The sequence below is a fragment of the Nostoc sp. NMS9 genome, from assembly GCF_017114995.1.
Lineage (GTDB): Bacteria > Cyanobacteriota > Cyanobacteriia > Cyanobacteriales > Nostocaceae > Nostoc.
The window spans coordinates 1-48,970 of sequence record NZ_JABXKL010000054.1 but is presented as its reverse complement, the minus strand read 5'-3'; the positions used below and the strand labels follow the sequence as shown (position 1 = coordinate 48,970).

General features: G+C 41.8%; 43 protein-coding genes and 3 pseudogenes. 21 read left to right on the top strand and 25 right to left on the bottom strand.

Annotation, left to right across the window (positions count from 1 at the left end):
- The 3 genes and pseudogenes from HWQ40_RS16680 to HWQ40_RS16670 form a co-directional block, all read right to left on the bottom strand.
- The coding region (locus HWQ40_RS16680) for a substrate-binding domain-containing protein (protein WP_292779662.1) at positions 1 to 2,222 on the bottom strand (2,222 nt) is incomplete at its 3' end.
- Between the two features lie 326 nt (positions 2,223 to 2,548).
- The gene (locus HWQ40_RS16675; RefSeq protein WP_292779661.1) at positions 2,549 to 2,707 is read right to left on the bottom strand and encodes a hypothetical protein; all 159 of its coding nucleotides are present in this window, start codon (positions 2,705 to 2,707) and stop codon (positions 2,549 to 2,551) included.
- Positions 2,708 to 2,743: 36 nt separating this feature from the next.
- Positions 2,744 to 2,908 (bottom strand): annotated as a pseudogene (locus HWQ40_RS16670) (precorrin-8X methylmutase); the annotation flags it as partial.
- A gap of 193 nt (positions 2,909 to 3,101) precedes the next feature.
- Here HWQ40_RS16670 and HWQ40_RS16665 point away from each other — a divergent pair.
- The 4 genes and pseudogenes from HWQ40_RS16665 to HWQ40_RS16650 all read left to right on the top strand — a co-directional run.
- A pseudogene (locus HWQ40_RS16665) lies at positions 3,102 to 3,317 on the top strand (heavy metal translocating P-type ATPase); the annotation flags it as partial.
- Positions 3,318 to 3,551: 234 nt separating this feature from the next.
- Positions 3,552 to 4,412, top strand: a complete 861-nt coding sequence (gene rsmI / locus HWQ40_RS16660; protein ID WP_094348343.1) for a 16S rRNA (cytidine(1402)-2'-O)-methyltransferase — start codon at positions 3,552 to 3,554, stop codon at positions 4,410 to 4,412.
- Positions 4,413 to 4,791: 379 nt separating this feature from the next.
- Positions 4,792 to 5,070, top strand: a complete 279-nt coding sequence (locus HWQ40_RS16655; protein WP_289796500.1) for a GlsB/YeaQ/YmgE family stress response membrane protein — start codon at positions 4,792 to 4,794, stop codon at positions 5,068 to 5,070.
- A gap of 59 nt (positions 5,071 to 5,129) precedes the next feature.
- Positions 5,130 to 6,041: a hypothetical protein gene (locus tag HWQ40_RS16650; protein WP_292779660.1), complete on the top strand. Its 912-nt coding sequence runs from the start codon at positions 5,130 to 5,132 to the stop codon at positions 6,039 to 6,041.
- Positions 6,042 to 6,738: 697 nt separating this feature from the next.
- Here HWQ40_RS16650 and HWQ40_RS16645 read toward each other — a convergent pair.
- Entirely contained in the window at positions 6,739 to 7,011 is a 273-nt protein-coding gene (locus HWQ40_RS16645; RefSeq protein WP_292779659.1) for a hypothetical protein, read from the bottom strand.
- Between the two features lie 98 nt (positions 7,012 to 7,109).
- Between HWQ40_RS16645 and HWQ40_RS16640 the strand changes: the two genes are divergently transcribed.
- Positions 7,110 to 10,733, top strand: coding sequence for a response regulator (locus HWQ40_RS16640; protein ID WP_292779657.1), 3,624 nt, complete (start codon positions 7,110 to 7,112; stop codon positions 10,731 to 10,733).
- Between the two features lie 258 nt (positions 10,734 to 10,991).
- Here HWQ40_RS16640 and HWQ40_RS16635 read toward each other — a convergent pair whose 3' ends face one another.
- The 3 genes from HWQ40_RS16635 to HWQ40_RS16625 all read right to left on the bottom strand — a co-directional run bounded on the left by HWQ40_RS16635 (position 10,992) and on the right by HWQ40_RS16625 (position 13,969).
- Positions 10,992 to 11,774, bottom strand: a complete 783-nt coding sequence (locus HWQ40_RS16635; protein WP_292779654.1) for a TIR domain-containing protein — start codon at positions 11,772 to 11,774, stop codon at positions 10,992 to 10,994.
- A gap of 262 nt (positions 11,775 to 12,036) precedes the next feature.
- Entirely contained in the window at positions 12,037 to 12,729 is a 693-nt protein-coding gene (locus HWQ40_RS16630) for a Uma2 family endonuclease (RefSeq protein ID WP_292779652.1), read from the bottom strand.
- Positions 12,730 to 12,952: 223 nt separating this feature from the next.
- Positions 12,953 to 13,969 carry a ribose-phosphate pyrophosphokinase gene (locus HWQ40_RS16625; RefSeq protein ID WP_292779650.1) on the bottom strand — a complete coding sequence of 339 codons (1,017 nt, stop codon included), beginning with the start codon at positions 13,967 to 13,969 and terminating at the stop codon, positions 12,953 to 12,955.
- Between the two features lie 1,388 nt (positions 13,970 to 15,357).
- Here HWQ40_RS16625 and HWQ40_RS16620 point away from each other — a divergent pair.
- Both HWQ40_RS16620 and bioD read left to right on the top strand, forming a co-directional pair.
- Positions 15,358 to 17,094, top strand: coding sequence for a protein kinase (locus HWQ40_RS16620; protein ID WP_292779772.1), 1,737 nt, complete (start codon positions 15,358 to 15,360; stop codon positions 17,092 to 17,094).
- Positions 17,094 to 17,789, top strand: a complete 696-nt coding sequence (gene bioD / locus HWQ40_RS16615) for a dethiobiotin synthase (protein WP_292779648.1) — start codon at positions 17,094 to 17,096, stop codon at positions 17,787 to 17,789. The genes HWQ40_RS16620 and bioD overlap by 1 nt, the downstream gene beginning before the upstream one ends.
- A gap of 136 nt (positions 17,790 to 17,925) precedes the next feature.
- Here the strand turns inward: bioD and HWQ40_RS16610 are convergent, their stop codons facing one another.
- Positions 17,926 to 18,822 (bottom strand): phosphorylase, encoded by an 897-nt coding sequence (locus HWQ40_RS16610; protein ID WP_292779646.1) that lies wholly within the window; start codon positions 18,820 to 18,822, stop codon positions 17,926 to 17,928.
- A 465-nt stretch (positions 18,823 to 19,287) separates the two neighbouring features.
- Between HWQ40_RS16610 and HWQ40_RS16605 the strand changes: the two genes are divergently transcribed.
- The gene (locus HWQ40_RS16605; RefSeq protein WP_292779645.1) at positions 19,288 to 19,875 is read left to right on the top strand and encodes a Uma2 family endonuclease; all 588 of its coding nucleotides are present in this window, start codon (positions 19,288 to 19,290) and stop codon (positions 19,873 to 19,875) included.
- A gap of 110 nt (positions 19,876 to 19,985) precedes the next feature.
- Here HWQ40_RS16605 and HWQ40_RS16600 read toward each other — a convergent pair whose 3' ends face one another.
- Positions 19,986 to 21,290: an ankyrin repeat domain-containing protein gene (locus tag HWQ40_RS16600; RefSeq protein WP_292779644.1), complete on the bottom strand. Its 1,305-nt coding sequence runs from the start codon at positions 21,288 to 21,290 to the stop codon at positions 19,986 to 19,988.
- A 198-nt stretch (positions 21,291 to 21,488) separates the two neighbouring features.
- Between HWQ40_RS16600 and HWQ40_RS16595 the strand changes: the two genes are divergently transcribed.
- A complete protein-coding gene (locus HWQ40_RS16595) occupies positions 21,489 to 22,283 on the top strand; it encodes a TauD/TfdA family dioxygenase (protein ID WP_292779642.1) in 795 nt (264 codons plus the stop codon).
- Positions 22,284 to 22,677: 394 nt separating this feature from the next.
- Here HWQ40_RS16595 and HWQ40_RS16590 read toward each other — a convergent pair whose 3' ends face one another.
- Positions 22,678 to 24,399: a thiamine pyrophosphate-binding protein gene (locus tag HWQ40_RS16590; protein ID WP_292779640.1), complete on the bottom strand. Its 1,722-nt coding sequence runs from the start codon at positions 24,397 to 24,399 to the stop codon at positions 22,678 to 22,680.
- A 706-nt stretch (positions 24,400 to 25,105) separates the two neighbouring features.
- Between HWQ40_RS16590 and HWQ40_RS16585 the strand changes: the two genes are divergently transcribed.
- Both HWQ40_RS16585 and HWQ40_RS16580 read left to right on the top strand, forming a co-directional pair.
- Entirely contained in the window at positions 25,106 to 26,362 is a 1,257-nt protein-coding gene (locus HWQ40_RS16585) for an HhoA/HhoB/HtrA family serine endopeptidase (protein ID WP_292779638.1), read from the top strand.
- 365 nt (positions 26,363 to 26,727) lie between these two features.
- Positions 26,728 to 26,889, top strand: a complete 162-nt coding sequence (locus tag HWQ40_RS16580; RefSeq protein WP_292779637.1) for a hypothetical protein — start codon at positions 26,728 to 26,730, stop codon at positions 26,887 to 26,889.
- Here HWQ40_RS16580 and HWQ40_RS16575 read toward each other — a convergent pair.
- The 8 genes and pseudogenes from HWQ40_RS16575 to ldpA form a co-directional block, all read right to left on the bottom strand.
- Positions 26,864 to 28,164: pseudogene (locus tag HWQ40_RS16575) on the bottom strand (IS701 family transposase). The gene HWQ40_RS16580 and the pseudogene HWQ40_RS16575 overlap by 26 nt on opposite strands.
- Positions 28,165 to 28,796: 632 nt before the next feature.
- On the bottom strand, positions 28,797 to 29,855 hold the full coding sequence (gene aroF, locus HWQ40_RS16570; RefSeq protein ID WP_292779636.1) for a 3-deoxy-7-phosphoheptulonate synthase: 1,059 nt from the start codon (positions 29,853 to 29,855) through the stop codon (positions 28,797 to 28,799).
- A 285-nt stretch (positions 29,856 to 30,140) separates the two neighbouring features.
- Complete coding sequence (locus tag HWQ40_RS16565) at positions 30,141 to 30,611, bottom strand: PAM68 family protein (protein WP_292779634.1); 471 nt, start codon at positions 30,609 to 30,611, stop codon at positions 30,141 to 30,143.
- 11 nt (positions 30,612 to 30,622) lie between these two features.
- Complete coding sequence (gene rpsO / locus HWQ40_RS16560) at positions 30,623 to 30,892, bottom strand: 30S ribosomal protein S15 (protein WP_041565894.1); 270 nt, start codon at positions 30,890 to 30,892, stop codon at positions 30,623 to 30,625.
- Between the two features lie 604 nt (positions 30,893 to 31,496).
- On the bottom strand, positions 31,497 to 31,820 hold the full coding sequence (locus HWQ40_RS16555) for a hypothetical protein (RefSeq protein ID WP_292779632.1): 324 nt from the start codon (positions 31,818 to 31,820) through the stop codon (positions 31,497 to 31,499).
- Between the two features lie 179 nt (positions 31,821 to 31,999).
- Positions 32,000 to 32,179 carry a chlorophyll a/b-binding protein gene (locus HWQ40_RS16550; RefSeq protein ID WP_292779631.1) on the bottom strand — a complete coding sequence of 60 codons (180 nt, stop codon included), beginning with the start codon at positions 32,177 to 32,179 and terminating at the stop codon, positions 32,000 to 32,002.
- Between the two features lie 239 nt (positions 32,180 to 32,418).
- On the bottom strand, positions 32,419 to 34,152 hold the full coding sequence (locus HWQ40_RS16545; RefSeq protein ID WP_292779771.1) for a R3H domain-containing nucleic acid-binding protein: 1,734 nt from the start codon (positions 34,150 to 34,152) through the stop codon (positions 32,419 to 32,421).
- A gap of 95 nt (positions 34,153 to 34,247) precedes the next feature.
- A complete protein-coding gene (ldpA, locus tag HWQ40_RS16540) occupies positions 34,248 to 35,396 on the bottom strand; it encodes a circadian clock protein LdpA (RefSeq protein WP_292779630.1) in 1,149 nt (382 codons plus the stop codon).
- Positions 35,397 to 35,594: 198 nt separating this feature from the next.
- Here ldpA and HWQ40_RS16535 point away from each other — a divergent pair, with 198 nt between their 5' ends.
- The 3 genes from HWQ40_RS16535 (at position 35,595) to HWQ40_RS16530 (ending at position 36,992) form a co-directional block, all read left to right on the top strand.
- Positions 35,595 to 36,236 (top strand): response regulator, encoded by a 642-nt coding sequence (locus HWQ40_RS16535; RefSeq protein ID WP_292779629.1) that lies wholly within the window; start codon positions 35,595 to 35,597, stop codon positions 36,234 to 36,236.
- Positions 36,196 to 36,420: a GAF domain-containing protein gene (locus HWQ40_RS35650; RefSeq protein WP_366933999.1), complete on the top strand. Its 225-nt coding sequence runs from the start codon at positions 36,196 to 36,198 to the stop codon at positions 36,418 to 36,420. Before HWQ40_RS16535 ends, HWQ40_RS35650 begins: the two co-directional genes overlap by 41 nt.
- A 212-nt stretch (positions 36,421 to 36,632) precedes the next feature.
- Positions 36,633 to 36,992, top strand: a complete 360-nt coding sequence (locus HWQ40_RS16530) for a VOC family protein (protein ID WP_292779628.1) — start codon at positions 36,633 to 36,635, stop codon at positions 36,990 to 36,992.
- A gap of 158 nt (positions 36,993 to 37,150) precedes the next feature.
- Here HWQ40_RS16530 and HWQ40_RS16525 read toward each other — a convergent pair whose 3' ends face one another.
- The 4 genes from HWQ40_RS16525 to HWQ40_RS16510 all read right to left on the bottom strand — a co-directional run bounded on the left by HWQ40_RS16525 (position 37,151) and on the right by HWQ40_RS16510 (position 40,806).
- Positions 37,151 to 38,344: a Coenzyme F420 hydrogenase/dehydrogenase, beta subunit C-terminal domain gene (locus tag HWQ40_RS16525; RefSeq protein WP_292779627.1), complete on the bottom strand. Its 1,194-nt coding sequence runs from the start codon at positions 38,342 to 38,344 to the stop codon at positions 37,151 to 37,153.
- 209 nt (positions 38,345 to 38,553) lie between these two features.
- Entirely contained in the window at positions 38,554 to 39,528 is a 975-nt protein-coding gene (locus HWQ40_RS16520) for a DNA polymerase III subunit delta' (protein WP_292779625.1), read from the bottom strand.
- Positions 39,529 to 39,573: 45 nt separating this feature from the next.
- Complete coding sequence (locus HWQ40_RS16515; RefSeq protein ID WP_292779623.1) at positions 39,574 to 39,780, bottom strand: zinc ribbon domain-containing protein; 207 nt, start codon at positions 39,778 to 39,780, stop codon at positions 39,574 to 39,576.
- 12 nt (positions 39,781 to 39,792) lie between these two features.
- Positions 39,793 to 40,806, bottom strand: a complete 1,014-nt coding sequence (locus HWQ40_RS16510; RefSeq protein WP_292779622.1) for a transposase — start codon at positions 40,804 to 40,806, stop codon at positions 39,793 to 39,795.
- A 37-nt stretch (positions 40,807 to 40,843) separates the two neighbouring features.
- Between HWQ40_RS16510 and HWQ40_RS16505 the strand changes: the two genes are divergently transcribed.
- Positions 40,844 to 41,038, top strand: coding sequence for a ribbon-helix-helix protein, CopG family (locus HWQ40_RS16505; protein WP_334985475.1), 195 nt, complete (start codon positions 40,844 to 40,846; stop codon positions 41,036 to 41,038).
- Positions 41,039 to 41,520: 482 nt separating this feature from the next.
- On the opposite strand, the gene HWQ40_RS16500 is transcribed toward HWQ40_RS16505, so the two are convergent.
- Complete coding sequence (locus HWQ40_RS16500; protein ID WP_292745367.1) at positions 41,521 to 41,934, bottom strand: hypothetical protein; 414 nt, start codon at positions 41,932 to 41,934, stop codon at positions 41,521 to 41,523.
- A gap of 401 nt (positions 41,935 to 42,335) precedes the next feature.
- Between HWQ40_RS16500 and HWQ40_RS16495 the strand changes: the two genes are divergently transcribed.
- The 6 genes from HWQ40_RS16495 (at position 42,336) to HWQ40_RS16470 (ending at position 46,865) form a co-directional block, all read left to right on the top strand.
- Positions 42,336 to 42,935 (top strand): PadR family transcriptional regulator, encoded by a 600-nt coding sequence (locus tag HWQ40_RS16495; protein WP_292779620.1) that lies wholly within the window; start codon positions 42,336 to 42,338, stop codon positions 42,933 to 42,935.
- Between the two features lie 12 nt (positions 42,936 to 42,947).
- Entirely contained in the window at positions 42,948 to 43,805 is an 858-nt protein-coding gene (locus HWQ40_RS16490) for a sugar kinase (RefSeq protein WP_292779619.1), read from the top strand.
- Positions 43,806 to 43,894: 89 nt separating this feature from the next.
- The gene (locus tag HWQ40_RS16485; protein WP_292779618.1) at positions 43,895 to 44,755 is read left to right on the top strand and encodes a 3'(2'),5'-bisphosphate nucleotidase CysQ; all 861 of its coding nucleotides are present in this window, start codon (positions 43,895 to 43,897) and stop codon (positions 44,753 to 44,755) included.
- Positions 44,756 to 45,158: 403 nt separating this feature from the next.
- Positions 45,159 to 45,473: an RNA-binding protein gene (locus tag HWQ40_RS16480; protein WP_292779617.1), complete on the top strand. Its 315-nt coding sequence runs from the start codon at positions 45,159 to 45,161 to the stop codon at positions 45,471 to 45,473.
- A 123-nt stretch (positions 45,474 to 45,596) separates the two neighbouring features.
- Positions 45,597 to 45,791 (top strand): 30S ribosomal protein S21, encoded by a 195-nt coding sequence (gene rpsU, locus HWQ40_RS16475; RefSeq protein WP_069073011.1) that lies wholly within the window; start codon positions 45,597 to 45,599, stop codon positions 45,789 to 45,791.
- 351 nt (positions 45,792 to 46,142) lie between these two features.
- Positions 46,143 to 46,865: a hypothetical protein gene (locus HWQ40_RS16470; RefSeq protein WP_292779616.1), complete on the top strand. Its 723-nt coding sequence runs from the start codon at positions 46,143 to 46,145 to the stop codon at positions 46,863 to 46,865.
- 45 nt (positions 46,866 to 46,910) lie between these two features.
- Here the strand turns inward: HWQ40_RS16470 and HWQ40_RS16465 are convergent, their stop codons facing one another.
- Together HWQ40_RS16465 and HWQ40_RS16460 are read right to left on the bottom strand one after the other, a co-directional pair.
- Complete coding sequence (locus HWQ40_RS16465; RefSeq protein ID WP_292779614.1) at positions 46,911 to 47,798, bottom strand: hypothetical protein; 888 nt, start codon at positions 47,796 to 47,798, stop codon at positions 46,911 to 46,913.
- 48 nt (positions 47,799 to 47,846) lie between these two features.
- Positions 47,847 to 48,356 carry a hypothetical protein gene (locus tag HWQ40_RS16460; RefSeq protein ID WP_292779611.1) on the bottom strand — a complete coding sequence of 170 codons (510 nt, stop codon included), beginning with the start codon at positions 48,354 to 48,356 and terminating at the stop codon, positions 47,847 to 47,849.
- Positions 48,357 to 48,970: the final 614 nt, after the last annotated feature.

Genomic DNA, 48,970 nt, shown 5'->3' with positions numbered 1-48,970 from the left:
AGCACAATACTGCTTTCTTCATCTGCATCTACCAAACCAATAGCTGTTTCGGCTGCGCTCGTCTCATTTTGAGCATCCGATCCGAAAGTGCTAGCCCAAGCACCAACTCCTGCACCCCCTACTAAAGCTGCCGCAGCGGCCAAATCTGTAGAGTTAGCTTCCCCTACAGTCGGCTCCGCGGGAAGTTCTGACTCTGGCAAAGTTAAAGTGGGTTCGGCTGCGTCCGCTACCACATTCAATGCATCTTGACTCAATACATCTTCTGGAAATTCAGGTAAATCGAGCAGTGAGGATGTATCTGTCGCTGATGCTTCCACATCGGCTGTCACTTCGTCAGATTCCGCTAAGGGCAATTCATCTACTGAGGCTGTATCTTCAGTTGAGGTGATACTCTCTAGCCAGTTCAATTCTGCCTGAAGTTCGTCATCTACCTCATCTTCACTAATTGCTGTGTCCCAATATCCAAAATCAGATGTTACTTCTGGTACATCTGGTAATTCCAGGAGTGGGGCTGTCACCTCAGATGAAGGCAGTTCCACATCAGATACCTCTTCTGGAATATTACCCAGGTGAGGATATGAAGTATTTACTACAGCCGCCGGAGCTTCTATATCCCATGCAACTTCATCAGAATCAGGAGTATTTGTCTGCGTATAATTATTTAGCTCGACTGTCTCATCAATTGCGTTTGTTTCTGTTTCTTTGTTGCTAAAGGTAGACCAGGTAGCCGCCCCGATGCCTGTTGCTATAGCCGCACTACCTAAAGCTGCGGCTCCTAAGTTGTTATTTTCTGAGCCATTAGCTACCGATGTCGCGCCTTCATAGAGGTTAGAAGTACCATTACTTGTCTCTTGTACTAAATTTGCTGTCCCCTGAGTAGCATTTTGGTTCAGGTCAGATTGTGTTTGAGCGTAGATGTTGAAAGAAGTCCGATCGGGGGTTTCTTGCTCTTGGAAGTGCGGTACTGCCTGCTCCTCCAGCGTCGCTCCATTAAGGGAGGAACCTGTGCTGGCCTCGACGAGCGCCGCCGTTTCTCCATTAGGTGGATGAGGATTTGATTCTGGTAAATTGTCTGTTGTCTCAGTGGGCAATGGGCGTTTTTTCAGAATCCACCATAGTACAGATCCACCTACAGTTATAAAAAAGACAGGTAGCAACAACCACAATGGTGTTTCTTTATTTACAATTGGAGTGTTTTGTGCAGGAGCAGCCACAAAGGGCTGTTCGCCAAATACAGAACTAGTGGCATTAGGAGAAGGCGTAGGTGCTGGTGTCGTTTGGACACCTGGGGAAGCCGCAACAGCAGGTTGTAATACGCTGGCTGCGATCGCCTCGGCTTCGGCAGTTCTACCTTTTTCTATAGCTTGCTGTCCTGGGGGTGCTAGGGTAAAGCCAAGAAAATCTACTGTGGTTAAACTCTGATTTTTTTTGTAAACGTAAACTAAAGGTTGCGAGAAGGGATATCTAGCATCATTTGGCAAGGCTTGATGTAATTGCAGAACTCGCACACCTTTCAACTTCGACACCTGATTAGCTAAGACATAGCTGATGCCATCTTTGCCCAGTTGTTTGATGATTTCTGCGGTATTATCCTCAGTTAGTTGGGTAGCATTAGCCCCTGTAGCAAATTCAGCAGTTTTGAAGGCTGGATAAGTACGAAAAGTATTGCGAGTTTCACTCGTGTTCGGGTGATCGATGAACCGAATCTTCCCTGAAGACCCTCCCAGTTGTGACCAATTTGTAATTTGTCCCCGAAAAATCCGGGCGAATTGCCTACTAGTCAAGCTTTCTTTGAAAGGATTGTCTGCACCAACCACGATCGCAATCTTCTCACGCTGCAAACGAACTTGCTCTAGTCCTTGAGCTTTTTCTGCTGGCGTCAACCCACGCCCCATTGCGACTATATCGATTTTGCCATCTAGCAAATCTTTCAGCGCTGTCTCAGTGCCGTTAGCAGCAACTTCAACCTTTTTACCGACAAACTGTTTTTCAAAACTTTCTTTCAGGCTTTGGTTGATTGCACTCAAGCTACTGGAACCGTCAATCCGCACTATCGATTCATTCTGCCCTGTTTGTGGCAGTGGTGAAGAAGTAGCTTCAGGTGTAGATTGTGCCAGCATCGGTGCTGATACCACCAGGGATGCTGCCATCGGGGTTGTAGCTAAAGCAACCCATAATACCAGCCTGACTATCGAAGTATCTTTTTTTTCTTGTTGCCACATAAGCCCCTTAATTAAAGTAAAAAATAGAAAGCCTGCCAGTCCTAAATCGCGATCTTTATAAAGATTATGGAGGAGACGGGCTAATTATACATCTGAGTTATCTTTAGTTCTAATTACTTCAAAGCACTTATGCTGATTTATACTTCGCTGTAGCTTGGATAGCATGATAATTTATACTCTAATTGCCAAAGTCTGTTTACTATAAATTTTTCTAAGTTAGATTGCAACTTATACCAAGTTGGTAGTTTATGGCCACAATTATGAATTATTGAATTACTAAAACTGGTAAAGTGTAGCAAATTCAATATTATTTAACAATATTATTTTCAGTAGTGCTGAGTTTTGAGTGCTGTTAGCGGTAGCGGGGCGTTTAGCCCGTGCTGAGTGCTGTTAGCGGTAGCGGGGCGTTTAGCCCGTGCTGAGTGCTGAGTAAAAATTCCAGTTCCTAGAACATTTTCATGCAAGGCTTTTGAAACTCGTTTCATTGAGACTGTCTTAAATAAATACTTATTGTTCAGCACTCATTTGAGATAACAATGACAATTTGGCTTATCAATCAGTGACTCCACCAAAGTATTTAGGGCAGTTGCAGCTAAAGCACCACCTCCCAAAGTCCCTTCAAGTGTAATATAAGGTATCCCTTGTTGCATCAGTTGTCGCTTGGCTGCGGGAGCATGACTAAAGCCATCTTTTTGGGTGTAGAGACGGTAATTGCTAGGCGATCGCACTGGTTGCAGTAGAGTTTTCTACATAAGGCTTGCAAACTGACTCATTGTTGAGAAATTTTGAATATTCTGTTTCTTCATCAACAGTTTCACCTTGTAAATAATGTATCCAAGTTTCAATATTTCTTTTGGGGATAAATATTGCGATCGCTTCCTGATGGCAGACAGGTTAGAAAAAATTGCTGTAGCGATGCATTTGGGCAGGCGATCGCAACTCATAGTAAAACAAAATATAGTTGTAGCGTTGAGTTTCATTATCTTGCTTTTAGTCGGCAACTTTCTAGGAAATATTAACTTACCCATCGGCGTCATTGGTCATGAAGGTTCTACAGTGTTAGTTACCCTCAGTAGACTAAGATTATTGAAATAAGATAGGACGCAATACAGTTCAGAATGAGCAACAAAACCCAGATGTAGAGACGCGATAAATCGCGTCTTAAAGACCAGAAATACCCGAAATCACTGAAATTGATGAATTAAAAATTTTCGTCGGGTCAAAAAAACAAAATTTGGGTATGGAGTGTAGTCAATACTCAATTCACATTAGACGTAAATTATTATTTTTAACTCTTAACTCTTAACTTCTAACTCCTAACTCTTGCTCATGCAAACCGATCCAAAACCAGGAACACTTTACGTTGTCGGCACACCAATTGGCAATCTGGAAGATATCACCTTTCGGGCAGTGCGAATTTTGCAAACTGTGGATATCATTGCTGCGGAAGACACGCGTCATACGGGGAAACTGCTACAGCATTTTCAAGTTAAAACACCCCAGGTGAGTTACCACGAACACAATCGTACCAGCCGTATTCCAGAATTATTAGAGCATTTAGTTAATAATAAAGCGATCGCTCTGGTGAGCGATGCTGGGATGCCAGGTATTTCCGATCCTGGATATGAACTGGTGAAAGCCTGTATTGAGGCGGGAATTCCAGTAGTTCCGATTCCTGGCGCTAGTGCAGCAATTACCGCTTTGAGTGCAGCTGGACTACCAACAGATCGATTTGTCTTTGAAGGCTTTCTCCCAGCGAAAACCCAACAGAGACAAGAACATTTAGAATCTCTGCAAACAGAATCTCGCACATTGATTTTCTATGAATCGCCGCACCGTTTGCGAGATACTTTGCAAGACTTAGCAGAGGTTTGGGGAAGCGATCGCCAAATTGTGCTAGGACGGGAGTTAACTAAATTGTATGAGGAATTTTGGCGGGGGACAATTGCCGAAGCGATCGCTTACTACACCCAACGAGAACCCCAAGGTGAATATACATTAGTAGTAGCGGGAATTCCAGCCAGTCAGCCCCAACTGACAGAAGAAGAATTGAAAGCCGAATTGAAACAGTTAATTAGTCAAGGAATATCGCGATCGCAAGCTAGCCGTCAGTTAGCAAAATTTACCTCCCTTCCCCGTCGTCAACTATATCAACTAGCTCTTTCTATAGTCTCCAGTCCTGAGCCTTGAACGGCTGATATCGCTTTTTTGAAAATCAAAAATCTAGATGTGAAATGTATATATTTCTTTATCCTTTCTTCCTTTTGTGTCCTTCACTACGCTTACCCATACAGGGAAGCAAGCTACACGTCGTGTCTCATATAGAATACGGTTAGCTTCCTTATTTACATCTTGTATGATGTCAAATAGGACTGCTATATAAATATTTGAATGTACACAATGTTACTAATTTGTATATTCATCCTCAAAGAGGACTTGGCGAATATTCAAATGATACCTAAAGATTTCTGATATTAGTTCTCTAGATAGATCAGAAATTTTCTAGACAAACTTTAATATGAAATAGTCAAATGCAAACAAAGCAGATTCTCAGTGAAGGAGAAATTCTATGACTAACATTATTGCTTGGTTGGTTTTGGGTTTAATTGCAGGTGCGTTAGCTAAGTTATTTTATCCTGGAACCCAAGGTGGCGGTATTATCTCTACCATTATATTAGGAATCCTTGGAGCCGTATTCGGGGGTTATTTGGGTCAAGTATTGCTAGGAAGTAGTTCAGCAGCAGCTGCATCTGTAGGAGCTTTATCTCTGGGAAGCATTTTATTTGCTGTTATTGGTGCAATGATACTAATTTTCCTTTGGGGTTTACTGACTCGTCGGGCTGTGTAATTACCTCAAATTTAGGTAGCAATCTTGGGAATCACTTCTAACTGCAATAAACCGATAAAATGACATTAGAGAAAGAGCGAAGAACTATAGGAGTTTTCGCTGGGTATTCCGATGCACAATTGGTACTAAAGGAACTAAAAGCTTCTAATTTTCCAATGGACAAAGTTTCTGTTATTGCACGGAATACAGAAGAAAAAACTGATATTGCTGGTGTTGAAATTATAGAAAACACTGGCAATACATCCTTAGAAGATACTGCTGGAGCCGTTGCTAGTGATGCTTTCGGGGGTCTTACTGAATTATCAGTCAGTGTAGCCCTCTTAGTAATTCCTGGTATAGGCTCAGTCATCTTAGCTGGATCGGAAGTAACTGCGATCGCTACCAGTTTAGCAGGTGGTTTACCTGCTTTGTTCCTAAGTTTAGGAATTTCTGAAAAGCAAGCACAGGGTTATAGCGATCTTGTCTGTAAAGGTTACTTTTTGGTGATCGTAACCGGTATAGACATAGAAATTCGTCTTGCCAAGAGGATTTTTAATCGCCGTGATATTCAACAATGGGGGGTTTATGAGCCATACTCAACCCCAAATAATCGCTATAAACACGCACTTGGTGTTTTTTATCGGCACCAAGACGCAGAAAGGGCGCTTACTGAACTGAAAACCGCTGGCTTTCCGATGAGTCAAATATCAGTAGTTGCTAAAAACACAAATGAAGTAAGTGATATTATTGAGGCAAATATCAGCAGTTCCCAAAATAGCTACACTAATTTAGGAATTTCTGATGATCTAGCCAGATATTATGACCATCATCTGACCCTTGGCCATTACTTGTTAGTACTAAAAGGCACTGATATCTATGTAGCAGGTGCAAGAGCTATTTTAGAGAGTAACAAGATTCAACATTTTAGTATCTATAGCCAATCTGAACTTGATCCGGCTAGAAGCGATCGCCAGGTTATTACGAACTTCTAATTAAACGTCAAGTTAATATCAAGAGGTTTTACGACACACTGTAATTATATTCCTGAAAATTATAATATAGTCCAAGCAATACTCTTGTACTATAAATAAATTTCATACTTCTATGGGTATAGGTTGCCTTTTGAAACCTTAACTTTCCAATAGAATGAATACTGCTTGCCATAACTAAGGTTACGGTTGCCGTGTAGAGTGATGTACAATGGCATAGGTATCATATCCAACTGTAAAAGCCACTCTATTTAGCGTTCAGATAAATTGTGTTTTAATGAATATAATTTTCACTATCCGGCTGCTTAATTTTACTATCCAGCCGTTTTTTCAAACCCAAAGTTATTTAACCATCACAATATAGCGCTTCTTGGTTGCGTGAGGTACACCCGTAGGGGCACGGCATGTTCCCTACACCCCGCGATATAATGTTGTACCGCATCTGAATGGGAACCGCTATAGAATATTAAATAACTGTTTAATTATCCACCGCAAGATTCAATTACAAAAGTAAGATAAATGCTTATTTTAAAAGAAGTTATACCTAATGATTTATTTTTAATAAAAGGAGTAAAATGTTATTTATATAAATATAATTAAATAATTATTTAAAATAACATTACAAATTTAAAAATGTGAGGATACAAATGATAATCGTTAGTGCGCAAACAACTAGTACAGCACGGCGTAAAGAAACCACCTATTCCAAATCAACAAAACGCTTACGCTGTATGCCTGTTTGAATTTTGTTAGCACAGCGTAAAGCATTCTCTTCTCTTTCAGAGACGCTAACGCGAACGAGAGGCTTGTCTGCGACACGCTGCGCGAACGCCAACGGCATGGCTTCTCTACCAGAGGCTGCGCCAACGCTTAGAGCGAGTCTGCGTAGCCTTACAGGGAAGCAAGCTACGCGCAGCGTCTCGTAGAGAGCGTCAATTTTGAATTTTGAATTCCGCCTTGCGGTACTAGGCATATCCCAGATGAACGAAATATTCTACATTTATTTTGGATAGCAAAACACAATCAGAATAGTCTCAAAAACAGAAATAATTTGAATACCTGTTTGGAATAATGTTGAACCGTTTGAAGATTGGAACCAAGATTGGAGCAAGTTTTGCCTTGAGTTTGGCAACTCTGGCCACCATTGGTCTAATCTCCTACCAAAGCACCAATCAGCTAATTGAAACTTCGGGCAAAGAAAGCCATACTTACCAGGTGTTAAGTCAGCTTGAAGAACTCAACTTGCAACTGACAAATGCTGAGACTGGGCAACGCGGTTACGTTCTTACTGGAGAACAGCGCTATTTAGAACCTTATAATGTAGCCATTCAAGTACTGGATCAAAAAGTTAAGGATCTTCAGAAGTTAACAGCAGATAATCCCAAGCAACAACAGCAGCTGGATGTTTTACAGCCATTAATCACTCAGAAGTTGGACGAACTTAAAGAAACTATCGATTTGCGCCAGAACCAAGGTTTTGAAGCTTCTCAGAAGGTCGTTCTGACAGACCGAGGCAAGCAGCTAATGAGTGAAATCCGCAAAGTTATCCAGACGATGGAACATGAGGAGAATACACTGCTAAAACAGCGCTCTGAGAAGGCACAAGCAGCTGCTCGGCAAACACTTGCCAGTATTGTTTATAGTATTCCCTTATTTTCTTTGCTCTTAGCTTTGATTGGATTCGCCCTGACCAGACATATCTCAGAACCGCTGAAGCGAGTTTCTGATTTGGCTCAAAAGTTGGCGGATGGGGATTTATTGGTCAGTTTACCAGATAGCGATCGCCAGGATGAAATTGGTGTGTTGACACGCACCTTCAACCAAATGATCGTTAATCTGCGAAACACAACTCAAAAAAATGAGGAGCAAAACTGGCTAAAATCTAACTTAGCTGAATTTACCCAAATGCTTCAAGGGCAGCGAAATCTGGAAAGTGCATCTCACCTGATTTTGTCGAATCTAGCACCACTGGTTGGGGCCTCACAAGGCGTTTTTTATGTGATGGACTCTATAGGCGACCAGCCTGTGCTGAAGTTGTTGAGTGGTTATGCTTACAAAGAGCGGAAAAACCTGGCAAATCAGTTTCGCATGGGCGAGGGACTAGTCGGACAATCGGCCTTAGAAAAACAAAGAATCCTCCTCACGGAAGTTCCCAATGACTATATCCGGATCAGTTCCGGTTTGGGAGAAGCACCACCGCTAAATATTATTGTGTTGCCCATACTATTTGAGGCGCAGGTAAATGCTGTAATTGAACTTGCCTCTTTTGGGCCTTTTAGTAAGTTACACCTGACATTTCTAGAGCAATTGAGTGAAAATCTGGGTGTATTTTTAAATAACATCACCTCACAATTGCAAACCCAGCAACTACTTGAAGAGTCTGTTGCTTTAACAGAGGAACTGCAAACCCAGCAAGAAGAACTACAGCAAAGCAATCAACGCTTGGAAGAACAGGCGCAAGAGCTGGAGGAATCACAATTTCTTGTCAAGCAATCTAACGAAGAATTACAACAATTAAATGAGGAGCTAGAAGAAAAGGCAAAATTGTTAGAAGTTCAAAATCGGGAAGTGGCCCGCAAGAACCAGGAAGTTGAGCGGGCGAGGAAGTCTTTTGAAGAAAAAGCTGAACAACTGGCCTTGTCTTCCAAATATAAGTCAGAATTTCTGGCGAATATGTCCCACGAGCTGCGGACACCGTTAAATAGCCTATTAATTTTAGCAAGGCTGCTAGCAGATAACTCTCTTAACAACTTGACCGACAAACAGGTAGAGTACAGTCGGACTATTTACTCGGCTGGGACTGATTTGCTGGAATTGATCAATGACATTCTAGATTTGGCAAAAATTGAGTCAGGTACTATGTCGCTCGATATTGAGCAAATTGCTCTTGCAGATTTGGAAATATCTGTAGAGCAGACTTTCCGGCAAGTTGCCCACAATAAAGAACTCAGTTTTACTATTGAACGGGATGAGAAGTTACCACCGACAATTTATAACGACTCCAAACGTCTGCAACAAGTGCTGAAAAATCTTCTGGCTAACGCCTTTAAATTTACAGAACAGGGAGGTGTGAAATTACAAATATTCCAAGTTGATAATTCCATGATTGCTTTTGCTGTCAGCGACACGGGCATAGGCATTCCAGCCGAAAAGCAAAAGATTATTTTCGAGGCATTTCAGCAAGCAGATGGTACCACCAGCCGCAAGTACGGCGGAACTGGATTGGGCTTGTCCATCAGCCGTGAATTAGCTCAACTGTTGGGAGGGAGAATTGAACTACTCAGCGAACCAGGACAGGGAAGCACCTTTACCCTTTACTTGCCCAGGCGACAGGAAAAAAATGGTCAAAATATCACTACACTACCCCTTGAGCCAACCACCTCTATCCGCACAGCATCGACCATCAAAGAACTGCCAATGGTAGAAAACAGACCGACAACTGTGGACATCTCTTCATCAGTGAAAGTGCTTCCCAGCTTACCTAACGATATTCCAGATGACCGAGAAATAATTCGACCAGGCGATCGCATTTTGCTAATTATCGAAGATGACGATAAATTCGCCCGCATCTTACTAGATATGGCACGTCAGCAAGGCTTTAAAACCATCGTTGCTTTACAGAGCAAACAAGGTCTAGCACTAGCAAAACAATTTAAACCGAATGCGATTATGCTAGATATCCACATGCCAGAGATGGATGGTTGGACAGTGCTGGATCGTCTGAAGCATAAACCAGATACCAGACATATACCAGTACACATACTTTCTGTTGATGAGAGACAACAACGGGGATTACAGCTAGGAGCGATTACCTATTTACAAAAACCCGTGTCTCCAGAAGCGCTAACTCAGGTATTGACTGAGATTAAAGGCTTTATTGAGCGTCAGGTAAAAAATCTCCTAATTGTAGAAGATGACCCCGTACAAGCCCAAAGTATTATCGAACTGATTGGTAACGGCGATGTCCAAAGTACAGCAGTAGGCACGGGGGCAGAAGCCCTCTCGATTTTGCGATCGCATCACTTTGATTGTATGGTACTGGATCTTGGTCTGCCCGATATGAGCGGATTTGCCCTAATTGAGCAGATAAAACTTGAACCCAGGCTTTTGAAACTGCCGATAATTGTTTACACCGGCAAAGAACTCAGCCGACAAGAAGAAACCAAATTGCGGGGACTTGCAGAGACAATTATTATTAAAAATGTGCGATCGCCAGAGCGGTTGTTAGACGAAACTGCCCTATTTTTGCATCGGGTGCAAGCAAATTTGCCCACACCAAAGCGGCAAATGTTAGAGCAACTACATCAAACTGACCCGGTGCTGGCTAATCGGAAAATTTTGATTGTAGATGATGACTTGCGGAATATTTTTGCCCTAACCAGCTTTTTAGAAAGCTATCAAATGCAAGTGCTGTTTGCCGAAAACGGCAGAGATGGCATAGAGAGGCTGCAAGCTAATCCTGAAATTAATATAGTTTTAATGGATATCATGATGCCAGAAATGGATGGTTACGAAACCACCCGCGCCATCCGCCAGCTACAACAGTTTCGCTCACTACCAATCATTGCTTTAACTGCCAAAGCCATGCCAGGCGATAAGGAAAAGTGCATTGAAGCTGGAGCCTCTGACTACATCACCAAACCTGTAGATACTGAGCAACTGCTTTCACTACTCCGGGTTTGGCTGTATCGGTAAGGAGTCAACTAGGGTGTCGCTATTTACGCGATAAGGCAACCCAGCCTCTTCTAGTGCCCAACGCACACGGATGTCACGCACATAGCCTCACGGAGTTTCGGGAACCCAATCGAAAGTGGTGAGAATCAGATCGGTCATTCAGTAGCCCCTTACTCTTGATCAATTATATGCTGTGCCGTCCAACGTCCCGGTTGAGCGGTTGCAAACTACCTTTTCACCAACACCAGGATCATACATCAATCCGCTCCAACCGAATTGTTATGCCGTTTCTTCCCTATTTAACTTCATCCGCGAAACAAGCTTATTAAGATATTCCTGATTATCCACTCCAGTAGTATCTTTAACTGCATCAATGAGGTTAATCAGAATTTTATCTTTATACATAATCTGAATTACTTCAGTCCAAACGTAAAAGGGGGCTTGATTCCAATTCACGTTTGCTATGAGAAAATCTGTCCCCCCAGCCATCATTACTATGGCTCGAATCTCCGAATTAAGAGCATATCTTGCTGATATAAAATGAACTAAATCATTGAGCAATTCTGCCGGAAGAGGTGTGAAAGAAGACAGAATCTTATTTATTTCTGATTCTAAGTTAGGCCAAAAGCTCTCGAAGTATCTTTGCAATCTTTCCTTTTCAAGAGAACCATTTTTCATCGCTTCGTTGACAGCTAATAAAAGTTCCCATGTGCCTTGTCTATTTGCCTCTTTGCTCTGAAATTGAGACAAGGGTCCTTTAATAATACCTTTAGAGATATCTAACAGATAAGGAACGACTGAGCCATTTGTGATTGATTTACTTAAAGCTCCTGCTTCAAATAACAACCAAGGGCTGTTCATATTTTCTGGGGTAAGACATAAAATACCAAAATCTGTATTATTAAGCTCGATGGCTAGCCGAGATGCCCACCTCTCACCCGCTTGAATATCCGCTTCGGACATCCAAGGTTCGATACGTTGATTGACATCCTCAAGGAATACACGAAGGACTTTTGCAAGGGCTTTAGAGCGTTCACCTGACCAACTTATAAAAATTTTCATTCTTCCTCTCCACTTTAGGCATAGAGGCAGTCTAATCAACTTATCCTATCTCTAATTCAATTGCCTGAGATTACACAGACGAAACTGAGGCATAACTATTTATTATACGGAAAGTTTCCGTATAATCTTTTTCTAAATCCACTTGTGTGTACACGGTAGCCTTTACAAGGGGGAAATTCCCAATCTAGTTCCCTCCCCAATACATACGGGAAGGGTTAGGGAGGGGTATTTTTGTACTTCATTAACTTGCAATCTGCTGTATCTATTTCCGATTTCCGATATCATTCAACTTTTGCATAAATTCTTGATGTTCAATGGCAGCTAAACCTGCTTGTAACACAGATAACACTGTTGCCATTTCTCCTGAGAGCAAGGCAGATACGGCCAACCACAACCCCGGAAACACCTGACTGCGAATAATTCCCTGCTCATCGGTTGGTAGCGAAACATACTCGTCTGCTTGCAGCCTAAACCAATCGAACTGATTATCTAATGTTCGCCAGACAATATACTCCTGTACTCCATTCCGTCGATAGGTGCGTTTTTTATCATGTAAATCGATGGCTGCACTGCTTGCTGCCACTTCTATCACCATTTCGGGTGCGCCTTGAATATAATCATCTTCACTAATCAATGCCTGTCTGCCCGGAATGAATAGTACCGCGTCAGGCTGTGGTTCATTATCCGGATCTAAACGTACTGTGGGTTCAATTCCCAAAACAACGCCAGGGGTTGCAGTTTTATAGTTCCACAACCACCCGATCAGGTCTCCATGTGGTTCCCCATGACTTTTAATTCTCAGTGGCGATGCCATGATATACACAACTCCCTCAACCAGTTCAGCTTTTCTTAGATGCGGCATTGCCTGATAGCGCCGCTCAAATTCGCAGCGAGATAAGCGATCGCCATTTTCCAGAGGTAAAACTGAAATCACTTTTTTAGGAGTTGCAACCATCCTTTTGTCCTCTTTACCCAAATTGTCCAAACTGAATCAAAATATTCTAATTTGGCAGTGCTGCCTCCATTTTACTACCGCACATGAAAAAGCTTTTGTGCAGCGATTAGGGGTTTCGCCCATAAGGGACGTTAGTGTTAGCGTAATAACTAAAAGCAAAAGCCCACACTACACCCGATCAAGGGGTCAATGTGGGTAATTTATCCCTGTAACGGGAATGCAGTTAGCGGAACATACTACTGACTGAAGTATCTTCATGAATCCGCCAGATAGTTTCTCCCAACAGATTAGCTACTGACAGCACCACTAGTTGTGGAAAACGATTGTTTTCTGGTATGGGAATGGTATTGGTGACAATGACTTCCTCAAACAAGCCACTAGACAACCGCTCCATCGCTGGTGGAGAGAATACTGCATGAGTTGCACAGGCATATACCTGACGCGCTCCTTCCTCACGCAGTAATCGCGCCCCTTCTGCGATCGTTCCCCCAGTGTCGATCATGTCATCTACTAACACTGCCGTTTTGCCTTTAACATCGCCAATGACATTTAACACTTCTGCAACATTATGTGCCTGACGGCGTTTGTCAATAATCGCCAGTGGAGCATCATCCAGTTTTTTCGCAAATGCCCTAGCTCGTGCTACACCACCAACATCGGGGGAAACAACTACCAGATCGGGCAGTTGTTTGCTGGCTAGATAATCCAGCAATACTGGTGAACCATAAACATGGTCAAAGGGTATATCGAAATAGCCTTGAATCTGAGCCGAGTGCAAATCCATTGCTAGAACGCGGTTGGCACCGGCTTCGGTGATCAAGTTCGCAACTAGCTTGGCGGTTATTGACTCTCGTCCTGCTGTTTTGCGATCGGCACGAGCATAGCCATAGTAGGGAATTACTGCCGTTACCTGTCGCGCAGAAGCTCGACGACAGGCGTCAACCATAATCAATAATTCCATCAAATGATCGTTGACGGGTTGACAACATGGCTGGATTAAATAGACATCACAACCCCGAATCGATTCTTGGATTTGAACGTAAAGTTCTCCATCCGCAAATCTTTTGCGAATCATTGGCCCCAAGTCCATGCCCAGATAACGAGCGACTTCTTGAGACAGTTGTAAATTGGCAGAGCCAGAAAACAGCCGCAGGCGATGATTATCGTTCAGTCCTGTTGCAGATGGTTGCACTTTGAAAGTTGCAGAACTGAGCACAGCAGATCCTCTATGTGCATTCATAGCAATATTATCATTAGAGATTTCATAGATTTAACCAAGAAATAGCCTAAAAAAACATCTGTGAGTTTTATTGAAGCTTCCATACAAAATTTAAACATTTTTGCATAAAATTATTATTCGCTAGTTATCTAGTTTGTTTGGCAAACAAGCTATTGATAGCTTAACTGACATCAAGTCCATACACTAGTACGCCAGGGCGTAAATAGAGCAACCATTTAAAATCCCTAAAAAGACCATTCCATAATACTTTTGACTTTTGAACGCCAGTTGCTTCTCCCAAGGGGAGACGCTGCGCGAACAAGTCGGCAGAGCCGCCCAACGCACTGGCTCCTTTTGATTTTTGACTTCCGCCTTGCGGTACTAGGTCTATAGTTCAATTTTTTGGTTGAGGTAAATAACCCTAATCGCTTAAACATTATTGGTGTGGTAGGTTCTTCTAATTACCTCATTGATAGCTGACAGTAAAGCATTAACAACTTTAGTGATATTAAAGAGTTTGTCCTCACACAGTATAGCACCTATTACTAAGTAGTCTAAAGTATCTTATTACTCCATAATTTACGGATTGACAAAAGCGACAATCATACAGTCCTATAAAAGGCTAGCAGTGGACAAAATTACTCCACGTACAAGCACGTTTTTAGATAAAGTTTAAATAAATATTAAATAAATATTAAATAAATATTAAATAAATATTAAATAAAGATATTTTTTTGGTACTAAAACATTACTCAATAAAAATAATCCCATCTAAGTAAATACATGTAAATATTTTTACTTATAAGTTTGTAATTAAATCTAGAAAAGTTGTTCAATATCAATAAAATTGTAAATTTTCAACCTAAACCTGAGCATTTTGTCAAGTGTAAGCTACCAATTGCCGCTGAATTAGTTAGCATCCGTATTGCTGGCGGGATAAAATTAGTACTGTTGGGTGTGCTGTAATCTTTGGGTGTTTGCGATCGCTCCAGTGACAAAATCAGATTTGTAGTGCTAAAGGAATAATTCTTAATTGAGATAACACTATTCTTTATAAAGATGATCGCTAACTATTTTATTGTGCAGAAGCTTGGCTTACACAAGCACAGTTAGTCAGATTACAATTTTTTATTTTCCCCAAGGATTGATTGAAAAAGAGAAGAGTGATTTGTATAACCTGGATTCTCAAGTTAATTTTGCATATTTCAAAATCTATGGTTTTTCTATGAAGAGAAATTGAATGGAAGATTGGGGACTCTTAAGTTATGGAGTAGAAACAACCTTGCTCTAGTGGAGTGTACTTGTTGGGTATAGTAGAATATTGCCGCAGGTAACTGTCCGTCGCCTCTTGGACTTAATCTTTGTGGGTGACTTTCTCCTCAGTTGCTACTACACTCAATCAACCGATCATGCAACCACCGATTACAGTTGGCACTGTCTTGCAAAACCGTTACCGCATAATTCAAATTCTCGGACAAGGAGGATTTGGTAGAACCTATCTGGCAGAAGACCAGAGGCGCTTTAACGAACTTTGCGCGATCAAGGAATTGAATTCAACAGCAAGGTCGGCTTTGGATTGGGAGAGGGCACAAGAGCTTTTTCATCGAGAAGCTGCCATTTTATATCAAATCGAACACCCACAAGTGCCGAAATTCCGGGAAAGATTTGAGCAAGACCAACGCTTATTTTTGGTGGAGGACTACGTTGCAGGTCAGACGTACCGAACTCTGCTGGCTGAACGTCAAGCTGTGGGTAAAACTTTCACAGAGGCTGAAGTATTGCAGCTGATAGAGTTGTTATTGCCTGTTTTAGAGCATATTCACAGTCGAGGAATTATTCATCGGGATATCTCGCCAGAAAACATTATTTTGCGAGATAGTGATGCTAAACCTGTGTTAATTGACTTTGGGGTGGTGAAGGAACTGGCAACGCGTTTACAATCGCCAGATAGTCCCCTACCAGAAACCACCGTGGGAAAATTAGGCTACTCTCCCAGCGAACAAATGCAAACAGGGGGAGCTTATCCTAGTAGTGATTTGTATGCATTAGCGGTAAGCGCGATTGTTTTGCTCACTGCTAAAGAACCAAAGGATCTATTCGATCAAAACCAACTAACTTGGAATTGGCAGCGGTGGGTAAAAGTGAACCCGCGATTTGCCCAGGTTTTGAATCGAATGTTGAATCATATACCGAGCGATCGCTATCAAAGTGCTGCTAGTGTATCCCAAGCACTACAACCTTTACAAGAAGTCAGTCTTCCGAATGTGAATGTGTCTAACTTGCAGACAATGGCAGTTAGTCGCCGTCCTGACTTAGTAGCACCAGCAGCTTCGCCCAAAAAACCCGATCCTGTGATTCCACCAAGTCCCACCAGCTCAGTTTTGGATAATCCCTTAGCGATCGCCGCAATTGCCATTGCTGTAGTGATCGTAGCAGGATTTGGTTCTTGGGCACTAGTTAGTTCCATCCGCAGTCACTCAAAAACATCAGATGAGACGCTTCCACAAAATTTCCCTTCACCAGTAATTTCTGGTGGTACTACATTCACACCGACACCAACACCGATACCGACACCTATACCCACACTGACACTAACACCAACACCCACACCTACTAACGATCAACCTGTTGTATCTACTAAGCGCCTCAAGCTTACAGCGTCTAAGCCAACCACGGTTGAAGGTACTCTCAAAGCAAATCAAATCATCCAGTACAGCTTTTTTGGGCGAGAAGGTGCTAAATTAAACACGTTTATTGACCCAGGAAGCAGCATTCTGCTAACAGTCTTAAGTCCCAATGGACAAGCAATCGAGAATACTGCCCAACAAGTCACATTTTATCAAGGCACATTGTTGGTTACTGGTAGATATACTATTGAGTTAACTCTGCTTTCAGGAGTTGCCGAAAGCAATTACAACCTCAATGTTGCATTAGAAAAACCAGTCAAACCAACATCGACAGAAGCACCCTTGCCAATTCCCACAGAGACACCCTTGCCAATTCCCACAGAGACACCCTTGCCACTTCCCACAGAAACACCTTTGCCAATTCCCACAGAGACACCCTTACCAATTCCGACGATTACTGAAGCGCCAACTTTGCCGCCGGCTGATGAAACACAACCATTTTCTGGCCAAAGAAATTAATGTTAAACACACTACTGATTACTGGAACTGATACGGAAGCTGGTAAAACTGTTTTAACAACAGCGTTAGCAGCTTATTGGCAAAAATATTACCCACAGCGTAGCTGGGGAATCATGAAACCGATTCAATCGGGGATTGGCGATCGCGAGTGGTATCAAAAGCTATTTGCACTAGAACAATCTGCTGAAGAAATTACACCTTTGTACTTTCAAGCACCTCTTGCTCCTCCTATAGCAGCAGCACGGGAAAATCGCCGAGTAGATTTAGCACTTGTGTGGCAAGCTTTGTCTAAGTTGCGATCGCAGCGTGATTTTGTACTTGTAGAAGCCTTGGGAGGGCTAGGTTCGCCAATAACTGAGGAATTAACGGTAGCTGATTTGGCGGGGGAATGGCGTTTACCAACGGTATTGGTAGTACCAGTGAGATTGGGTGCGATCGCTCAAGCAGTGGCGAATGTAGCATTAGCTAGACAATCGCGCGTCAATCTCAAAGGCATTGTTTTGAACTGCGTACAACCCCGAACGGATGCAGAAATAGCCGACTGGACACCATTTCAATTGATTCAATCACTCACTAACACGCCAGTTTTAGGCTGCTTACCCTATCTAGATAACCTGACTGATTTAGATAAACTTGCTCAAATAGCATCAGATTTAGATTGGGAAACACTAACACTTGAGAATGATTTAAATTGACATTTATAGAAGGGGGCAGGAGGCAGGGGGCAGGGGGCAGGGCAGAGGAAAGGAGTAAAACTTTTTATAGCTGATTTTAAGTCCTGCATTTTGTACCTCATCTACTTGAAAACTGTTGTATATCCCACTAACTCAATTAGGATACAGCAACATTTTTGAGGATAGTCATCGGCCCTTGGGCTTTGAGAATCTCCATTTCTGCTGCGTTTCGCACAAGCAGCGCACCAGCGAATCCTAATGAATTCACAGAGATAGATTGGAAATGCTCCTGCGATCGCGGTACGATCAACATCCATTCTCGTGTCGCTAGTAGATTATAAGCACCAGATTGCTTTGCATCTAAACCTACAGCGTGACGCAAAGTGCGATAAACTTCCAGTGTTGCTTGCGCCCCTGCCAATGGCGATCGCACCCAATTAGAATTTAGTGATGCGAAAGCATGTACAAAAGGAAGTTTTACTGAAGTTGCGTTCGAGTTTTGAAATTGTGCTGATGTTAGTAAAGGTTCAATCGGTATTTGTAACCCTGAAGGGGCAAGTGGTAGGGGTACTAATTGTAAGTGCTTATGTCGCTGACTAGCACCTGCGGTTTTGCTACTGTTGTAAAATGCTAAACCATCGAAATCAGCCAAACACACCCACATAGCCGTAAAATCTTCCAGGGTGAGTAAGCTTTCTTGTTCCTCGAAACCACGGGTGATAATTAGCAGATGGTAATCAACAACATTGAATTTATTTAAAATACATACATGGGTATCGGAGATATCCGCCACAAATAAATCCTCTTCGTAGGGCAAAAAAGGATTAAACTCTTCACCAGAAGTAGCAGATTGTTTTTCCTGTTTATCCTTAGCTGCTTTTTTGCGATTTAGGTTAGACAAAATCCGCACCAAAAAGCGCACGCCATCCTGTTCAACAAATTCAAATTCTGTCGGGATCGACAGTAGCGCCCCACATTGTAAAGCATATTCAGTCCGTTCTTTGACACTTGTCCATAAAGTACCAGGCTTAAGTAATATTTTATCTTCTAACATTTTTATTCCTTAAAGTATGGTTATAAATTATATAAAAATCCAGAATTCCGAAATCAGAATTAAGAACATTTTGATGCCAAAACTTGGTAATTTTAATACAGCAGTTTGCAACTAAATGAGGTACACAACTAGAGAATTAAAGATAAAAATTCTTCTTCTCCCTCCCGCCTCCAGCATAGCTGCCTCCTGCCTCAAAACCAGTCAATTTGTACCTCATCCACTTGAAATATGCTGTAAAATCAATTAATTATATGATGTCTAGCTAATCATTTATCAAAAAACTCTCCGTGTCTGGTCTATTAGAGCGTCAGTCCTAATGATCAATCTTCAACCTGACATGATACTATATAGAACTCATATATAGCACGCTTGATTTTCCAAGTATTCTGGATTATTGGTAAAATAGTACTACTAAGTAGCACAAAAAATGCAATTAATACTTTGGTTTTTTAAGTAAATGTTGATATGAGTATCCCACTTTTAGACCAAACGACAGAAGAGAAACTAGTGACTGTATCTGATGTTTCTTGGAAGCAATTTAAAGTTATCGAGGCACAGCTAAAGGATAATCAAAATGTCAGACTTACTTATTTATCAGGAATTTTAGAAATCATGTCTCCTATTGGTGAAAAACACGAGGAAGTAAAAAGTACCCTTGGGTTGCTAATAGAAGCGTATATGCGAGAGAAGAATATCCGGTTTTATAAACGCGGTGGTTATACCTTAGAAGAACCTGGGTATGCTTCTGGCACACCAGACGAATCTTACAGCATTGGCATAAAAGGTGAAGTTCCTGATATCGCGATTGAAATTATTGTCAGCAGTGGAACCATTAACCGAAAGCAATTATACAAGCCTAAGAAAATACCTGAAATTTGGTTTTGGAAATCTAATGAAATGAAAATATTCAGTTTTAGCGAACAGGGTGAATATGAAGAAGTAAACCGTAGTGGTTTCTTCCCAGATTTAGACCCAGATATACTGCTGCGTTACATCACCAAGCCTGACCAGTACGATGCTGTTACCGAATTTATTCAAGCTATCCGAAAATAATTTATATGAGAAGGAGTTAGAATTGGTAAATTCGTCAACTAATGCAAGGATTTGAGATTTGCGATCGCTAAGCATTAGCTAATATCTAGTGTCTATGAGATTAAATTGTCTCATAATCTCTCAGACCTATAGCGACTTTCAGCAGAATTTAGATAGTCAATTATGTGCCGATTTCTTCTGAGAACCATTTCTTTTGGTGTTCTCCCATGATTATTTCTGGCAAAAACATCAGCTTTTGCTTCCACCAAAAGCTTTACGATCTCGAAATGACCTTTTTCAGCAGCCAGGGATAATGCTGTTCGAGAATATAGAGAGTCGCCTCTATTAATCAGTTCCAGGCATCTTTCTGAATCATGACATTCATCAATAAAACGTTGTACTGTATTTATATCGCCTCTTTCTGCAGCTAAAATTAAGCTATCTACCTCCGGGTTTGGAGATGTGATAAAGGGCTTAATTCTATAATCTGCTCCCTTATCAATAAACTTTGTTACTAAATCATAATTTCCTTGCTTGACAGCTTTATAAAGAGCCGTTTCGCCTTTTCGGTCTCTTTGATTAATATTTGATTTCGGTATTTGCTCAATCAGATAATCTGCAATTGCATAATTTTCACGCCAGATAGCAACCATGAGAGGAGTAAATCTATCCTCACTAGGTAAATTAATATCTACTCCTTTTTCCTCTAGCATCCTTATAATTTCAACCTCATTAGACCCAAAAGCAGCTTCATACACAGTAGTTGCATTCATGTTAGTCGTTTCTGTCGGTCTAGTTCTTTCATCGTTAAGTAGTTTATGTACTATTGTTAAACAACCAGTGTTTGCAGCTTTGTGAAGTGGTGTCCAGCCATGTTCATTCTTTGCATTTATATCTATATTGGGCTGCTGAATCAAAAAATTAATTACTTCTATTTTTTGAGTTTCTATCGCAATAAAAAGTGGAGTACATTTTTCATTATCTCTTTCGTTTATGTTAGCACCCCTATTTATTTCCTCTTCTAAAAGAATTACGATTTTTATGTCATTTAATGAAGAATTTTTAATAATTTCATGCATTTGATATGTAGGCATAGATATCTGTGGATTATTTTCTATTTGATTTTGATTATTAGAATTAATATTGAAAATTTCAGGTGGATATTTAATGAAAATTCTCATTAAGTGAAGGCGGCCAAAATTAATTTCTGGTAATTGATTTTCTATCATAAGCTGCTTAAAATTATTACAAATATTAGATATATGTTTTCTCACAGTTCCTTCTGAGACATAGAAACGACTTGCTATATATTGATCGGAATGACCTGAAAGAAATAAACCTAAATACTCTCTTTCTTTATTTGTTAACCTGTCGTACACATAATCAACTTGTTCACGATTTATTCTGTCTAACCATTGAGTATCGTCTGTACACATGTGATATCTCCTTATGGATAAATCTAAAAATGTGAATTTGTGTAGAAATTATATCATCAACATAAATTTCCATAAATTCACAATTGAGTAGTAGTTTTAATCAGAGTAGTAGTTTTAATCAGAATAGATTCACAGTTGAGTCTTGCATTCGCAGAGTAATTTTGGTCAACTATAACTAGTTGAATTGGAGAATATATTATGAAACGAGAAGCTGACCTATCTGGCAATAATTCTTCAAATGTATGCATTTCAAAGGATATCAGTATCTCTGAAATTTCAAACAGCCTTTGGACAAAGAATTTTTTTGAGACTCGTCAGACAGAATTGCAAGAGTGTGGCTGGGTATATATCTCTGGGTTACCTGCTGATTTTCAGTGGATTGGCTATACACAACACCTTACTCAAACTTGCCTAATGCCACAAGATAACAACGAGTATATCTACGATGTTAAGTTTGCGCCAGGTAATGAAAAACTGTCCGACTCCAAAAGCCAAAACGAGCTACGACCCCACACTGAAGCTCCTTATCTAAAGACACCTCCAAAATACTTAGCTTTATGGTGTTTACAACCTTCAAATTGTGGCAAAGGCTACACAACTTTTGTTGATATTAAAGAATTACTTCGCAATCTTACGATAGAGGAACAACAAAAATTAATGAAATATGAGTGCAGTTTTGTTTCCAAAGATACTACTTACTCAATCATCGCTCCAATGCTTCAATTTATCCAACTCAACCAACTAATGCTTAGGTTCAGTTACAATGTGCTAGTCTATGGTCAGCCATCTCCAGATGTGACAAAAAAAGCATCTGTGTCAGACCGATTCTTAAAAAATATCTGCGATCTTGTCTTAGAGTTTTTTAATAACAACCATGTGTCACTCCGAATGGAAAAGCACTCATTGTTAATTATGGACAACCACAGAGTACTTCATTCAAGAACCCAATACTCTGACACTGTTCGACACTTACAAAGAATTTGGCTGATTTGACTTACTAATTCAGGAGTCAGAAAATGTAGCGGCGTAACAAGGCTAAAATTTTGCAAAAAAATTGTAGGTTGGGTTGAACGAAGTGAAACCAAACACGAAAATCTACGTTGGGTTTCGCGTTGCTTAACCTAACCTACACCTAATGCACTTGGGGATTTAGACCTGCCACTCTCTTATAGCAATCTTATTTAAGTTGTGAAAAATATTAGTAATGGCTGTTAACAGTCAATACCCTATATGCAAGATTTCACTTTCTTATTTAGAACTGCTATAGGACTCCTATTTGATTTTTGAACAATCAAGCTGCCTAGAAGCTTGACATACAAAGCTTGACTTCTCAGTATACTGAGCAAGATTCAAGTAGGATTCCTATATATTAAGTAAGGCTCCTCTCTTACGCCAAATCTGCACTGCATGTTAACCTCTCAATATCTTCTTCAGGGTAATAAATCGGTACTTCAATGACTACAGGCCCACCTATTTGAAAAGCTTTTTTAATACTGTTTTTTAGCTCCTCATTTGAGTCAACTTTAAATGCTTTACAGTTATACCCTTCCGCAATTTTCACAAAAGATGCTTCGGCATGATTAACAGAGGGAGAATAAGTTTGTCCATGTCCTTTTTGCTGATAAATATTGATTAGCCCATTTTTATTATTGTTAAGTACGATAATTACTATACTTAAATTGAGATTTTTTAAAGTTCTTAAATCCCCAATCACAGAGTTAAATCCTCCATCTCCTGTCAAGACTATAATTTTTGTCTCGTCTTCTCTATAAGCTAAACAAGTTCCTAATCCGAGAGGTAGTCCTGTACCAAAAGACGAACTTCCAGCAGAAGTTAGAAAGAAATTAGGTTTTTCTGTATTGCTAAACAAAACTGCGTAATGTCTAAATGTGCCGACATCTGAAATTAAAAGTGCTGAAGTCTCATTAATAGCATTGATGACTGAGATTATATTTATCAATCCTTGAGGTGCTTCCAAATTAGCTTGTTTTCTCTTAATAGTCTCTTTCAGTGAGGTAATATTATATGGTTTTCTGAAAGACAAATTTTGTTTAGCTAACTTATGCAACAGAGTAATTAGGTTTTCTTTGAGATTACCTGGAATATCTAAAAACTGGGAACGTATTTTTTCTGGCATAATGCTAGAAAAACCGATCAGAGTTTTTTCTATTCCATAACTGAAGTGTTTGTCTGGAAATACATCATCTTTCCAGTCATAGCCAAACGCTATTACACAATCTACAGGACTAAAAATAATTTCATCTGCATTAATTCCTAAAATACCTTGTGCATAACTTGTACAAGCAAAATAGTTTAATTCATGATTTGTGGGTAAGACTCCTTTGGCATCATAAGCAGATACCATTGGCAGATTATAAGTTTCACATAAACGCCTTATCAGGTCAACACAACCTGACCTAATAACCTGATTTCCAACATAAACTAATGGTTGTTTGGCGTTTTGCAAAACAGATACAACTTTATCTATTGAATCAATATATAAATTTGATTGATTTAATTTTTTAATTGCTAGTTTACTTGGGCTTATTTTGGAAGATATTTTTTGCTTAAGTACATCAATAGGAATGCTAATTATTGCTGGTCCTTTGGGTTCTTTTTGGGTAATTTGAAAAGCGTTTTCTATAACATTGCTGATTTCTGTAACATCACCAATTTCATAGGCGAATTTGCTGATAGATTCGTACATTTTCACAGCATCTATACATTGGTGAGTATGATTATAGTAGCATTTATCACGCTCTACTTGTGCTGTAATAAAGACAATAGCTACCCTATCTGCATAGGCAGAATAAATCGCATTGGCTAAGTTTGCTGCTCCTGGGCCAAGAGTTGAAAAAACTACTTGCGTTTTATGAGAAATAATGGCATAAGCATAAGCTGCAAACCCCGCACTGAGTTCTATAGCAGTTAGCACAATCTGTAAATTGGGAGATTCATTAAACAGGATGCATTCTGCTTCTCTTCCTGGCACTGCAAATATATAACTAACACCATGCTCGGATAAAGTGTCTAAAAGAAGTTTAGCTCCAGAAATATCTGTTTCTGGAATGTCAATCTTGCTGCACAATACTTTGATTGGTCTTTTCATCAACTGTTACTAATTTGAAAAAGTTGTTCGACACAACATTTTAACAATTGAATATCAAGTTCGGATAAATAAATATTTAGTAATTAAGCTAATCTTGTTTTTCTATCCACCCACAGCGCCCGAAGTGGAGGAACGACCCCTACTAATTCATGAGGGAATTTATGACGTGGGTTTAGTTCCAGCCAACATTAGCTTATCTTGAAATTTGACATTCCGCACCTTTAAGTGCTGCAAGGGAGGCATTATACACTTTTGATCGCGATAATTAAACTAGGACTAGCTTTTTCAAGATGTTGTATGATGAGCTAATTTGTAGTTCGGTTAAAAGAGGTGCAAATCTCAGCATTGAGAAGAGAAATGTTGTGCTTGGCAGGTATTTGAGCGTTTTGTCAAAGAGAGTCCACTATTCGTGATGGTTGGCGGGCCTTTGGAAAAAGCGCTGTCTCCCCAAATCCCAGATGAATTATTTGAACGTAGTGTAAAAAATCAGTACACTCGTGAGTTATTATTCTCCACAGTTGTGAATTAGCGATCGCATAACTCTTCGGTCTACTGAATGTCGCACACTTGTCATTCTAACTCCTGGTTCCTGAGTTCTTTCTTGGTAAAAAACCAAAGCTTTCACAACAACGCAATACCTCCGCAACAAAACTGTCACAAATCATATCTACATTAGTAATACATCTAAATATCCTTCCAGACAGCAATGCAAAACGAATCTCGCGACAGAGAACACCCATCAAATAGCATTTCACATAACACTGCTGATGCCAAATATCATAAACCCTGGAGAAAGGCTGCCGCCTCTCTATCGCTGGTGCTGCTGGGATCAGGTATGACATTGGCAGGCGGCTATATGGCTGGACACTCTCAGCAGGTGTCTGAAAATGCATCTAATTTGGCAGTAAGTCGAGTAAATGCTGCTCCTCCAATACCAGCAGGCACAGATCCTAACTTTGTTATCCAGGTGGTGCAAAAGGTAGGGCCTGCTGTAGTGCGAATTGACTCTTCCCGAACCGTAAAAACCCAGTTACCAGATGAATTTAACGATCCGCTTTTCCAGCGCTTTTTTGGCTCTCAAATGCCAGAACAACAGAATCGTGTAGAACGGGGTACTGGTTCAGGTTTTATTATTAGTGCTGATGGTCGTATTCTTACCAATGCCCACGTAGTTGATGGTGCTGATACCGTAACAGTTACACTCAAAGATGGGCGTAGCTTTAAAGGTAAGGTGTTAGGAAAAGACGAGCTGACCGATGTTGCTGTTGTCAAAATTCAGGCAGACAATCTCCCATTAGTAGCCTTGGGTAACTCAGATAAACTGCAACCCGGAGAATGGGCGATCGCGATCGGCAACCCCCTTGGATTAGATAATACAGTAACTACCGGAATCATCAGTGCCACTGGACGCAGTAGCAAGCTAATCGGCGCTCCCGATAAGCGAGTAGAGTATATTCAAACCGACGCAGCAATTAATCCCGGTAACTCTGGCGGCCCCTTGCTAAATTCCCGTGGCGAGGTAATTGCCATGAATACAGCCATTATTCAAGGGGCACAAGGATTAGGCTTTGCTATTCCTATCAATACAGCACAACACATTTCCAGTCAACTAATAGCTACAGGTAAAGTAGAACATCCTTACCTGGGAATTCAGATGGTGGGGTTAACACCTCAGCTAAAACAAAATATCAACTCAGATCCCAATAGCGGTTTGAGTGTGAATGAAGATAAAGGTGTATTAGTTGTAAAAGTTATACCAAATTCACCAGCTGCTAAAGCCGGGATACGTGCTGGTGATGTTATCCAAAAGCTTGGCAATCAAGCAGTCACAGATGCCAGCAGTGTCCAAAAGGCAGTAGAAAATAGCCAAGTCGGGAGCGATTTACGTATGGAATTACGTCGCAATGGGCAGAATCTTAACATAGCTGTGCAACCTGGTGCTTTCCCCACGCAAGTGCAATAAAAGTTTTGCTATCATTTGCTATCAATTGAATAAAAGTGAATTTTCTGGGATGGGTATTTTGCCTGTCCCTTTTTTTCAGGTGGCAAAATTGAGTTGCAGTAAGCGTATTGCCGTCAGGTAGGCACTGCCACAAAGATCAAAATCGAAGTTTTCGGTATTAACAGTGCCACTCTCTAAAAATAATTTTATTCAATAGCAGAGTCATGTTTACATTTTTTATCCATGACATTAGTCACGGTTCAAATAATGACCTTTATCACTAGTGTATAGCTCTTTTCAGACCTAGTATTTATTTGTCAAAGGAATTGATATTTTATGAAAAACTAATTTCTTTGATGTCAATATCATAAAAGGGAAGTTTGCGAATGAGTATTAAAAGAATGCTTGCTAGTGCAGCACTGATTTTACCAATTGCTGTTACCTTTATTCCTTTTCAAGCCGATGCTCAGATCAGACGACCAGTTAGGCGATCGGTTCCAGCTAGTGGGACTTTGCAACTTTCTAAGCCCAAACATAACCAGACTTAGCTTTATGAGCGGCAAATACATCAATATGCGTATTAAGCCAGCGTACAAAGCGAAATTCTACTGCGGTACGGAAAGCCTCCAGAGCTTCCACAAAAGTATGTAAAGGTTTAGTTGCCCACTGACGGCGAAATCCTCCAGTTAATTGATGCCAAAGGATAAATGTGTAGACTGTAAACACCAAAATCCAATGCCGTTTGAGACTTTTGGCATCTCGTACCTGATACTCGCGCAAACCTAACCAACCTTTGGCCTCACGGTAGAATACTTCTACCCAATTGCGTTGTGAGTAAGTGGTTGCCACCCAAAGGGGACTCAGTATAGGAGTTGGAGCATTGGTGAGAAAGTAATCAACCTCCGTCGCTTCTGCCCATGTCGAAGCATTTAGTTGAATTGCAACTGAATTGCAACAGTTCGCAAACCTTCTAGTTTCGCTATATGTACCCGAATTAGCGTTACCCAAACAGTACGTGGTTGTTCTAAATCCAATTGCACTTTTGTAAAGTCTTCTGCTGGCAATGCCTGTGCGATTTCTTCTACAGAATGTTTGCGTGGTTCTAAGTCTGTGGTCAGTTGGCAAGTGACTTTACGGTTTTTGGCAATGGCAGCAATATAAGTCAGATTTCTTGACTCCAACTGTTTGACAAATGGTGTGTTATTACCATAGCCCGCATCAATTAAAGTTGTTTTTGGCCGATAGCCACGTTTGAGACATTGATCTATTAGTTGTAGTGCCAAGTCTGGTTTTTTAACAAATTTTGGGTCAGCTTTTCCTTGTGGCAGAGAACTGCCATGTTGGTATAACGCCACATCTAATGGCAACTTCCGCACCCCATCATAGAAGTACGTTGTTAATAGCACCACTCCATTATCTGTTTTGCCTATTTCACCAATGTATTGCCTTCCGACACCTGCTGTTGCATTCCCACTTTTGCGATGACCAGAGTCATCAATAATTAGGGTAAAACCTTGCTGTAGTTTAGTTTGACGGCATTGCTGCATCACCTCTAAACGTCGGTTATTTAGGGCTGATACGTCCCACGGTGCGTCGTTTAAGAAGTGGCGCAAGCTATTGTACGAGCCATCTACCGTATTACCAGCAATCTGAGCCAGGTTTTTGCGTAGGCGTAGCCCGCCGCAGGCATCGCTTTCTCCCAGTAATCCTCCTAAATACATCCTGAAACTTTGGCGTTGTACTTGCCGTGAGAACAAGTCATCGAAGCGACCACACCAATTCTCAAAACATTTGGGCATTGCTGCCCCAACTTGATGTTTCATTTTACGCTGCTCCTGTCGAGACTGACGTAAACTTAACTCTAGAAGAGCATTTTAGCCTGATTTGGCACTACTTTTTTACAAAGTCCCACTAGAATAATCAGAAGACCAGTGCGATTTAGAGTTCATACACCTGTGCAAGCGAGAAGGAGGATATTGCTTCCTGGGCGTTGGGTGCAAACAAATCGTGGTCGCCACTGGATACCTGCTCGCTATGTATATCGATAAAAAGTCTTACAATTGCAAAAAAATATTGTCCATCAATATTGATTGCAGATTTATTTTTTCATAGCTTTAGTTAGTGTTTAAAAATCCCCTTTAGAAATCTTCTAAAGGGGTATCATTTCATATTTACAATAGACCTCTTGCATAAGTCGAATAGACCCCCCTTAATCCCCCCGATATATTGGGGGGAAACTTGAAATCTTGCCCCCTCCCCTTCACAAGGGGAGGGTTGGGGAGGGGTGATTCAAGGATTTTTGCAAGAGGTCTAATAAATAGGCAGGCATAATTAAACATATAAAAAAATCCTAGTTTGTAATAAGCAATTTATCGCTTTTTCAGATTTATCAGGACTAAACTCCTGACTACAAACTTTAATTTATTTATGCCTACTAAGAAGTTGCAACTGAATTTTAAGCTAGAGCCACTGCTGGTTGCTGCCAGCGTCCCACCGCTTTACCAATTACTGCCAATTCTTGCATCAAGTTATCGAAACGGTCTGGTGTCAGAGATTGGGGCCCATCGGATAAAGCTTTGGCAGGATTAGGGTGAACCTCTATCATCAGGGAATCTGTGCCAGCTGCGATCGCAGCCATTGCCATTGAAGGCACAAACTCAGACCAACCTACGCCGTGGCTGGGATCAATCATGATTGGCAGGTGAGTCAGTTTTCGCAACACTGGCACTACTGATAAATCCAATGTATTTCGCGTATACTGACGGTCAAAGGTGCGTATTCCCCTTTCACATAAAATTACATTGGGATTACCAGATGCCAGAATATACTCTGCTGCCATCAACCAATCTTCAATAGTAGCTGCCATTCCCCGCTTTAACAGAACTGGTTTCGGCTGCGCTCCCACTTTTTTGAGCAAGGAGAAATTCTGCATATTTCTTGCCCCCACCTGAATTACGTCAGCAACTTCGGCAATTTTATCCAGGTCTGCGGCATCCATCACTTCTGTAATAATACCTAGTCCGCTAACTTCCCGCGCCCTTGCCAATAAATCCAAAGCACTCTCGCCGTGTCCTTGGAAGGCATAAGGTGAAGTCCGAGGTTTATATGCCCCTCCGCGCAAAAATGAGGCTCCAGCAGCCTTGACGCGCCGCGCCGTCTCTACAATCATTTCTTCATTTTCTACGGAGCAGGGGCCAGCAACGACTACCAAAGGCTGATGTTCGCCAAATACTACTGCTCCATTAGGAGTATTAACCACCACATCCGAAGCTTCGCCGTGGCGGTACTGACGGCTAGCTCGTTTGTAAGGCTGCTCTACGCGTAACACCTGCTCAATCCAGGGGCTAAGTTCCTGAATTTGTAGTGGATCTAAGCTGGCAGTTTCACCTACTAGACCAATAACGACTTTGTGTTGACCTACAATTTTTTCTGGAGTTAGCCCCCAGCTAGTTAGTTCCTCATCAATGCGGTTTATTTCCGCCTCTGGAGAACCACTTTTCATTACTATAATCATCTGAAAGTTCCTGATTAATTAATTGAGTAAAATTTTCTGTAAATAGGCTAACTTTATTGTTGCCTATTGGCCTAATTACAAATAGTTAAAAATAAAATTTGTTTACAAAATAAATAGACAAAATGTAGCGCTCAGTCAGTAGTTTTACTACTAAATAACTAGATATAAGGTATAAAAAAGTTATAAGATTTGAATTAGCAATGTTGAAGTTATAAAATTTCAACTTCAACATTCACTTCTTCATTTACCCAATACCACAGTTACTTAATACCTGAGCGCCGTTCATTATAAGTTTTTTTGCCGAGTTTCGCGCCAAGCTGCCACCATTCGTCGCCAATTGGTGTTGAACTCACCCAAACCCAGGAAACTTCCGACTTTTTCTTCATCCCAAGAGGCAGAGAGAACGCCATAAGTTATCCCTAAAACCCCCAAACCAAATAATCCCATGTTCACCAATAACACGGCGATGGGAGGTAGTCGGATGTCGGAGTAGATAGCAAGCAGATAGCTTACAACCAAGGCGCTAATGCCCAATGCTGTTGGTACACCACAGAACCCAGCTACCCTTCGGATCATCCGCTGGCTGACGACTTGGGGAATTGCCATCTCTTGTTTGGTATAAACCACTTTTTTATCAGCCTGTTTGACGGATTCTTGGGGCTGTGCTGCTGGTTTACTTTGAGTTTTTGCGGGTTTTTGGCGCTTTTTGTTCGGTTCAAAGGGCAAACGACTGCGTTCAGATTCTTCAGCAGACATAAGCGGTAGTCCTATCCACGAATACCGAGACGAGCAATCAAAGCTTGATATTTTTCCCGGCTTTCCTGCGATATATAAGCTAGAAGACGCTTACGCTGGCCGATTAGCTTCAACAGTCCCCGCCGGGAAGAATGATCTTTTTTATTTGCCTGGAGATGTTCGCTGAGGCGGTTAATGCGCTCAGTTAGCATGGCAACTTGGACATCGGCCGAGCCAGTGTCAGTTTCGTGAACTTGGTAGTTGGAGATTATTTCTTGTTTCCGCAGTTGCGTGAGGGCCATGGTCGATTCGGTTTCTAGTTTTTCTAAAATGTATGCAGCAGTCTCCTATAATATCACAGCCCTCAAGCTGGATGTGGAATGACCTTTGAAGTAATATTTGTACTTTTTGATACTAGGTTTTAAAGGTTAACTCTCAGTATACTTCGTTCCAATCCCTAATAGGGATTTTAATTGATTGCGATGTCCACTTGTCGCCAATTTGGGCAATGTCGGATTGGTTTCAATCCCTAATAGAGGGATTTTAGTTGATTGCGATCGCAGGCGTCTGAAAGGCTTGTGTTATTTGGTTTTCAAGGTTCAATAGCGCGAATGCAAAAATCATAACATAAGGCGTGGCAATTGTGCTAACTGTAAATAGCTGGAAGTCAGTCTACATAAGGTGCGCGGATGGCTTTAGTATGTTGAAGCCATCAAATCCTTGCATATACGGCAATTCAGCCATTTTTGTATTCACCCCTTCCTCAACACCTACCCATCCGCGCATTTAGTGAAAAAACTAATCCGATCGGAAAGCTGTTTACTTATAGATATCCTACTCGATTAGGTCAGCTGACTTTAGGGTGATGCCTACGCCTACGCAATTCCAGCATCCCCATGACTAACCTTATTTGGCAACGTCTTCAAAGTCTGTTATCGCACAAGCAAATTCTCTAAAAGCTGTTTTAATCAGAACCTCTTTCGTTCCTCTTTCCAGAGAAGAGTTGCGTATGAGGTCTGTTAATTCTATGAACAACAGAGAAAACATAAAACGATCTTGGCGGTCAACTTGTTTCAAGCAAGACAATATAAACTGATAAAGCTCTGTTTTTCTGGGTTTGGTTTGTTCATCCCATATTTGCAATCCAAGCCGAAAAGTTCTTAAGCGGATTTCATTGGTGTTGTATGACGCGTCTTTGTAGCGGACTAATACGCGTTGGGGTATTTCCATGAGTTTTAGCTATACATATTCAATGTAAAGTAATTATTCACTTATATTTTGGCTCAACCGGAAAAATCTGATATTTTGCACCAATGGCAACAGCCGCCAGATGTTGGAAACGAATGACTGGCGTGGAATATAGAGAATTTCGTAGGATAGTACAGCAGTTCTACCCTACGAGCGTCAATTTAGAGGATACCCCAGAAATGGAGTAGCCCTTGACCAGAAAAAGCTTCAATCAAAATTGCAGATACAAAACCAATCATTGCAAGACGACCGTTCCAATTTTCACTCTGGGGAGTGAAGCCAAAACGCACAGCATTAGGATCTTCTGAAATAATAGACGCAGTATTCTTAAAATCTGACATGAGCATAACTCCAAAATTCAAGTGTTGTATTAGTTTCAATCGTCTGTAAAGTAATGTAACAGATGTTTAAAAAAATGCAAGGTTGAGTGAATTAGGACTTACATCGTGTCCAGTTGAAGTATTTCAGGGACTATGAGACTTAATCGTAAATTGCGTTGGGAAAGATTTGTGTGTACACCGGAGGCAAGCTGTTAGGGGAGACAAAGCGTAGCTTTGTCTCTTTAGTAGGGTTCTTAAAGTTACGCTGGATAAATCCGTAATCTTCTATTTGGTTCTTCGCCAAAACTATGCGACTTGAGGCGATAATGTTCTACTAACTCATGTTGCATTTTGCGGACTTGGGGAGAACGCGGCAATAACTCGACTGGCTGTCCTTTAGGAATCACAATTTGCTCAACGGCAAGTCTAGCTTCTTCAAGAGCATCCATCTCATCATCGCTACCATTGTGCAAAAACAATTGTAGTTCTCTATCATCGGCCATCTCGGGATCGTCAATATTTAGCAACCGCCGCAAACCACGGGTAATTTGGGGAATGGTGCTGGACTTAATCATGTGGATGGGTACATGACGAGCTTTGGCCATTTGGCGTAATTTGGCGTGGTTTTTGACGTGCGATCGCAGTGCTAAAATTGCATCAGCACTATCTATATCTTTTGTCAATACCACGGGCAAAGTTAACACACTAATCACCTGTTCTAATTGGTGACGGCTAACCCCATAAGGGTAAACGTGCAATGGCAAATCTTCACCATTGGGCCCTGGCTGTCTGGTAGCAGCATCAAAATCAATGCTCTCAGAATAATTGAAGGATTCATCTAGCAAACGGTCAAACTCACTGCGCCCAGTTACCCGCTCTACAGGCAATTGCGGCAGTGCGACCATTTGTCCAGATGAACGCCAGCCATTAGACGGTCGCGCCGGTGGGAAAGAATCCTCCACTGTTCCTAGCTGTCCACCGCGACCGTTGACGACAGCTAACTGCCTTGTAACCGCAATTTTGCCGTGATCATCAACGGTTCTCGTTTGTGGGGTAGGTTGACGCCCCCGCAACAGATTATCTACAGTGTCAGCAACACTTTCGTGTACTGTCCAGCGTTGGCGTTCCAACATTTCCACCGCAATTTCAAAGGTAGGCGGGGCTTTCCGCTCCAAAACAGTCTTTTGAGAGCCTCGCCGTCTGGCTTCATCGTCTCCCAACGTCACAGCTTGGATACCCCCAACTAAATCAGCCAGGGTGGGGTTTTTAATCAGATTTTCGATTTGATTCCCGTGAGCAGTACCTACCAGCTGTACACCCCGTTCTGCAATGGTACGAGCCGCTAAAGCTTCCAACTCCGTGCCAATTTCATCAATGACAATGACTTCTGGCATGTGGTTTTCTACTGCCTCAATCATCACCTGATGCTGTTCATTTGGATGAGCCACTTGCATCCGCCGAGCGCGACCAATGGCGGGATGGGCAACATCACCATCCCCGGCGATTTCGTTAGAGGTGTCAATAATCACCACTCGCTTATGCAGATCGTCAGCTAAAACACGGGCTATTTCCCGTAAGGCGGTAGTTTTGCCCACGCCTGGACGCCCCAGCATGAGAATCGATTTACCAGTTTCTACCAAATCGCGGATCATCCCAATGGTTCCGAATACCGCCCGACCGACACGACAGGTCAAGCCAATAATCTTACCAGTGCGGTTGCGAATAGCGCTGATCCGATGCAAAGTTTGCTCAATTCCTGCCCGATTATCTCCGCCAAAGATTCCGACTCGTTGAATGCAATCATCTATTTGTTCTTGAGTAACGGGTACTTCGCTCAAATACTCAGCTTGATTAGGAAAGCGAGCCTCTGGGCGACGACCCAAATCCAAGACCACTTCTACTAAACTATCTCGTTTGGGATGACTCTCTAGTACTTGTTGCAGGTCTTGGGGCAAAATGTCTAATAACTTTTGGAGATCGTCTGTAATCGTCATGCTTTCTATGGTGACGTTTTTAGAGATAGCGAGGACATTTGCGTGCAGGAGAACCCGCCCTGGGTATATTTCCGAACGAGCAATTAACGCTCCTGCTATGACTTGATCTGGGAAACAAGAGAATGGGCAAGTTCTACAGCTTGCCAAAGTAATACTTCATCTTCTTCTAGGCGAACAGTCGCCTTCATATTGGTGTTACTTACCTCCTTATTCTCTAACTGTTCGAGAATTGGTGACAGCAGTACACGGGCATAGCTACCGTAGGCGACACCAGAAATTTTGGATTTTGGATTTTGGATTTTAGATTGTGGATTGGCTTCTTCTAATCTAAAATCTAAAATCGGCAATCTAAAATCGTTGAGTAGTCCCATTGCCTTTAACTTAGCAACGGTATAACTATTAGTGCCGCCTGATAACTGCACATATCCCGGTAACTTAGCTGCCAAAACTTTTTGCCCTAATTTCACCGCGGCTATTGTGGTGCCATCGCCAATATCACCACTCATCGGGCGACCATCAGTTTGCCAAATTAAAGCACCCTTAAGTGGGGCAATCAGGTCATACAGCGCTCTCAAGTAGTCAATCATCCCTTCGCCATCGGGACAGCTGATAGCTAGTAACTTTAGTCTATCGGCCCACGGTGAAATTGCTTGCCATAATCGCTCAAATTCTGCCAACCGCCCGACTTTTGTATGGATTTCTACGGCATCTACTCCCGTTGACATTACCAATGGCGCGATCGCTCCCGGCGTTGTCACGTATGAAGCTGTATAAATTATACTATAAGGGCAAACTGGTATGCAACGACCGCAGCCATAACACTTTTCGGATACTACTCCTGAAAAGTCTTCTTTGATACTGTCAAACACAATCGCTTGTGCCGGACAAATCCGTTCACAGGGTCTAGGGCAGTCTGTAGGACACTCATGAGGATTAAATTCTGCTTTGCGGAAATGGGGATCTTCTCCATCGTTTAGGCTGACCATCAAAAAGGGTAAATTGCCTTTGTAGTCAAAGCCTCGCTTTTGGGCATCCCTAGCCAGAGATTTAGCTACAAGTAGCCCTGATTGCGCTGCTGCAATTACTGCTGGATCAGCTGCAACATCTATGCAGTCAGCGCCCGCCAAAGTATAGGCTAACGTTAAACTTCTGACTGCCGGCAAATGCTGGAAGCTGGCTCCGCAGATCAGCTTGAACCAGTCACCTTGTTTGAGAGATTGTAAAGGTACGAACAGATCAGTCACTATTCTATTATGCGTTTATGCGACTAAAAATAGTAGTCTGCGATCAAGAAAAAGTCCGAATTTGCTGATTTAGGGTTTATTGAATTGGGCATGGGGCATGGGGCATGGGGACAAGAGGAAAGACTTGTTGCAAGTTCTCACTCAAGTCACCTTGTCTCCTCTGCCCCACTACCGCAGCTGTCTTAGGGGGCCGACAACATGACAACTGTATTTTTTGTAGAAGACTCTGTTGAAGATAGAGCTTTGTATCGACGCTTTCTAGAGTGGGACGATCGCTACACTTATGATATTTACGAATTTGAGGCTGGAAATAAGGTGCTACAAGCTTGTCAAGGGAAAATACCAGATGTGATTTTGTTGGACTATCGATTACCAGATTTAGACGGGCTGGAATTTCTCACTAAGCTACAGAGGCAAACTTCTAACAGCCAAATTTCAGTCATTATGCTGACTGGACAGGGAGACGAAACGATCACAGTCCAAGCTATCAAGAGTGGGGCGCAAGATTATCTAGTCAAGGGAAAACTGACTTCTGATAATTTACGTCGAGCGGTTCATGGGGCGATCAAGCAGATGCAGCTAAAACAACAACAGGAACAACAAAAGTTAGTAGGAGCGATCGCTGTTAATATTCGCCAATCGTTGAAGCTTCAAAATATCCTTGCCACGAGTGTTCAAGAAGTTCGCCAGTTACTGGGTGCCGAGCGGGTACTGCTGTATCAATTTACGCCTCAAATGCGGGGCAACATCGTAGCGGAGTCGGTATTACCCCAATGGACACCAATCTTAGGACTGGAGATTGAAGATACCTGTTTTCAGGAAAATCAGGAGGGAGAATAAAATTTGGGCAGCGACAAACATCTACGAAGCAGGTTTAAGTGACTGCCATATTCAACTTTTGGAACAGTTTCAGGTGAAGGCGAATTTAGTTGTCCCGATTTTGTTAGAGAGCAAGGGGACTCAAGCAGTTGAACTTTGGGGACTATTTATCGCACATCAATGTTCTGCCCCGCGACAAGGTTAAGAAGTTAGTAAAATATCTCTAAGGCACGATTGAAGTTACCAGTTCTCAGGGCTGGACAACGTTTACAGTTCAGCTGCCTTTAAGTCTGTGATGGCATTTGTCATTTGTCATTAGGCGTTGGTTATTAATTCTTCTCCTCCTGCCTCCCTCACTCACCGAAAGAGTTCAAACTACGTCAAAATCTAAATAAACGCGATCGCATCTTACCGACAATGCAGATTACCCAAAGTCTCCATACAGCGATTCTTGTGACTGACTTAGAACGCTCTGAACATTTTTATGGCAAAGTACTGGGATTATCCAAAATAGATCGTTCCCTAAACTACCCTGGTGCATGGTATCAAGTCGGCGACTATCAAATTCACTTGATAGTTGCAACCACTGTCCCCACGGAAAACCCAAACGAAAAATGGGGACGTAATCCCCATGTCGCCTTCACAGTAGCTGACTTAGACGCTGCCAAACAGGAATTCCTCAATCATAATTATCCCATTCAAGCTAGCGCCTCCGGTCGCGCTGCCCTCTTCACTCAAGACCCAGATGCGAATATTATCGAGTTGAGTCAGCAGTGAGGGGGAGCAAGGGAGCAGGGGAGCAGGGGAGCAGTTGCAGTAAGTTTTTCCCCTCTGCCCCTCCGCACCTCTGCCCCTCCGCACCTCTGCCCCTCCGCACCTCTGCCCCTCTGCCCCTCTGCCTCTTGTGCCCAATGCCCAATGCCCCAGTCCCTCTTCTATTCTGGTAATTTATATTGCCCAACAATACGTTTGGCAAACTCTGGAACGTGTGCTTCTAATTTCTCTGGATGATTCCGCTTCACATATAAATAATTCCGAGTAAAGTGAGAATCAATGGAAAATCGCGCATATTCTAGACCTTTGGGGCCGATTTTTTCGATAACCACACCCATCAGTTTTGCTGCCCACATCGGGAGGGTAACGCCTTTATCGTAAGCAGGAATACTTTGTTGTACAGCTTCTTTCCGGTTGCCTTTAGACGTTACTGGTTGGGTGTCTAACTGGTCTTTTACTAAATCCAGCATTTCCTTACCAGTGTCATTTCTAACTACAATCCATTGCCAACCAAAGGGTGCGCCCATGTAGCCAACAACTAAGTCAGCTAGGGAGTTGACATAATCAAAGCAACTCATACAGGATGGGGCAAAGACATCTTTGAGTTGGTTGGTCTTCAAGCCAAAAAAAGGCACTGTTTCTGATGAGCCATCTTCATGTTTGAAATGAACCCGGAAGTCTTGCATGAATTCGTAATGCACAACTGTATCAGGCGATCGGCTGGTGGTTTCTAAGAATTTTTGCAGTCCGGCGCGGTTAACGTTATCTACGCAGGGCGTACCCAAAACATACAGCTTTTCTAAACCAAGTTGTTTTTCTACGGCTCGTAATGCCTGGATTTGGCAACCAACACCAATTACCAACAGCCGCTTCATCCCCGATTTTTCCACCTGTTCTAATACGGAAAGGTTCGGAGAAAGTGTTGGTTTATTTACCCGCGCTGCTAGTATTTCTTCTGGAGTACGGGCGATGACGGGCATGGGTTGAAAGCGGTCTTCTTTGGTGTTTTGCACGCAGACGACACCTTCAACTAAGCCGCGATTAAGCATTTCAATGGCAATGCTGCTAACAATACCCGTCCATTGTGCGCCTTCGATCGCCTGCTGTTTCTTCGCCGCTATCATGTCTTGATGAACACCAAAGTAGAGTTCATCGGGGTTTTCGAGATGGCGCGATCGCGTGTGTGTTTCTTCTTCAAGTTCGCCTATTTGCTGATTAATAAAAGCGCAAGCTTCCTTGACATAGTGAATATAGTATGTATCGCATAGTCCGCACTCGCTACAGAGTTCTTTCGCAGGGCGGCGGCTGGTAGGTTTTAAGGCTCTGGCTTTTTTGTGAGGAGAAACTGAGGTCATATAAACTTTTTGTTTTATCCAGGAATCGCTTTTATTACAATACCTTCACTGGCTATGAACTTGACGATAGAGGATGAACAAGACATTGTAATATTTTGAAACGCAGAGGGACGCAAAGTAATGCAGAGTTTTGCCTAATTTATTTCGCTAAGAATTAATTAAATATTGTACTGAGACTTTGATGAGGAACTATAGAAATACAATCGCACTCAGCGATGAGTAGGATAAATAGAATTTGATTTTTGATACACAGATAAAAGCAGACATTCCCAAACTAGCCGTGGTTGAGCGTAATAAAGCAAGTGTTTTCGAGATTGTTCTAGCTGGTTAATGATACTAGGTTGATGCCACTGCTGCCAGTAGAATTGCTGAAGATAATCAACTAACCACAATTGTGCTTCTGTATCTAAATCCTTATCAATTTTTTTGGCTAACTCCAAGGCGTTACGGTAAGATTTAGGCGCTTTTTTCAAATCTTCAAGTAACTCAGGGGGAATAGCTTGTAATTGCTCATAAGATGCGATCGCACTTCCAGCACTACCAGCTGCTATACTCAATACTGCCTGATTTGACAAAATTTCCTGATGACCTGTTTGTGTAAGTACAACAGCCAAAGACTGTGCATCTAGACGATAAAAAGGAATGCGTTGACAGCGTGATACCAAAGTCGGCAACACAGATTCAGGTGTCGGTGCAATTAAAATTAATGTCGCCTGTCCCGGTTCTTCCAAGGTTTTAAGTAAAGCATTTGCTGCGGCTTCTGCCATTGTTTGAGCTTCTTCCAGCACTATCACATTTCTTGGCGCTTCCAAGGGCGGACGACCTAAAAACTCGGTAATTTCCCGAATTTGCTCTAGTCGAATTACAGGAGGAGCTTTACGCTTGAGTCCTTTTTCGGCTGCTTCTGCTGCTGTTAATCGTTGTCCCTGGTATTGGTACGTTGGTTGCACCCACAATAAAGCTGGATGGTTCCCCTGACGCAAACGATTTTGTAAAGACGCAGTAACTCCCATCCCACTAGAAAATAGCAATTCCACAAAACACCTGGCTGCTAAACTCCTGCCTACACCATCTGGCCCCACAAATAAATAGGCTGGAGGAACCCGCTTTTGTCTGACAGCCTGAGTAAGTAATTCTATAGCTTGCTGTTGTCCTATAACTGGTGCAAATGGGTCATTAGTCATTAATTAGATGTTGTAGAACTGCTGACAGTTGACATACTCACCGTCCTAAAGAACGGTGATTCTTGACGCTTCATTGACTGATGCTACCGAAATAGTCTTACTCTGTCTCTGCGTCCGTTTAGAGTCGTGGCAATGCCCTATCCCAACACTTCGGCTTGGCTCAGTGCAAGCTTTGTTTATATTTTTTGCAGCGTTTTCGTCTCGGTCGTGTTCAGCGCCACAATTCAAGCATTTAACCGAGCGGACTTTCAAATCGAGCTTACCTCATTTATAGCCACACTCGGAACAAACCTGACTTGTCGGCTCCCATCTACTAATAACGTGGAAAACTCTACCAAACTTGTGTGATTTAGCTTCACATAACGTCCTAAATTCTCTCCATCCCTGGAGACTAATTACTCTAGCAAGTTTGCGGTTCTTGACCATGCCTGACACGTTTAAATCTTCCAAAATGATAGTTTGGTTTTCACTAACGACTTTGGTAGATATTTTTTGCAAGAAGTCTTTACGAGTATCCGCAATTTTGTTATGCAGTTTTGCTATTTGAATCCGGGTTCTATCCTTGCGCTTCAAGTCTTTGGGTTGACGTGCTAGTTTCTTTTGAAGCTGGCGAATTTTCCTATCTAGTTTTGAATAATCTGGACTTTCTGCTTTTTCACCGCTACTCATCACAGCAAAAGTTTTAATCCCTAAATCAATACCAATGCTTTGGTTTTTAGCAGACGCTCGAAGACTCGCTAACGCTTCGCTATCAATATTAACAGGCTCAACTTCTACTACAAAACTTACAAAATAGCGATTAGCACAATCCTTGATTACCGTGACTGAACTAGGCGCAGACGGTAATTCTCTAGTCCAAATTGGGCTGATGTTGCCAATTTTGGCTAGATAAATCTTATTCCCTTTGATAGAAAATCCACCAATTCTGAACCGTGCCGTCTGTTGATTAGTTTTCTTTTTGAACTTAGGACTACCTAACTTTTTACCTTTCCGCTTACCTTTAAGCGAATCAAAAAAGTTTTTGTAGGCAACACCTAAATCTGCAACCGACTGTTGCAACGGGATATTAGAAACCTCGGACAACCATGAACGCTCAACAGTTTTCTTGGCTTGGGTAATTACTAACTTTTGTAAGTCGTTATTGCTTGGCAATTTATCAGACTGTTTACAGATAGCAAGGGCATCATTCCACACTACTCGAACACAACCAAACAATGATCGCAAACTCTGTTGTTGTTGGTCTGTCGGGTAGAAACGGAATTGATACCTAGCTTTCACTATTTTTCCTCTAAATCTGTTACTATTGTATATCAATATGATATTTAATACAATGAATAAAAGTGTATTTTTTCGATTAGCTGAAGAAGAATTAGCACATCTTGAAGAGTACTGCCAGATGGCTGGGAGAACAAAGTCTGATGTACTTAGAGATTTGATTAGAAAATTGAAAATCAATAAAAAGCCGTCCTTTATGACGGGGCTTGTATCCCATTATTTTCGGTCAACATAATTCGTAATTCGTAATGACGCTCGCAGACTCGCTAACGCTACGCTAACGTAATTCGTAATTATGAAGTTAAACTACGAATTAGTAATTATTTGAGTAGGATTCTTACTTTTTTACTCAGCACTGTTTGGGTAAATTAGCGATCGCTTATCAAAATCTTACCTTTAGGGACTTCCAGTTAAAAAAACATCCCATCCCTGCGGGACGCTCCGCGAACGTAGGGGCACGGTATGCCGCATTGGTGTCAACTTCAGGTAAAACTCCTTTAAAACCTCGTTTCCAGCCTCTTGCTGGAAATGCTGTTCCTGGCGGCTCTGCCGCCAGCAAGGGAGGCGGCAGCCCCAATAAGGGGCATTCCCAGTCGGAGACTGGGAACGAGACAATATCTAAAAGCTTGTTCTAGGCTGGCTTTCACGTTAAGTTGACACCAATGGGTATGCCGTGCCCCTACTACAAATTTGCGATATTGATTTTTTGCAAGTCCCTTAAACCTTAGACGTGAGAAATCTAGATATCTCTGCATGTGCCAACACAGCACCAGGTTCGCGCTGGAGAGCGTTGTAATACTTTCTCTCGAAGGTATTGCCCGTCTCTAACGGTACAATGAGTGTACGGACATCAGCAATCAATTTTTGGAAATCGTCCAGCAATATCGGTTCATCTGCTTGGAGCATTTCATCAACTTGCACAACCATCTCAGAAATGCGATGTAGCCAAGCAAATTGTTCATGAGCGATGACTAGCTGAAGAAGTTCTCCACTTGATACTCGTCCACTAATCTGTTCGTAGGCAATGCGTTCTGTCTCCAGCAACATCTTGTGCAGGTAGAGTAATTTGTTTCGTAAATCACGCAGATATTGATGCTGACGTATTCTTTGTGTAAGTGTGTTAGAAGTCAATGTTACTTATCCTTTCGTTACAATAGTCTTCAATGGCTTAAATAATTTCTAAGCATTGAGAATTGGGCATTGCAAAGAGGCAGAGGGGCGGGGTGCGGGGGGCGGAGGGGAAAACTCTGCTCCCCTGCTCCCTGCTCCCTTGCTTCTTCCCTACTCAGCACTGGCTCAACCCTAGCTATCCGCTAACAGCACTCCTGAAGGGACTTGGTAACTCTTCCCCATGCCCTTGTGAATGGAGTTTTTTATGTATTTGGTTTCCTTGCTAAGAAGCATTATAATGAACATATCTTTTTATAACCGTTATATCTTATATTTGATTAATCATATAATAGCATAAAATTATAAGAAGTACATAGTGTAGAACTGAGCGAGAAAATATCAATTATGGGAAAACCATCTTCATGTCGCTAGCAAATGTAATTTTAGGTCTTCTTCAGCAGCAAGAAATGACGGGCTACGACCTCAAAACGAGCTGCTTCGATCAATGCATTGCCCATTTATGGCCAGCAGATCAGGCACAAATTTACAGAACTCTCGATAAGCTAGTTGAGCAAGGCTGGATTACCTGTAACATTGAGATTCAACACGATCGCCCCAACCGCAAAGTCTACAGTGTAACTGAGCCAGGGAAAGCCGAATTCGTCCGATGGCTGGGGATTCATCAGCCCTTACCGATTATAAGAGAACCTTTGCTCGTCCAGTTGCATTTTGCAGATCAGTTGTCGAATGAAAGCATTATTCACCTACTGGAGCAACAATTAGCGGCTCGAAGCAAAAAGCTGGCTGAATGTGAAACCATCGATTTGCCATCACTCGGTGATGAATCTGCCAACCGCAAGCAGGTGATGCAAAGGCTGGTGCTGGAGTTGGTAATCCGAAGAGAAGAGACTTATATTGATTGGTTGAAGACAGCAATCGATGTTATCAGTCGCCAAGAGGCATATCCATTTACCAAGAAAGAATTCAGGAGTCAGGAGCCAGAATTCAGAATTGAATTTTGAACGAAAGAGCAGATGAATCGTGGATTATTTGTAGGTTTAGTAACTTTAGATTTGATTTACCTTGCTGACTCTGCCCCTAAGAATAATCAGAAGATTGTTGCTACTGACTATACTGTAGCCGCAGGGGGCCCAGCAACAAACGCAGCTGTAACTTTCAATTATTTAGGAAATCAGGCTACAGTCTTAGGTGTAGTGGGTTCTCATCCAATGACGCAGCTAATTCGAGGTGACTTGGCAAATTACAAAGTTGCGATCGCAGACCTTGAGCCTACCACTGATTTAGTACCGCCTGTATCTTCGATTATTGTCACTCAAGCCACAGGTGAACGCGCTGTGGTTTCGATCAATGCTGTCAAAACTCAAGCTAGCAGCGCATCTATCCCGCCAGATATTTTGCAGAATGTCGATATAGTACTCATTGATGGACATCAGATGGCGGTTGGTCATTCCATCGTTCAAATGGCTAAAGCCAATAATATCCCAGTAGCGATCGATGGTGGTAGTTGGAAGCCTGGATTTGAGCAAATTCTACCGTTTGTGGATTATGCTATCTGTTCAGCTAATTTTTATCCCCCCAACTGCCAGACTGGAGAAGACGTATTTAGGTATCTCAGTGAATTTCACATTCCTCACATCGCCATTACCCACGGACAAGAACCAATTGAATACTTGAGTGGCACTAAAACTGGTATCGTAGATGTGCCGCAGATTCAAGCGGTTGATACGTTAGGGGCTGGAGATATTTTCCACGGTGCTTTCTGTCATTACATTTTAAGGGAAAGCTTTACTGATGCACTGTCACTGGCAGCTAATATTGCTGCTGATTCCTGTAAATTTTTTGGTACTCGACGCTGGATGAATTTAAAATAATTCGTAATTCGTAATTCGTAATTAGTTAAACTAAGTATCGCTCTGCCTCCCGAATCACGTTATACATATTTTTAATTCAGGCCAAATTAATGAAAGATTTACAAGAAATATTAGCGATCGCTCGTGAGGTAGGTTGGGGCGCAGCAGATATACTGCGATCGTATTACCACGGTACTGCAAAAGACCCTAACTTAGAAGTCCAATATAAGCAGAATGAGCCTGTCACTGTTGCCGATGTAGCTGTGAGTCAATACATTTTGCAGAGGCTACAAGCAACTTTAGGTAACGAAGATTTTGCTTACATCAGCGAAGAAACTTATCAATCGCCAAGTAGTGCTAGACAGCCTTCTGTCCCTTGGGTATGGATAATTGACCCTTTGGATGGTACACGAGACTTTATCGAAAAAACTGGCGACTATGCAGTTCACATTGCTTTAGTCAAGGAAACACGCCCAGTGTTGGCAGTGGTGGCAGTACCAGAGGCTCAAAAGTTATATTATGCTACCAAAGGCGGGGGTACATTTGTAGAAACCTGTAACGGATCTGTTCCTTTAAAAGTGTCGTCAGGCAAACGAGTTGAAGATTTAACCTTAGTCGTTAGTCGCTCTCACCGGAACCAACGCTTAGATCGCTTACTACACAATTTACCTTGTCAAAACCAGAAATCTGTGGGTAGTGTCGGCTGCAAAATCGCCACCATTGTCGAGCAACAGGCAGATATCTACATTTCTCTTTCCGGCAAGTCTGCGCCCAAAGACTGGGATATAGCTGCTCCAGAATTGATTTTAACAGAAGCTGGTGGTAAATTTACCCACTTCGACGGCACTCCGTTGCAGTATAACACTGGTGATATCAATCAATGGGGAGGTTTGCTAGCTAGTAATGGGGAATATCACGAAGTACTATGTCAGAAAGCAGAAAGTATCCTAGCGCAGTTTAACCATAGCTAATCGGGTACTGGATGATGAATATTTTTTAATTTGCTTTAATTTGCTTTTAAGACAGTCGATCGTGGTATGATTAATCGCGTTACCAACAATAATCTTTGCCCTTAGTCCACAGCTTAGTTTTAAAAACACTAAATATCTGGGCGATCGCTAGTTAACTCCGATTTCCTGTTAAAAGTGTAATTTTTATAGTACAAGCAAAAAAAGCCCGTTGTTGGGAGGTCTGCAAGCCTGCCCCAAAGGTTTTATTTGTGAATAAAATTCACTATAAGACGATATTCAAAGGCTGAAGGCTGTGCTACACTCATGGACATAAAGATTATTTTCGGTTGAGTAACTCGTTTTGATTTCTAAAAACCTTCTCTCCGAATTTAACTCTCTACACTCCCTGAATTCGGAGATTTCTATGTCAATTTACGTCGGAAACCTGTCCTATCAGGTTACAGAAGATGACCTAAAGCAGGCTTTTGCAGAATACGGAACAGTAAATCGTGTTCAACTACCCACAGATCGGGAAACAGGCCGGCCGCGTGGGTTCGCTTTTGTGGAAATGGAATCAGACACACAAGAACAAGCTGCCATTGATGCACTTGATGGTGCTGAATGGATGGGACGTGATTTGAAAGTGAACAAAGCTAAACCTCGTGAGGAAAGAAGTAACTCCTCTCGCGGTAGCTGGGGTGGCGGTAATAATGCCCGCCGCAACAATAATCGCTACTAAGTCGATTCCTGAAAATTTCACATTTAGAGTCTCCAGCAGATAAAGCCAAAGGCTCCATTCTGCTGGAATATTTTATTTGGTATCTAGTCTTAAACTATTCATCCACATTAAGGAGGAATGAGAATGACACAAGTAGTTTTAGGGGAGAATGAAGGTATTGAATCAGCCTTGAGAAGATTTAAACGGGAAGTTTCTAAAGCAGGAATTTTCCAAGATATGAGAAAAAAGCGTCACTTTGAAACACCCATAGAAAAAGAGAAGCGTAAAGCAATTGCTAGGCACAAACAACGTCGTCAACAACGTTCTCGCTTCAATTAAAAGTCCAAGCAAATTTGCCCTTCGATTTGACATCTAGCCAGCATCTCTTCATTGTTGCCATACCTCCGGCAAGCAAGCCACAAGTAATTAGGCATACATCAATCAATAAACAACACTGTTGGTAGTAGCGCTGTATTGGCTTTCGGCGCTACTAATCATACATGTTTTCAATTGCCTGAAGTATGAACGTACAGCTAGCTATGCGCCCCTAACTTGTACCTGATTCCACAAAGAAGCGCTATAGTTATATTTACGGAACTTGCAGCAATATAAATGTATTCTTTTTCTGTATCCATAAAGTATTGTAGATATCGTTAGTCTGCAATCCCTGGCTCTGAATTTTGAAAAAAAATGTTACGACTTTATCATTTATTACTAGGCTCTATTTTGCTGGTGTCAATACCGGTGGGAGCGAAATTTGTTCTACCCCAATTTTCTCCACCCAAAGTAGTAAAAACTCCTACCGTTGCCAAACTTCCCAACTCTAATCAGGGAAATATCTGGCAGAAAATTCTGGGAAATGCTGCTGCTCCAACTAACTGGCAAGTTGCTCCCTGTGAAGGAAATGCACCCCTATTGTGTGTCTCCTCCAAAGGAAAACGTTTGGGTACAGTTGAGATTAACATTTACCCACTAGCAAACAATGAGGATTTCCGAAAGAAACTCTTAGCAGCTGGTATTCCAACTGCTTCCCTAGTAGACTACCAAAGTTCCAAATACCAAACCCAGTTATTACCAGTACTTAAGACTTGGGTTGCAGACTACTATGCTGCGTTTGCGAAAGATCGTCAGGGTAAATATGGAAAACAGATTATTTTCTCAGCCTACCCACCGCAACCAGTACCGATTGGTAAGCTTCAAGGAATCCGCTATGGGTTCGTCGGACTTAAGCAACAAGGTGGAGTACAAGAGCAACATATTGGTCATGTTGCTTTTGATGGCACTAAACTTTACGTAATTACTACTGCATTTGACACAGGTACGCAAACAGGTAAGTTTGATCAACTAGAAAACCTGGCTATTTTTCAACCTTACTTGTATGCGATCGCAGCAGATTTGCATTTACCCCAATAGGGATTGGAGATTGGGAAATCTTCCCAGTCCCCACTCTCCATCAACCTAAATCTCAGCCACCGCTCGTTCAATCAAGCGATGTGCTAAAGTTTGTGTGCCAGTGTGCTCATAATAATTTGTTGCTACATCCAGGAATGCTGCGAGGTAGTCCAACTTGTCATCAGCAATATCGGTAAAACTTTGCAAGTTGTGGACAACCTTTTGCGGGGTTAAATTATTGGCGCTAACTAGCCCACTCATCCAACCTTTAACAGAGTCAAAGCTTTCGCCGATAAAGTTGAGTTTACTGCCAGAATTGTTCCCTGGAATCACATCTTTGATGTTTTGGAAAGTCGAGTTTTTTTCTAACTCCTGTGGATTTGTTTGATTAAGCCCAGATATCGCTTTGCTGATGAAGTCTGGCCCCAGAGGTATCAAACCATCAACGCAAACTAATGCCACCATGCGGATCAGTGACTCACCACTATACTCACCTAAAGAGGCGACAAAATCCCCAATACTGTCTCCCGGAATGCCGTTAATTTGACAGAAGGCTACCAACTCAGCCACTAATTTTAATGTCAAATCAATAGTTTGGGCTTTATCTGGTTTAGGAGTGACAGAGTTTAAAAAACCCAACAGAGGAATTTTTTCGCCGACTTTGTTAGCTAAAGCTGCTGCACCAAGCGCTTTATCTGTAGCATCAACGGTTTGATATAACCACAAGGCTGTTTGGTATCCTTGGGATTTATCATTGAATAGATAAATCGCTCTTTCGCCAATTTGCTGAATTAAATCTTCGTCGTCTTCGCCAGTGACAGTCTTAATAGTGTTGACAAAGCCGACGGTATTTTGCCACTCTCCAGGAGCAACAAAATCGAGGGACTTCAACATAGAAACAGTCAAGCCGCCAGTTGGCAATTGATCAACCAACTCAACAATTGATTTGCTCACAAAAATCTCCTTATTTAGGTTTTATAATCTGAATGTTAGTAATGCAAATCATTTCAGTTTAGCCAAACCATTAAGATTAAACTTCTCTAGCCAATCTTCGCGATCGCTAGCTGTAAATGATGAATCACGAGAAAGTGCTTTTACTTGGTACTTACCTACCAAAATTGCAGTTTGCGTTTTACCAACTTCTATTGCGGGATAACCGCCAATTTTTTTAGTGCTTTTTGAGAACTTTGCTGCTGCACTGGGTGTGCTAGTGGTATCAGAAATAGACAGCACCGCTATATCTTTACCGCCTTTTTTCAACTTCGCTTCCGCAAAGCCTTTTTTCTCTTGGGTATAGACGCGTTGGTAGCCATCACTAGCTTTTGGGAAAAATTTATTAAATTCGCTACCCTGAGTTGCGGTTTTAGCTACCGATTGACCGCTTTTTTGTTGAGTGCTTTCTTTTTGTACCTGGTCAAAACGTCCAGGTGTTTTTGGACTACAGGCTGTTGTCAGTAGTAACACCGACAGCAACAAAGCGGCTACTACCCTACGCCCACGGTGTAAAATCATTCTTGGCTTCTCCTTGATACTTGAGCTTTGAGGCAACTATCTGCGCTGCTAGCAATTATTACCCGTTCTGAACCGTTATTAACTGTAAAATTTACTTTTTGATAATTATTTCCTAAGTTCTCAACCATAACGGTCATTTTTGCACTTCAAAAAAGTGTGCAGTGCCATACTTAATATCATGTCCGGTTAAAGATTTATCATTAAGACCGCAGAGGGGCAGAGGGGATGGGTTTTTGGGCTTTCTGCATAGAGAAAGGGAATTATAACTAATTAGCCGGACATGATATAACACTCTTTAATTACTCTCACCAGAGAATAAAACCAAACTTCTTACGGCACAAGACTTTTGACCAAAAAATCATGATTAATAGCATTGTGTTAGAAAATAAAGGCTTCAACTCTCTTCCTATATGAGGTTTAAAAGTTAGCTTCGATTTTTAGTTAGTGAGAGTGATGGAAGAGCGATAACGTAGCAATTAACCCAATGCAAAAACGCCCCCCCTTTCGGGAGAGCGTCTTCTGTTTATAGATAAGCGTGAAGAGCGTATCTCAGATTATGATTAACCGTTGATAGCAGGAGCGGTAAGAGCTACAGGAGCAGAATCACCAGCAGC

Excerpts from the sequence above, each read along its gene's own strand:
- HWQ40_RS16675 (WP_292779661.1), bottom strand. The coding sequence starts at position 2,707 with ATGAAACGAGTTTCAAAAGCCTTGCATGAAAATGTTCTAGGAACTGGA.
- rsmI (WP_094348343.1), top strand. The coding sequence starts at position 3,552 with ATGCAAACCGATCCAAAACCAGGAACACTTTACGTTGTCGGCACACCA.
- HWQ40_RS16655 (WP_289796500.1), top strand. The coding sequence starts at position 4,792 with ATGACTAACATTATTGCTTGGTTGGTTTTGGGTTTAATTGCAGGTGCG.
- HWQ40_RS16650 (WP_292779660.1), top strand. The coding sequence starts at position 5,130 with ATGACATTAGAGAAAGAGCGAAGAACTATAGGAGTTTTCGCTGGGTAT.
- HWQ40_RS16645 (WP_292779659.1), bottom strand. The coding sequence starts at position 7,011 with ATGCCTAGTACCGCAAGGCGGAATTCAAAATTCAAAATTGACGCTCTC.
- HWQ40_RS16640 (WP_292779657.1), top strand. The coding sequence starts at position 7,110 with ATGTTGAACCGTTTGAAGATTGGAACCAAGATTGGAGCAAGTTTTGCC.
- HWQ40_RS16635 (WP_292779654.1), bottom strand. The coding sequence starts at position 11,774 with ATGAAAATTTTTATAAGTTGGTCAGGTGAACGCTCTAAAGCCCTTGCA.
- HWQ40_RS16630 (WP_292779652.1), bottom strand. The coding sequence starts at position 12,729 with ATGGTTGCAACTCCTAAAAAAGTGATTTCAGTTTTACCTCTGGAAAAT.
- HWQ40_RS16625 (WP_292779650.1), bottom strand. The coding sequence starts at position 13,969 with ATGAATGCACATAGAGGATCTGCTGTGCTCAGTTCTGCAACTTTCAAA.
- HWQ40_RS16620 (WP_292779772.1), top strand. The coding sequence starts at position 15,358 with ATGCAACCACCGATTACAGTTGGCACTGTCTTGCAAAACCGTTACCGC.
- bioD (WP_292779648.1), top strand. The coding sequence starts at position 17,094 with ATGTTAAACACACTACTGATTACTGGAACTGATACGGAAGCTGGTAAA.
- HWQ40_RS16610 (WP_292779646.1), bottom strand. The coding sequence starts at position 18,822 with ATGTTAGAAGATAAAATATTACTTAAGCCTGGTACTTTATGGACAAGT.
- HWQ40_RS16605 (WP_292779645.1), top strand. The coding sequence starts at position 19,288 with ATGAGTATCCCACTTTTAGACCAAACGACAGAAGAGAAACTAGTGACT.
- HWQ40_RS16600 (WP_292779644.1), bottom strand. The coding sequence starts at position 21,290 with ATGTGTACAGACGATACTCAATGGTTAGACAGAATAAATCGTGAACAA.
- HWQ40_RS16595 (WP_292779642.1), top strand. The coding sequence starts at position 21,489 with ATGAAACGAGAAGCTGACCTATCTGGCAATAATTCTTCAAATGTATGC.
- HWQ40_RS16590 (WP_292779640.1), bottom strand. The coding sequence starts at position 24,399 with ATGAAAAGACCAATCAAAGTATTGTGCAGCAAGATTGACATTCCAGAA.
- HWQ40_RS16585 (WP_292779638.1), top strand. The coding sequence starts at position 25,106 with ATGCAAAACGAATCTCGCGACAGAGAACACCCATCAAATAGCATTTCA.
- HWQ40_RS16580 (WP_292779637.1), top strand. The coding sequence starts at position 26,728 with ATGAGTATTAAAAGAATGCTTGCTAGTGCAGCACTGATTTTACCAATT.
- aroF (WP_292779636.1), bottom strand. The coding sequence starts at position 29,855 with ATGATTATAGTAATGAAAAGTGGTTCTCCAGAGGCGGAAATAAACCGC.
- HWQ40_RS16565 (WP_292779634.1), bottom strand. The coding sequence starts at position 30,611 with ATGTCTGCTGAAGAATCTGAACGCAGTCGTTTGCCCTTTGAACCGAAC.
- rpsO (WP_041565894.1), bottom strand. The coding sequence starts at position 30,892 with ATGGCCCTCACGCAACTGCGGAAACAAGAAATAATCTCCAACTACCAA.
- HWQ40_RS16555 (WP_292779632.1), bottom strand. The coding sequence starts at position 31,820 with ATGGAAATACCCCAACGCGTATTAGTCCGCTACAAAGACGCGTCATAC.
- HWQ40_RS16550 (WP_292779631.1), bottom strand. The coding sequence starts at position 32,179 with ATGTCAGATTTTAAGAATACTGCGTCTATTATTTCAGAAGATCCTAAT.
- HWQ40_RS16545 (WP_292779771.1), bottom strand. The coding sequence starts at position 34,152 with ATGACGATTACAGACGATCTCCAAAAGTTATTAGACATTTTGCCCCAA.
- HWQ40_RS16535 (WP_292779629.1), top strand. The coding sequence starts at position 35,595 with ATGACAACTGTATTTTTTGTAGAAGACTCTGTTGAAGATAGAGCTTTG.
- HWQ40_RS16530 (WP_292779628.1), top strand. The coding sequence starts at position 36,633 with ATGCAGATTACCCAAAGTCTCCATACAGCGATTCTTGTGACTGACTTA.
- HWQ40_RS16525 (WP_292779627.1), bottom strand. The coding sequence starts at position 38,344 with ATGACCTCAGTTTCTCCTCACAAAAAAGCCAGAGCCTTAAAACCTACC.
- HWQ40_RS16520 (WP_292779625.1), bottom strand. The coding sequence starts at position 39,528 with ATGACTAATGACCCATTTGCACCAGTTATAGGACAACAGCAAGCTATA.
- HWQ40_RS16505 (WP_334985475.1), top strand. The coding sequence starts at position 40,844 with ATGATATTTAATACAATGAATAAAAGTGTATTTTTTCGATTAGCTGAA.
- HWQ40_RS16495 (WP_292779620.1), top strand. The coding sequence starts at position 42,336 with ATGTCGCTAGCAAATGTAATTTTAGGTCTTCTTCAGCAGCAAGAAATG.
- HWQ40_RS16490 (WP_292779619.1), top strand. The coding sequence starts at position 42,948 with ATGAATCGTGGATTATTTGTAGGTTTAGTAACTTTAGATTTGATTTAC.
- HWQ40_RS16485 (WP_292779618.1), top strand. The coding sequence starts at position 43,895 with ATGAAAGATTTACAAGAAATATTAGCGATCGCTCGTGAGGTAGGTTGG.
- HWQ40_RS16480 (WP_292779617.1), top strand. The coding sequence starts at position 45,159 with ATGTCAATTTACGTCGGAAACCTGTCCTATCAGGTTACAGAAGATGAC.
- rpsU (WP_069073011.1), top strand. The coding sequence starts at position 45,597 with ATGACACAAGTAGTTTTAGGGGAGAATGAAGGTATTGAATCAGCCTTG.
- HWQ40_RS16470 (WP_292779616.1), top strand. The coding sequence starts at position 46,143 with ATGTTACGACTTTATCATTTATTACTAGGCTCTATTTTGCTGGTGTCA.
- HWQ40_RS16460 (WP_292779611.1), bottom strand. The coding sequence starts at position 48,356 with ATGATTTTACACCGTGGGCGTAGGGTAGTAGCCGCTTTGTTGCTGTCG.